Origin of the sequence: Thalassospira sp. MCCC 1A01428 (genome assembly GCF_002115825.1) — a bacterium.
Classification (GTDB): Bacteria; Pseudomonadota; Alphaproteobacteria; order Rhodospirillales; family Thalassospiraceae; genus Thalassospira.
Genome location: NZ_JFJZ01000037.1, coordinates 1 through 45,461 on the forward strand (window position 1 = coordinate 1; position 45,461 = coordinate 45,461).

35 protein-coding genes and 1 pseudogene are annotated in these 45,461 nt (G+C 52.7%); 16 read left to right on the forward strand and 20 right to left on the reverse strand.

The genetic code is table 11. The annotated features are described in order from the left end of the window. A partial coding sequence (locus THS27_RS20425) for a prolyl oligopeptidase family serine peptidase (protein WP_168184957.1) occupies positions 1-242 on the forward strand: 242 nt, incomplete at its 5' end. Positions 243-307: 65 nt separating this feature from the next. Here the strand turns inward: THS27_RS20425 and THS27_RS20430 are convergent. Continuing rightward, positions 308-1,423: an anhydro-N-acetylmuramic acid kinase gene (locus THS27_RS20430; protein WP_085593942.1), complete on the reverse strand. Its 1,116-nt coding sequence runs from the start codon at positions 1,421-1,423 to the stop codon at positions 308-310. Positions 1,424-1,737: 314 nt separating this feature from the next. On the opposite strand from THS27_RS20430, the gene tyrS reads away from it, so the two are divergent. Beyond that, a complete protein-coding gene (tyrS, locus tag THS27_RS20435) occupies positions 1,738-2,991 on the forward strand; it encodes a tyrosine--tRNA ligase (RefSeq protein ID WP_085593944.1) in 1,254 nt (417 codons plus the stop codon). 98 nt (positions 2,992-3,089) lie between these two features. Here tyrS and THS27_RS20440 read toward each other — a convergent pair whose 3' ends face one another. After that, positions 3,090-6,926 (reverse strand): AsmA-like C-terminal domain-containing protein, encoded by a 3,837-nt coding sequence (locus THS27_RS20440; protein ID WP_085593946.1) that lies wholly within the window; start codon positions 6,924-6,926, stop codon positions 3,090-3,092. A 253-nt stretch (positions 6,927-7,179) separates the two neighbouring features. On the opposite strand from THS27_RS20440, the gene THS27_RS20445 reads away from it, so the two are divergent. The 4 genes from THS27_RS20445 (at position 7,180) to THS27_RS20460 (ending at position 12,713) form a co-directional block, all read left to right on the forward strand. Continuing rightward, positions 7,180-10,161 carry a bifunctional [glutamine synthetase] adenylyltransferase/[glutamine synthetase]-adenylyl-L-tyrosine phosphorylase gene (locus THS27_RS20445; protein ID WP_085593948.1) on the forward strand — a complete coding sequence of 994 codons (2,982 nt, stop codon included), beginning with the start codon at positions 7,180-7,182 and terminating at the stop codon, positions 10,159-10,161. A gap of 67 nt (positions 10,162-10,228) precedes the next feature. Next, on the forward strand, positions 10,229-10,693 hold the full coding sequence (bcp, locus tag THS27_RS20450) for a thioredoxin-dependent thiol peroxidase (RefSeq protein ID WP_085593950.1): 465 nt from the start codon (positions 10,229-10,231) through the stop codon (positions 10,691-10,693). Between the two features lie 299 nt (positions 10,694-10,992). Then, complete coding sequence (locus THS27_RS20455) at positions 10,993-11,766, forward strand: response regulator (RefSeq protein WP_085594002.1); 774 nt, start codon at positions 10,993-10,995, stop codon at positions 11,764-11,766. A 125-nt stretch (positions 11,767-11,891) separates the two neighbouring features. Then, positions 11,892-12,713 (forward strand): ferritin-like domain-containing protein, encoded by an 822-nt coding sequence (locus tag THS27_RS20460; protein ID WP_085593952.1) that lies wholly within the window; start codon positions 11,892-11,894, stop codon positions 12,711-12,713. Between the two features lie 87 nt (positions 12,714-12,800). Here THS27_RS20460 and THS27_RS20465 read toward each other — a convergent pair whose 3' ends face one another. Beyond that, on the reverse strand, positions 12,801-13,754 hold the full coding sequence (locus tag THS27_RS20465; RefSeq protein ID WP_085593954.1) for a DMT family transporter: 954 nt from the start codon (positions 13,752-13,754) through the stop codon (positions 12,801-12,803). 153 nt (positions 13,755-13,907) lie between these two features. Here THS27_RS20465 and THS27_RS20470 point away from each other — a divergent pair, with 153 nt between their 5' ends. Together THS27_RS20470 and adhP are read left to right on the forward strand one after the other, a co-directional pair. Then, positions 13,908-14,867 carry a LysR family transcriptional regulator gene (locus THS27_RS20470; RefSeq protein WP_085593956.1) on the forward strand — a complete coding sequence of 320 codons (960 nt, stop codon included), beginning with the start codon at positions 13,908-13,910 and terminating at the stop codon, positions 14,865-14,867. Between the two features lie 133 nt (positions 14,868-15,000). After that, positions 15,001-16,023: an alcohol dehydrogenase AdhP gene (gene adhP, locus THS27_RS20475; protein WP_085593958.1), complete on the forward strand. Its 1,023-nt coding sequence runs from the start codon at positions 15,001-15,003 to the stop codon at positions 16,021-16,023. Positions 16,024-16,175: 152 nt separating this feature from the next. Here adhP and THS27_RS20480 read toward each other — a convergent pair whose 3' ends face one another. Continuing rightward, on the reverse strand, positions 16,176-16,769 hold the full coding sequence (locus THS27_RS20480) for an isochorismatase family protein (RefSeq protein WP_085593960.1): 594 nt from the start codon (positions 16,767-16,769) through the stop codon (positions 16,176-16,178). 87 nt (positions 16,770-16,856) lie between these two features. Here THS27_RS20480 and THS27_RS20485 point away from each other — a divergent pair, with 87 nt between their 5' ends. Next, positions 16,857-17,480, forward strand: coding sequence for a TetR/AcrR family transcriptional regulator (locus THS27_RS20485; RefSeq protein ID WP_210402956.1), 624 nt, complete (start codon positions 16,857-16,859; stop codon positions 17,478-17,480). A gap of 186 nt (positions 17,481-17,666) precedes the next feature. Here THS27_RS20485 and THS27_RS20490 read toward each other — a convergent pair whose 3' ends face one another. The 13 genes and pseudogenes from THS27_RS20490 to THS27_RS20550 all read right to left on the reverse strand — a co-directional run bounded on the left by THS27_RS20490 (position 17,667) and on the right by THS27_RS20550 (position 31,775). Next, entirely contained in the window at positions 17,667-18,299 is a 633-nt protein-coding gene (locus THS27_RS20490) for a glutathione S-transferase family protein (protein WP_085593964.1), read from the reverse strand. An 86-nt stretch (positions 18,300-18,385) separates the two neighbouring features. Continuing rightward, complete coding sequence (locus THS27_RS20495; protein WP_246833045.1) at positions 18,386-18,916, reverse strand: methylated-DNA--[protein]-cysteine S-methyltransferase; 531 nt, start codon at positions 18,914-18,916, stop codon at positions 18,386-18,388. After that, positions 18,891-20,429, reverse strand: coding sequence for a DNA-3-methyladenine glycosylase 2 family protein (locus tag THS27_RS20500; RefSeq protein WP_085593968.1), 1,539 nt, complete (start codon positions 20,427-20,429; stop codon positions 18,891-18,893). Before THS27_RS20500 ends, THS27_RS20495 begins: the two co-directional genes overlap by 26 nt. Positions 20,430-20,594: 165 nt before the next feature. After that, the gene (locus THS27_RS20505) at positions 20,595-20,822 is read right to left on the reverse strand and encodes a hypothetical protein (protein ID WP_085593970.1); all 228 of its coding nucleotides are present in this window, start codon (positions 20,820-20,822) and stop codon (positions 20,595-20,597) included. 685 nt (positions 20,823-21,507) lie between these two features. Next, positions 21,508-22,974, reverse strand: coding sequence for a DHA2 family efflux MFS transporter permease subunit (locus THS27_RS20510; protein ID WP_085593972.1), 1,467 nt, complete (start codon positions 22,972-22,974; stop codon positions 21,508-21,510). Further along, a complete protein-coding gene (locus THS27_RS20515; protein ID WP_305791118.1) occupies positions 22,971-23,792 on the reverse strand; it encodes an HlyD family secretion protein in 822 nt (273 codons plus the stop codon). The genes THS27_RS20510 and THS27_RS20515 overlap by 4 nt, the downstream gene beginning before the upstream one ends. Before the next feature lie 30 nt (positions 23,793-23,822). Beyond that, a pseudogene (locus THS27_RS27665) lies at positions 23,823-23,879 on the reverse strand (hypothetical protein); the annotation flags it as partial. Between the two features lie 12 nt (positions 23,880-23,891). Further along, on the reverse strand, positions 23,892-24,146 hold the full coding sequence (locus tag THS27_RS20520) for a hypothetical protein (protein WP_085593976.1): 255 nt from the start codon (positions 24,144-24,146) through the stop codon (positions 23,892-23,894). After that, positions 24,143-24,601 (reverse strand): MarR family winged helix-turn-helix transcriptional regulator, encoded by a 459-nt coding sequence (locus THS27_RS20525; RefSeq protein WP_246833046.1) that lies wholly within the window; start codon positions 24,599-24,601, stop codon positions 24,143-24,145. Before THS27_RS20525 ends, THS27_RS20520 begins: the two co-directional genes overlap by 4 nt. Positions 24,602-24,920: 319 nt before the next feature. Then, positions 24,921-26,261 carry a YjiH family protein gene (locus THS27_RS20530; protein WP_085593978.1) on the reverse strand — a complete coding sequence of 447 codons (1,341 nt, stop codon included), beginning with the start codon at positions 26,259-26,261 and terminating at the stop codon, positions 24,921-24,923. Between the two features lie 253 nt (positions 26,262-26,514). Further along, positions 26,515-27,643, reverse strand: a protein-coding gene (gene prfB / locus THS27_RS20535; RefSeq protein WP_139835682.1) for a peptide chain release factor 2 whose coding sequence is annotated in 2 segments (ribosomal slippage) — positions 26,515-27,573 and positions 27,575-27,643 — 1,128 coding nt in all. Because the reading frame shifts where the segments join, the coding sequence is not laid out codon by codon here. A gap of 192 nt (positions 27,644-27,835) precedes the next feature. Further along, positions 27,836-30,271 carry a penicillin-binding protein 1A gene (locus tag THS27_RS20540; RefSeq protein WP_085593980.1) on the reverse strand — a complete coding sequence of 812 codons (2,436 nt, stop codon included), beginning with the start codon at positions 30,269-30,271 and terminating at the stop codon, positions 27,836-27,838. A 352-nt stretch (positions 30,272-30,623) separates the two neighbouring features. Further along, the gene (locus THS27_RS20550; protein ID WP_246833047.1) at positions 30,624-31,775 is read right to left on the reverse strand and encodes an N-acetylmuramoyl-L-alanine amidase; all 1,152 of its coding nucleotides are present in this window, start codon (positions 31,773-31,775) and stop codon (positions 30,624-30,626) included. Positions 31,776-32,787: 1,012 nt separating this feature from the next. Between THS27_RS20550 and THS27_RS20555 the strand changes: the two genes are divergently transcribed. Continuing rightward, positions 32,788-35,868 carry a ribonuclease E/G gene (locus tag THS27_RS20555; protein WP_085593986.1) on the forward strand — a complete coding sequence of 1,027 codons (3,081 nt, stop codon included), beginning with the start codon at positions 32,788-32,790 and terminating at the stop codon, positions 35,866-35,868. Between the two features lie 160 nt (positions 35,869-36,028). On the opposite strand, the gene THS27_RS20560 is transcribed toward THS27_RS20555, so the two are convergent. Further along, positions 36,029-37,180 (reverse strand): pyridoxal phosphate-dependent aminotransferase, encoded by a 1,152-nt coding sequence (locus THS27_RS20560; RefSeq protein ID WP_085593988.1) that lies wholly within the window; start codon positions 37,178-37,180, stop codon positions 36,029-36,031. A 168-nt stretch (positions 37,181-37,348) separates the two neighbouring features. Next, positions 37,349-38,623 (reverse strand): gamma-glutamyltransferase, encoded by a 1,275-nt coding sequence (locus THS27_RS20565; RefSeq protein WP_246833048.1) that lies wholly within the window; start codon positions 38,621-38,623, stop codon positions 37,349-37,351. Positions 38,624-38,708: 85 nt separating this feature from the next. On the opposite strand from THS27_RS20565, the gene THS27_RS20570 reads away from it, so the two are divergent. From THS27_RS20570 to THS27_RS20580, 3 genes are all read left to right on the forward strand, one after another. Then, entirely contained in the window at positions 38,709-40,049 is a 1,341-nt protein-coding gene (locus THS27_RS20570) for a M48 family metalloprotease (protein WP_085594005.1), read from the forward strand. Between the two features lie 146 nt (positions 40,050-40,195). Further along, the gene (locus THS27_RS20575) at positions 40,196-40,966 is read left to right on the forward strand and encodes a hypothetical protein (protein ID WP_246833049.1); all 771 of its coding nucleotides are present in this window, start codon (positions 40,196-40,198) and stop codon (positions 40,964-40,966) included. Between the two features lie 80 nt (positions 40,967-41,046). Further along, positions 41,047-41,820 carry a DsbA family protein gene (locus THS27_RS20580; RefSeq protein ID WP_085593990.1) on the forward strand — a complete coding sequence of 258 codons (774 nt, stop codon included), beginning with the start codon at positions 41,047-41,049 and terminating at the stop codon, positions 41,818-41,820. A 112-nt stretch (positions 41,821-41,932) separates the two neighbouring features. Here the strand turns inward: THS27_RS20580 and thiS are convergent, their stop codons facing one another. Continuing rightward, positions 41,933-42,928, reverse strand: a complete 996-nt coding sequence (gene thiS, locus THS27_RS20585; RefSeq protein ID WP_085593992.1) for a sulfur carrier protein ThiS — start codon at positions 42,926-42,928, stop codon at positions 41,933-41,935. A gap of 234 nt (positions 42,929-43,162) precedes the next feature. Between thiS and aroQ the strand changes: the two genes are divergently transcribed. From aroQ to accC, 3 genes are read left to right on the forward strand one after another with little or no spacing between them, the layout of a single operon-like run. Next, entirely contained in the window at positions 43,163-43,609 is a 447-nt protein-coding gene (aroQ, locus tag THS27_RS20590; RefSeq protein WP_085593994.1) for a type II 3-dehydroquinate dehydratase, read from the forward strand. 12 nt (positions 43,610-43,621) lie between these two features. Further along, positions 43,622-44,071 (forward strand): biotin/lipoyl-containing protein, encoded by a 450-nt coding sequence (locus tag THS27_RS20595; protein WP_085593996.1) that lies wholly within the window; start codon positions 43,622-43,624, stop codon positions 44,069-44,071. Positions 44,072-44,089: 18 nt separating this feature from the next. Continuing rightward, positions 44,090-45,433, forward strand: coding sequence for an acetyl-CoA carboxylase biotin carboxylase subunit (gene accC, locus THS27_RS20600; RefSeq protein ID WP_085593998.1), 1,344 nt, complete (start codon positions 44,090-44,092; stop codon positions 45,431-45,433). The last annotated feature ends 28 nt before the right edge of the window (positions 45,434-45,461 follow it).

Consider the following 45,461-nt stretch of genomic DNA (forward strand, 5'->3'; position numbering starts at 1 on the left):
CGGCCAGCGATTATGACTTCACCTTTTTGGCCCCTTGCCCGTCGTCAGGCCTTATCATTCACGGGACTCGTGATGAAAATGTGCCGCTTAATTCGGTTACCAAACTGGGCGACAAGCTGAATTCCCAAAAAGGTATCGAAGTCAGCATGTGCCTGATCGAAGGTGCTGACCACTATTTTGCCAAACAGCAGGAAGAAGTGGTTCGCCAGACATCTTCCTATCTTGACAAACGCGGCGCCTAAAACGCACCTGCAGGTTTTTGGTAACAGCCAAAACCGATGAAATATAAAAGGGCTGCCTGGAAAATTCAGGCGGCCTTTTTTGTTTGGTACAAACGCCCGCCCGGGCACGGCGCGCCAACCCCGGTGGTGCCCGGAAAACTAAGCGGCAGGTTCTCCAGATGACGCACGGCAAGATACCCGAAACATTCGGCCTCTACAGCATCGCCATCCCAGTCCAGTTCGTCAACTGACCGGACGGCAACACCAAGATTCTCAGCCAGTTTTGCCATAACAAAACGGTTATGACGCCCACCACCACATATAAACCATTGCAAAGGCGCCACCGGCAAATGGTTAACCGCCGCCACAATGGCAGAAACGGTACATTGCGATAAAGTCGCGGCCCCATCCGCCAATGTCAGCCCGGCTTCGGCAATCAGGCTGTTCATCGTCGCGGCCATATCTTCACGATCCAGTGATTTAGGCGGAACACGGTCAAAATAGGCATCTTGCAGAAATGTCATCGCCACGAACGCGTCAACCTGGCCCGATAATGCCGTTGCCCCATCCTGATCAAACGGGTTGCCGGTATGATGCAGCATCCAGTCATCGATCCGGGCATTTCCCGGCCCGCAATCAAATGCAATAAGGTCTTCGTTCGGGCCAATCCATGTCACATTTGAAACACCGCCGATATTAAGCACCGCCACTGGCGCATCAATTCCGGCACTTTTGATCAGGGCCGCATGATAAACCGGGGCCAAAGGCGCGCCCTGCCCCCCTTGGGCAACGTCAGCCAGGCGAAAATCGGCAACAACGGGAATGTTTGTAAGCTCTGCCAGCAAATAAGGCGTTCCGATCTGGCGGGTAATTCCGCTTGCCGGTTCGTGAAAAACGGTCTGCCCGTGAAAACCGATCACATCAATATCGGCAGCAACCATGCCGGACTGCGCCAGCAATGCTATCACGGCATCAGCGTGAAGTTTTGTTAAGTCATCGGCGACAACATGTTCACTGTTCGTGGCAGAACGGTTGCCAAAAAGGCCCCGTATTTTCTCGCGCAATTGCGGTTCATAGGGAACAGAAACAAAATGCCCGGTTCGACGGACTTCGACCCCGTCAGTTTCAATAATCGCGGCATCAACAGCATCCAGCGATGTTCCGCTCATCATGCCAATTGCCCGGTACCACTTATTTTGCATCGGTTGCCTCCGCCGTGCAGATCTCACGCATCATGTTTCAGGTTGTCACCCAATCTGAAACCGAAATTTCCCCGCCTTTATACGGCGAGCCTGCATTGTTCATGCAAACTGTTTAACATCCGATAACCAGCCCCGTGCCCCTTTAAAACGCGCCGTAAATTTCGCCCAGTCGCATGGCAAACGAACCCGACAAATGTATCCGTGCGCGATGGTTGCTGTTTTTGCCGATTTTGTGCTAAATCATCGCCCGCAGAGTGGCACGAACGCCAACTGCTTCGCATTTGACAATCACAACATAACATAGCGCAAAAACAATGACTGAAATGAAGTCTGATTTTCTCCGCGTCATGAACGAACGCGGTTACATCCACCAATGCACTGATAACGAAGGCCTTGATGCCTATGCGTCAGAAAAAAAGGTGGTGTGCTATGTGGGTTATGATTGCACCGCAGACAGCCTGCATGTCGGGTCGCTGGTTTCGATCATGATGCTGCGCTGGCTGCAAAAATGTGGCCATAAACCCATTGTTCTGATGGGCGGCGGCACCACCCGCATTGGCGACCCCACCGGCCGCGATGATGCCCGACCGGTTCTGACCGATGACATCATCGCTGGCAACATGGCTGGCATTCGCAAGATTTTTGAAAAATTCCTGACCTTTGGCGATGGTCCGACCGACGCCATCATGGTCAACAATGCCGATTGGCTTGACTGCATCAATTACATCAGCTTCCTACGTGATTTTGGCCGTCATTTTTCGGTCAACCGCATGCTGAGCTTTGATTCCGTCAAGATCCGTCTTGAACGCGAACAGTCGCTAAGCTTTCTTGAATTCAACTACATGATTTTGCAGGCGTACGACTTTGTCGAACTGGCACGCAAATATGGCTGCGTTTTGCAAATGGGCGGATCAGACCAGTGGGGCAACATCGTTAACGGTGTTGAACTGGGCCGCCGTGTTGACGATGCCGCCCTGTTTGGCCTGACAACGCCGCTGATCACCACCGCATCGGGTGGCAAAATGGGCAAAACTGCATCAGGCGCGATCTGGCTGAACGAAGAACGTTTGTCTGCCTATGATTACTACCAGTTCTGGCGCAACACCGAAGACGCCGATGTCATCAAATTCATGAAGCTGTTCACCGAACTGCCAATGGAACAGATCGCGGAATATGCCAAATTTGAAGGGGCGGCCATTAATGACGCCAAAAAGATTCTGGCGTTTGAAGCAGTGAAATTGTGCCGTGGCGAAGAAGCCGCCCTTACAGCAGCAGAAACCGCACGCAAAACCTTTGAAGAAGGTGTTTTGGCCGATAGCCTGCCGACGGTGGAAATCGCCCGCGCCGATCTTGATGATGGCATTCCGGCATTTGATTTGTTCCGTCGTGCCGACCTGGCAAAAACCGGCGGTGAAGCCCGTCGCCTGGTGAAAGGTGGCGGTGCCAAAATCAACGACGAAAAAGTCGATGACGAAAACCAGGTTATTACTGCCGCTGCAATTGACAGCACCGGGGTTATCAAACTTTCCGCGGGTAAAAAACGCCACGTTTTGATCCGCCCGGTTTAAGCAACCCTCGTCACTGTGATTTTAAAAACGCCCCGGCATAATGGTTGCCGGGGCGTTTTTTTTCATACCTGTATACCAATGCCGATATACAACACCTGTTACCCCGGTTTGGCCCCGGTAATCAGGTTACGAAAGACACCAGGAACAATGGTCGAAAGCGGATTAACCGAAATATCGGGGTTTTCCACCGCGCCTTCAACCGTATAAGTCGGGGCAAATACACCGCCGCCTTCTTCACCAACCAGCAAGTCACCGATCAACGGTATTTTACCCAGTACCGAATTGAGCGCATAAAACGGCACGATAGACCCCGCCAGCCGGATTTCATCGGTTGCCAGATCAATACTGCCATTTGCGGTAACCCCGATGGCGGCACCATTTGCGGCCACCTTTGACAGGGTTAAAACGTCATTGGCGTAGGTAAAATCACCGTCCATGGCATCAAAAATAATGCCTTTTCCCTGCAAGGAATCAACAAGACCCAGCAGCGATGCCGCATTAAGCACCCGCGCACCTAATGGCGCATTCACAATCCGGAAATTTTCGATATGGGCGCTACCTGTAAAGGGTTGCGAATATTTGTGGTCATCCACCATCCCCTGAACATTCAGTTTGCCACCGCGCAAATCGCCATACAGGTCGATAGCAGCCAGGAACCGTCCGGCATCATCCGATGTCAACTGGACCTTGCGCTTGCCACCGTCAACCGGTTCGACATGGGCAAATAGATCCGCTGTACCATCCAGCTTGCCATTCAGAACAATAGATCGCCATTCGTCCCCTTCAACATGGATAGAGCCCTTAAGCCCCTTTACCACCTGATCACGGGCTGCCAGCAACTCACCAAAATCGAGGAAAATTTCCTTTTTGCCACCGCGACGCGATGTTTCTTCACCAATCCCGCCACTTGCCGGGCCTTGCGGCGCTGTTTCGGCGCTGTTGGCGTCGCGGCCATTACCGTTGTCTGCCGATGTTGATGACGTCGAAATAATCCATGGGCGGGCATCAAATTTATCAGCGACCACTTCAATTTCAGAATCCTGATTGCGGCGGCGATATGTGATCTTGCCATTTTCAACCACCGGGTTATCGCCTTTGGCGTAAAACCTTTTGGCTGTCAGATTAATGTTTATAATCGAAAATTCGGGTTTATCGGCTGATGATGCAGAGCCAGCAGTCCCCGCATCCTGCCCGCCACTTACGGACGCTCCCATATCTTTTGCCGTGCCGTTTTCGGACAGGAACGGGCGCAAATCAACCTGCTCGCCAGTCACATCAACCTGCAAAACACCGTTATCTTTCACAACCAGGGTGCCAGAAAGGCCGCTATTTTCGCGAAAATGCCCATTTGCCAACTCGAAATAGGCCTTGTCGTCCAGCTTGTTATCACCGCGCCATCGCCCGCTGGCCAAAATTGCCGCGTCGGGTGCAGTCAAATCAATCTTGCGAACAACACCGCCACCGTCATCCTTAAACACCACATCAAATGCCAGCTTCGAGGGTTGCTGCGCATCCTTGTGGTAATTGGCCTCGGCTAGATCAATAACGCTATTGGTAAGGTCGGTTTTGCCCGAAACCTCCACGTTTCCGGCCCGTATCACCTTTATTTCAACATCACCGGTCGCCGTTCCATGCAGGAAAGACGACACGTCAACGCCGATATCGTTCAATACCGCCAGATCAAACGTCCCGCCCAATTGATAATGGCTGGTCAGAGGGGTTTTATCGTCAAAACTTTCAACCCAGTTGATGGTGTTATGACCCTGCCCCATTCGGGCATCACCCGTTAATTCCAACCCCTTGGTGTTAACCTGCAATTCAAAGCTGCCCTCTGACAGGTCCAGATCGCGAAAAGCATTACTTACCTTTGCCTTTTCGATACGCGCAGCTGCGGCAACGTCAACATCATCAAACGATAAATCAGACAATAATGGAAAGGACAGTTGAACACGCGTGGCCTGGCTGCCCGAAAGCTGTTTGGGGTCAATCCCCAGTTTTTTGGCAAAGCCCAGCGGCGGATGATCAATCAGATTCATGGCATCGCGCACACCGCCATGCACCACAAATTCTATATTGGCAAATTCGTTATCGGTATCAAGTTTGGAAAAAACCAGCTTGGCGCTGTCCACTTCGATGCCGCTTGCCGCACCGCTATCAACAAAGATGCTAAAACTGTTGGCGTTAAATTCGGCATGACCGGCGGCTTTTTCCACCTTTGGCATTCCGGGTAAATATTGCACATCAATATCAAACATGGTCATGTCACCGGCCATGTGGTCAATTGCGGCGTCGCCGTTTTCCCCCCGGTGCATGGCAAGATCAATTTGCGCACGATGAACGCCGCCACCTGACAAGTTTTTAATCACCCATTCGCGCGGATTGTCACCCAATGTTTCCGGCCACAGGTTACCAAGGTCATTAGTCGCAACATTTGTTACTGCTGCTTTCAACTGCACGGCCCAATTGCCAAGTGGATGATCAATATTGGCATTACCTTCGAGGCCGCTTTCACCTGTTTTTAACTGAACATCGCGAAAGGCCAGCTTGCCCGGAACATAGCTGATCGTCGCCTTGCCGCCGTCTATATCGTACACAGCGTTTAAAGGCGTCGGTAACTGAACACGCCCTTTGCCAACATCAAGCCGGGCAACAACATTTAACACACTGCCATCTGCCCCCAGATCAGCATCAAAATCGCCGGACACCGGCAAATCAAACCGGTCCATTCCGATAAAGTCCGACGAAATTGTCGACAGCGAGGCCGGGATAACATTGCCAATATGCGCCTTGACGGCAATGCGTTCATCATGAGTGGAATAACTGGCCGTTGCTGAAAGGTCGGCAGTCATATCGCCAGCCCCGATCGACATTTTCATATCGGAATCTATACCGTTCGCACTCCGCGCCAAGCGAATATCTGCATCAGGGGCCGACCACACAACACCCAAAAGCCGATCCTCGACCTTCAGGTCAGCTTTATAAATGCCAAAACTTTCAAAATAGGCCGCCGCAGGAAAATCAGCAGCCTCGCCCGATAAAATTGCCACGACCCGGCGCATTAATGTACTGCCAGACAACAATTCCTGTTCTGTCTGATCAACAGCTTCGGGCTTGGCAACGTCCTTGTCATCATTGGTAACTTTGGTGCCATCCCCGATATTTTCACCAACGGTGCCCTTGCCTGCATTATCTGTCATGGCAGGGTTGGCTGCGGGGCTGTTACCGGCATCGGGCATAGTTGTGGCCGGGGCATCACCAACAGCATCCGCTGCATCAGCAGCATCATCCTGATTTTGACCAGCCGGGTTAGCGGTACCATTTGCACCGGTCAGCGACGATGTTTCGTCATCCTTTGACGTTGTCGCGGGTATTGGTGCCGTCATGACCGCCGTATCATCGGGGGTTGTCGGTGTTTGCATGTCGGGCACCCGCGCCGTCGTTGCATTGGCGCCCTGGGCATCTTTGTTTTCGCTGCCATTTGCATCGGCACCGGGCAACACATTGGCCAGGTCCCCCGACAAACCAACATCAAAGCTGCCATCACTATGGCGCACCAGGCGCATACGTGGCGCAATCAGATCAACTTCACGAAGGGCCAAAATACCGTCGAAAAGGGCGCGACTGGAAAAAACCACATCGGCAGCGGGCATGCGCAACATTTCACGGCCATTGGCCTGGCGCACTGAAATCTGACGCATCCGAACATCAAATTTTTCTTCCCAACCCCGCCAGACCAGAACCATGTCTTCGACATCAAATTTCAGATCACCAGAGCTTTTATTAAGCTCTGCCAGAATGTAAGGGGCAATGCGGTTCAAGGATACCGGACCTTGCGACAAGCGCCATATTAACACACCGGAGAATACACCCACAAACAGCACGCAAAACGCGAACAGTGATGCCACAATCCCGGAAATTTTTTTAACGTGCCTCAACGACCTGTATTCTCCAAACCTGCTTACATCCTGTTTTTTCAATCAAACCATTAACGCAGCACAAGGCAAAGGGTTTCCATGACTTTACCCTAAATTAAAACTGATCTGACATGAGGTGTTGTTTACAGAGCCTTTTTGTCATCACCAAGAGAGGTTATGACTAAAGTGTGATTTAAGATCAAAAAGATGCTGCCAGAATACCGTGCGCCCACGTAAAAGGGTGATGGCACCCTCAACCAAAGGAAGGCCCAACGTGACCCTCGCCTGGACCCAACAGATACTGCCTGCCCCCTTTGACGCGGAACGCTGCAAAACCGGCTTTGAACGCTGGCTTGATCTTGCGCGCAAACCGGTATGGGAAAGCATGGCCGAACGGTTTGCGCAAATGGCAGAGAACCCTGATCAGCATCAGGTTCTGGCGGCCCTGTTTGGCAACAGCCCCTATCTGACCAGCCTTGCCCTGCGCGACCCGGATACGATTGCGGAAGCCTTTGACAAGGGCTTGGAGCACGCATTTGACGTAGCATTGGACGACGTGAAATCAGCCGCCAGCGCAGCAGGGACCGACCAGCCAACAGCGATGATGCGTGTGCGCCGGGCCAAACGCCGGGCAGCACTGGTTATTGCCCTGGCCGATATCAGCAAAAGCTGGGACCTGGTGCAAATTACTGCCGCGATCAGCAAAACCGCCGAAACGACGTTGAATTACACATTGGCACACTGCCTGTCGGCAACAGCACGGCAACGTAACCTTGCCATTCCCTACCCCGATGACCCGCTGCGCGAATGCGGCATTTATGCCATTGGCATGGGTAAACTTGGCGCCAATGAACTTAATTATTCGTCCGATATCGACCTGATTTTTCTTTATGACGGCGAAAAAATCGGCTGGGTTGACCCCGACCGCATGCAGCAAATTCTGGTGCGTATGGTGCGTGATGTCACCCGGATTATGGAAGAACGCACCGGCGACGGGTATGTTTTTCGCACCGATTTACGCCTGAGGCCCGATCCGGCGTCCACCCCGCCCATTCTGTCGGCTTTGGCCGCTGAAACATATTATGAAACTGTGGGGCAAAACTGGGAACGGGCCGCAATGATCAAGGCCCGCATTGTGGCGGGCGACTACGCCGCCGGGCAGGAATTTTTAAAAATCCTGCGCCCGTTTGTCTGGCGTAAACATCTCGATTTCCTTGCCATCCAGGATATTCATTCGATCAAACGGCAAATCAATGCGCTTCGCGGCGGCAGCAAGGTCAATGTTCCTGGCCACAACATCAAGCTGGGCCGTGGCGGCATTCGCGAGATTGAATTTTTTGCCCAGACCCAGCAATTGATCTGGGGCGGACGCGAGGTATCCTTGCGATGCAGAAGCACCTGTGATGCCCTGCGTGAATTATGCGAATTCAAACAGATATCCGATGTGGTTCGCGACGAGTTGCTGGAAGCCTACGAGTTTTTGCGCAATGTCGAACATCGCCTGCAAATGACACATGACCAGCAAACCCAAACCCTGCCCGAAACCGAAGAAGGCCTGGCCGCGTTGGCGTGCTTTTTGGGCTATGACACCAGTGATGGCTTCAAAAGCGACCTGATGGGGTATTTGCGCCGGGTTGAATCACATTATGCCGAACTGTTTGAAGAGGATTCCCCGCTGGGTGGCAGCGAAGGCAGCCTGGTGTTTACCGGCACCGAAGACGACCCCGAAACCATCGAACAATTGCGCCAGATGGGTTTTGAAAATGCCAGCATGATTTCAAGTACGGTGCGGGGCTGGCACCATGGGCGATATCGCGCCACCCGGTCGCGCCGCGCCCGCGAGATTTTAACCGAACTGATGCCCACCCTGCTTAAATCCCTGTCAGAAACCACCAACCCCGACATGGCCTTTCGTGCCTTTGACGAATTTTTAAAAGGCCTGCCGGCCGGGGTACAGCTGTTCTCATTGCTAACAGCCAACCCGGAACTATTACGGTTGCTGGCTCAAATCGCGGGCACCGCCCCGCGCATGGCTAAATATCTGGGGCGTAATGCCAGCGTGCTGGATTACGTTTTGATGTCAGGCTTTAACGATGAATTGCCCGATGCCCAAACCATGCTGAACCAGTTAAACGAACAATTGTCCCAGCCCGGTGCGGAAATGGTGGAACAGTGGCTTGATATTGCACGACAATGGGCCAACGATCAGAAGTTTCGCATTGACGTGCAAACCATTCATAACCGTCATACGCCGCATCAGGCAGGCCGGGCATTGGCCGATGTGGCCGATGTGGCCATTCGCGGGTTATTTCCACGCATCGCCAAAGATTTCGCCCAAAAACATGGCGGCTTTGATGAAGGCGGACTGGCGGTATTCGCCCTTGGCAAACATGGTGGGCAGGAACTCTCGCCCGGGTCCGATCTGGATATGGTTTTTGTCTATGACGTGCCCGAGGGATACGATGAATCCGATGGGGAAAAACCCCTGTCGCCGGGGCATTATTTTATCCGGCTTAGCCAGCGTTATATTAACGCCCTTTCCGCCCCCACAGCCGAAGGCGTGCTGTTTGAAACAGATTTGCGCCTGCGCCCCAGCGGCAGCAAAGGGCCGCTTGCCTGCCACTTCAACAGCTTTGATGCCTATCAGAACAACGAAGCCTGGACGTGGGAGCATATGGCATTAACCCGGCTGCGCCCGGTATATGGCCCGGAAAAACTGCAACAAAAGGTCATGGCGTGCACCCGTACCGTTTTATGTAAACAGCGCGACCCGCATAAATTGCTGCGCGATGTTTACGATATGCGCAACCGCATGGCCGCCAGCAAGGGCAGCGATCAGGCGTGGGATGTTAAATTACGCCGCGGCGGATTGGTTGACCTGGAATTTATTGCACAATATTTGCAATTAAATCATGCCCATGATCATCCTGAAATCCTGTCTTCGACCACACGGAAAGTATTTAAACGCCTGGGCAAGGCCGGTATTTTACCCGCAGAAGAAGCCGCATGGCTGGCCAATGCATCGTCATTCTGGTTGGCATTACAAGCCATGATCCGCCTGACCACCGAAGGTCGGTTTAATCCTGACAATGCCAGCACCGATTTGCGCCGTATGCTTGCCAGTGCCGGCCAGTGCGAGGATTTCGCCGAACTGGAACAAAAACTGGGCGATACGGCAGATGGCGTAAAACAGATTTATGATCGATTGATAACAGAACCCGCCGAAAAATTGGGGCCGGTTCAACAGCCAGACTGAACCGGTTACCGTTTGCTACCTTATAAACAACATCGATTAAACTGCCCAAAACAAAGGACGACCAGAGATGAGCATAGCTGTTGGAGATACCGCCCCGGATTTTGATTTGCCGACCGATGGTGGCGGCAATGTAAAATTATCCGACCTGCGTGGAAAACCGGTGGTGATTTATTTTTACCCAAAGGATATGACGCCGGGCTGCACCACAGAATCATGCGATTTTCGCGATCAGCACCCCGATTTCGCCGCGGTTAATGCGCAAATCATTGGCATTTCCAAAGACAGCGTCGCCCGCCACGATAAATTCAAGGCCAAACACGATTTGAATTTCACGCTGGCATCGGACGAGGAAAACGACACCTGCGAAAAATATGGCGTGTGGAAAGAAAAAAGCATGTATGGCAAAAAATACATGGGAATAGAGCGCACCACCGTCGTGATTGACGCCGAAGGTGTCATTCGCAATATCTGGGAAAAAGTGAAAGTCAAAGGCCATGTGAACGAAGTTCTGGCTGCCGTCAAAGCCCTGTGACGCTGCGTGACTTCACAACCAATATTCTGGCCGGCCGCAAGCATTTGCTTTGCGGCCGGTTTCATGTAACCCCGCCAGGGGCTTCACGGATTGCAGAATTATTTACGACTTAACAGCGCATTTTCATTATTATTGTTTAATTTCAATTCATTGAATAAATTCATAAACTTTGCCATTAAGGCCGTATGCATCTTGCAAGTCCCCCGCAATAATATGATATTTATAAATCGGGAGTTTGCACGACCGCCCTTAGGCGGCCGGGACAGAAAATTTCAATGCATGTATGGCGGGGCCATTTAATGAACAAAAATGTCGTTGATCTTGACGATCAAATGTTAGCCGATTTCAAGGATGAAGCCCGCGATATCATCAGCAGCCTTGACGTGCATTTGCAAAATGCCCATTCGCAGCCCAACCGCGATATTTTGCTAACCGCGATCCAGCGCGAGGTTTTCAACCTGCGATACAAGGGCAAATCAGTAAATGCCCCGCTGATCAACCTGACCAGCCACCGCCTGGCCGATTACGTCACCAGTTGCCGCGACCTCAATGACGATTCAATTGCTGACATTCAGTCCTTTGTCGATAAAATCGAAGGCATTCTGGATGGTGATATTTCAGGTGCCAGCACCGATTCTGCCGAATTTGTCCGCGAGTTGCCGTCAAAACGCGCGCCTGATATTGACCCGGCCTGGTTAAGCAAAACCAATGTCGAAGCCCTGCTGGTCATTCCGCAACGCTCGATGGCGGCCATTGTCGAACGCGAACTGGCCGCGTGTGGCTATCGCAGTTCAGCCACCCAAACGTCGTTTGAAGCAATCGAACTTGCGGTTCGCACCCGCCCCGATTTTATCATTGTTGCCAAAACAATTGATGATCTGGACGGGGTTGATCTGGTCAGTGCGCTGCAAGCCATGCCCAAAACCCGCGATATCCCGACAGCTGTTTTAACATCCGATGCCCCCAATCATCCGTCCTTGCGCGACCTGCCATTTCGCACCGCGATTATCCGCAAGGGCGGTTCATTTGGCGATGACCTGGCCGAAGCACTGGCGCGGTTCAACATTACCTGATGGCCACAAGGTAACGGTCACCCAACCTGCATAGCATAAAAACGCCATTTGACCCCAAAAACGGACCATGCCACACAGCACTGGTCGGTTTTTCTTTCCTGCCATAGCCGACTGTCATAAAACCCATGTACCAAACCCTTGCTGATGCCGCCAAACAGGCCCTTTTAACCGTTGACCCCACGCAAAAGGCCCATTTCAGTATTGAACTGGCCCGTCAATGGCGTGAAGGAAGCATCACCGAGGTTGGCAGTACCACCCTGCCCGACCGCCCGGCGCGACCGGCCAAACCCGAAACATTGCCGCCCAACAAAATGCCAAAACGCAGCAAAGGTGGGCTTAAGGGGCGCATTGGTTTGCTGCACGCGCTGGCCCATATAGAACTCAATGCCATTGACCTTGCATGGGATATCGCCGTGCGCTTCCCCGATGAAAACATGCCGCGTGATTTTCACGATGCCTGGGTTCAGGTTGCCGCCGACGAAGCCAAACATTTTTTAATGCTGAATAATCGCCTGGGTGAACTGGGCGCGACCTATGGTGATTTACCCGCCCATGACGGATTATGGCAAAGCAGCATGGAAACCGCCTATGATCTGCTGGCCCGCCTTGCCGTAGTGCCCATGGTGTTTGAGGCCCGCGGACTGGATGCCACCCCGCCGACAGTCGAACGATTAATCGCCAATGGCGACCCGGAAAGTGCGGAAATATTAAAACTGATCGCCGCTGAAGAAGTCGCCCATGTCAGCGCCGGACGCAAATATTATGAAATGATGTGCGACAAGCGCGGCCTGCCCTATTACACCACCTGGCACGGCCTGTTACGCAAACATCTGCGCGGCCCGCTCAAACCGCCCTTTAACGACGAAGCCCGTTACGATGCGGGCATGCCACCGGACTATTACCAGGATTATGTATTGGAATTACCAGGCGACGAGGGCGATGCCTGAACTGTGGCGATACCTTATAAAACCACTGTCGGCACCCGGCTTCCGGCTCCCGGCAGCGGTTTCTCAAATCTCAAGCGTTCCACGTAATCAGGATGTCGCCCTACACGAAGCGGCCCCTTTGCTGATGACCGGCTTATGCCTGGTCGCCGTGCGAAAGACAGCAATATATAACCCAAAACCAATCAACACGGCCCCGACAATCTGAATTGCGGCGATGTCATTTCCCAAAATGGCAGCGGATAATATTAACCCCGATAACGGGTTGATCAAATGGGCGGCGGCGGCCTTGCTGGCCCCGAACCGTTTGATCAGATACAACCACATAAACATCGCCCCCAATGTGATAACGACGGCCAAATATAAAATCGCCATCAGGGTTTGCAAATGCAGGGCCGCCTGCCATTGGGCCAGTTCAGGGGCCCGAAACAGGGCAACCGGCATCAATACCAGCCCGCCGACCAGCGATTGCCAAAAATTTACATCCACCGGTGATGCCCCGGTCGAGCGCCCCCGCAAATAAACCGTACCAACGGCAAAGGCCACGGTCCCGCCAATTGCCATGGCATAACCTGCCCACGCCGATATGCCAGACATAACCGTTTGAGGCATATTGATACCCGACCCTGGCTGCCATATGGCAACACAAGCCACCCCCGCAACACAAATGGCAAAACCTGCCAGTCGTTGCGCATTAAGCGTTTCCTGCCCGGATACCACGGCAAAAGCACTGGTTAATAATGGCGCACAACTAATTATCACCACCAGCACCGGGGCGGGCACCGTTTGCAATGCCAGAAAACTTAGCCCCAGATATAACGCATTGTTTAAAACCCCGGCAATGGCCCCAAACCGCATGACGGGTATCTGTAAAAACACCTGCCCCCGGCGCAATACAAACGGCAGTAAACACAGCGCACCAAGCAAAAAACGAATGGCAAGCAGCACAATCGGGTCAAGATCGGCAATTGTCACCTTGCCAACAATAAAGGCCGACGACCACACCAGGCTGAAGCCTGCAAACAACACAAGAATACGTCCCATTTTGGCTTTCCTTCTGCAAAACAGAATTTGATGCCCAAATTGTGCATGACGAATTTAAAAATGGAAAATTAATTAAAAACCATAGCAAATCAGTTATACTAATTTGAAGGCAAGCTTCGTTGGAACTTCACAACACCACGCACGGTCATTCCCATGACAGAAATTACCACAACCGGTTCCCTGTCCGCCCCCGTCCGGCATCTTGACGACCGACGGATAACACTGGAGCAACTTCGCACCTTTGTCGGCATTGCCGCAGCGCTGGATTTTCAGGTTGCCAGCACTGAATTGATGCGCAGCCAGTCTGCCATCACTCAAAGCCTGCAAAAACTGGAAGAAATTTTATGCTGCCGGCTCATCGACCGGCGACGTGGGCAAGTGGCGGATTTAACTGAAGATGGCAGGCGGCTTTTGCCAATGGCCCAGGAAATTCTATCACGCCTTTCCACTGCAATAGACAGCTTTCGCCAGCCCGAATTACAGGGCCGGATCCGGCTGGGTGTGCCTGATGATTTTCCGCTGGGCAACATTGCCACGGCAGTTCGGCGATGCATGGAAATTAATCCGTCCTTGCGGGTCGAGGTTACATCTGCCCTGTCATCGCAAGTGTGCGAGCAATACCGCCAGAACGAGATCGATATCATTATTTATAAAAAGGTCGCCCACGCCACTACGCCAGGCACAAAGGCCGCAGCCACACACGACACCTCCAGCGACACCATTTTGCATCGGCAGCCCCTTGGCTGGGTGGCATCACAAACCATTCCGCCAAATCTTGACGGCGATATTCCACTCATTACATTTCCCGAAGGTTGCGCCTATCGTGCGGCCGCAATTGCTGCCATTGAAAAATCCGGCCTTGGCTATTTTAATGCCTATCGCAGTGCCTCCTATCACAATATCCGGCGCGCAATATCAGCGGGCCTGGGGATTGGCATTTTGCCCCATAATGCCATTGGCAGTGACCATGTGCTGTTACATCAACCCGATATTTTGCCATCCCTGCCCGATATTGAACTTGTGCTGACTTATGACCGGTCCTGTTCGTTGTTCCATCAATTTGTCAGCCAATTGTTGCGTAATGGCGACATCGCCGTGCCCCATGCCGCCTGAAACAGATGCCGGTGCACGCCTCTAAATTAGCAATATTTGATGTACCGCAAGGCTACGTATTTGCAAATCGCTATCATTTCGTCCTGTGAGAATCTGATTGTCACCACCCATAACCATATCAGGAGGGACGAGCATGCCTGCCACAATGAAAGCCGCCGTAGCGCGCGAATTTGGCAAACCCCTGTCGATTGAAGAAGTTACCGTGCCCAAAGTTACACCGGGCACCATTCTGGTTAAAATCGAGGCATCGGGCGTTTGCCACACCGATTTACATGCCGTTGAAGGCGACTGGCCGGTCAAACCAAACCCGCCCTTCATTCCTGGTCATGAAGGTGTTGGTGTTGTTGCCGAAGTTGGCGCAGGTGTTAAATCCGTCAAGGTTGGCGATCGTGTGGGTGTGCCGTGGCTACATTCGGCCTGCGGGCATTGCCATCACTGCATTACCGGCTGGGAAACCCTGTGCGGCGAGCAAATCAATACCGGCTATTCCATTAATGGCGGCTTTGCCGAATATGTGCTGGCCGATCCCAACTATGTCGGTCATTTGCCCGATGCCCTTGAATTTGGCAATGCAGCCCCGGTTTTATGTGCCGGTGTAACGGTTTACAAAGGCCTGAAAGAAACCGAATGCAAACCCGGCGAAACGGTGGTTATTTCCGGTGTCGGTGGTCTGGGCCACATGGCAGTCCAATATGCCAAGGCGATGGGCATGAAAGTTATCGCTGTTGACATCACCAGTGAAAAACTGCAACTCGCCAAGGACCTCGGTGCGGACTGGACGCTGAACGCCGCCGAAACCGATGTGGTTGCCGAAGTACAAAAACAGATGGGCGGTGCCAATGGTGTGCTGATAACGGCGGTATCTAACAGTGCCTTTAAACAGGGCGTTGGCATGCTGGGCCGTCACGGCACCATGGCGCTTTGTGGCCTGCCGCCGGGAACGTTCGAACTCGATATTTTTGATACCGTCCTGTCGCGCAAAACCATTCGCGGCTCCATCGTCGGCACCCGTGCCGATTTACAAGAAGCCCTGGAATTTGCGGGCGACGGCAAAGTACATTCACATTTCACCACCGAACCGATTGAAAACATCAATTCCATTTTCGACCGCATGCGCGGCGGCAAAATTGATGGCCGCATCGTCATGTCGATCTGACCGAAAAACTGTTTTCCACCCAAAGAGTGGGCAGGATGATCCTGCCCACTCTTTTTCAACAAACGCCTTTTTCTTTAACCCCGGTCTTCAAACAACGAGATATCAAAAATAATACAAGCCCGAAGCGTAAAAATCTCCGGCATGTATTATCGTCATGCAAGGGCCACGCGAATTGCATCACTTTTACGGATACGTGAAACGCGCGGCAGCGTCCGGGTAATCGCAAATTCATGCGAACCTTCACCAATTGAACTACAGGCATCTTCGGCAATGACAACATTATAACCGTGTTGCCAGGCATCCCGGGCGGTTGATTCAACACCAAAATTGGTACAAATCCCGCCTATCACCACCGTTGAAATACCCCGCCGACGCAATTGAATATCCAATTCAGTGCCAAAAAAAGCACTCCAATGTCGTTTGGTTATCCGTTTTGCACCCGGCAAGTTGGCAATCTCAGGTGTCAATCGAGACCATTCCGACGGAAACGCTCCATCAGGCAACATCATCGGAATATCAAGAGGTTGTTTCAACCGATCACCACCATCGTCTGAAAAAGCAACATTAACCGTAAAGATAGTTGCATCAGCCTCGGCAAAAGCCGATCCCAAACGCTGTCCGGTCGCAATAAGGCCATCGCTATCATAGGGTGTCAGCGGGAAAGAAAGCGTACCGAGTTGGAAATCAATCAAAATTAGTGCGGTTTCACTGGGTATAAGGTGCAAAGTCATGTGATAAGGTTCCATCAAAACGCCCTGCCAAACGCTACAGACCTTGGCTTTCGGGGATGAATAATTTTATGAGGATATCCTCGCATAAAGAGATTTATGAGCATGAACTCACAAAAGTCAAGAATATTAACGGAGAAAGCCATCAAGGCCCCATCGCGTAAACGCGGCCACGAACGAGTTGCGGCCCTTCTTGATGCCGGAGCACAGGTATTTGCCGAACGCGGATATAACGGTGCAACGATGACGGAAATCGCCGCCCGTGCCGGGGCCTCGATAGGGTCTCTGTATCAGTTTTTCCCTAAAAAACAGCATATTGCCGGCGAATTGCACGCGCGCTTCCTCGACATTCTGGCCGAAAGCCTGACCGACTTACTCGAAGAATCCCGCAACATGCCGCTCGATCAAATGACTGAACGGTTATTTGATCGCATTAATGTTTTTCTAAACAACTGCCCCGGCTTCATCGCTGTTGCCGAACGTCGGGACATTGACCCGAAGGTCAAAAAAAAGGCGCGTGCCCATTTACGTGCCCTGATTGTGGAAATTCTGTCGGTAACGCACCCGCCAATCGCCCCCAATCGCCGCCCTGCCCTTGCTGCTGTGATTTTGCATATCATCCGGCTCGCTGCTAATTTGAAAAGCGATGATGACGCAACGATCCGCGACCTCGCCTTGGCCGAAGTCAAGACGATGTTGCAGCATCATCTTCAGGTGTCCAGGATTTAGCCTTTGTTTTTTTGATAACACCCAAAATACAGCTTCTCGGTAAGTAACATCATACCCGTATCTGCCTTTCACAGTCCCGCAACCGGTTACGGCTTTACACGTTCAATACATAAATCAATCGTGGTTGCGTAGGTTCTCAATACGGGGGAGCTTTGTATTGCAGCCCCCTTTTATTTACCGTGCGACTTACAAATCACGCCCGCAAAACGGGTCCTCCCTGTAATACCGAACCGGCACGTCAGGGCCAACAATGGCCGAAACCCGGTTTATCCAGGTATTAAGTGCACTGTAAGACGCCATTTCAAGACCGGCTTCATGCGCAAGATGGACATAGGCATAAACCGCAATATCGGCGATAGAATAACCGCCGTTGGCCAGAAACATATGGTCCTGCAAATGCGCATCAAGCAAACCCAGAACATGCTTTGCACTTGCCCGCCGCTGGGATAATTGCGCGGCATTGCGATCATTTTTACCGGTCAAATTCCAGTGGCGCAGGCACGCAATGGTTGACTGGACATAGTCGGTTTCAAAAAACAGCCACTGGCTGACTTTGGCTTTTTGCCAGGCATCATCGGGCAGGTATTTGCTGCCCTGTGCCAGATAAAGCAAAATGGCATGGGATTCTGCCAGGCATCGCCCGTCTTCAAGCTCCAGCACCGGCACCGCACCGGCAGGGTTTTTAAGCATAAAGTCAGGCGTATGACTTTCGCCCTCAAAAATGGACAGCCAGACCGTTTCATATTCAATATTCAGATGGGCGCAAAGCTGGCGTACTTTCCAGGCATTTTGCGAACCGGCATAATCATATAGCCTCATAACCGACCTCGTTTCAGGCACAAAAAATAGGGTCCCGCATTGGGCAATGCAGGTGACAGAGTTTAAAAACTTGGATGTTTTGAGGATCAGGCGTGCTGACGCGCCATTTCTGCCTCGTGATCAAGCAGCCATTTTTTGCGCGCAAGGCCCCCGGCATAGCCGGTCAGCGTGCCATCCGTGCCAATCACCCGATGGCACGGCACAATAATGGAAACCGGGTTAAGCGCATTGGCCCGGGCCACCGCGCGCACGGCTTTGGGGTTGCCAAGGCTTGCCGCCAGTCCCCCATAAGAAACGTGGGTTCCCGCTGGAATTTCAATCAGCGCCTGCCAGACTGATTTTTGAAAATCCGTGCCGCGCAAATCAATATCTGCCATTGGCAGGGGCATCACCCGCCCGGCAAAATAGGCATCGAGCCACGCCAGAACCGATGGCGGGGCAAAGCTGCTGTCGCACCAGTCAATATTTTTAAACCGCCGTGATGAAATCAGATGCAGACGGTCGTCATTTTCTTCAAAATCAAGATGCACCAGCCGCTGATGAACCGAAGCAAGGCTCAGGGGGCCAAGCGGGCTGTCATAACGGGCGACGTCAATTTTCGATATCAGGGTCATCATCGTTTTCCTTGTTCTCGCTATCCGCATCGGGAATCAGGGCCGACCACAAATATTGCGCGGCATAGGCCCGCCACGGTCGCCACCGCAATGACTGTTTTTCAAGTTCTTTGGCCGTGGCCGGGCCACCGCCCTGCGCCGACCCTTTAAGAATGCCAAGATCAGCAGCCGGAAAAGCATCCGGGTCGCCCAACCCGCGCAAGGCAAAATAATTTAAAGTCCACGGGCCAATCCCCTTGATCGCAGCCAAATCAGCCAGAATATCGTTGTCGCTGCGGTCCTGCATATTGATGTTGGCAAATAACGCAATCACATCGCCCAATGTTTGTGCCCGACGCTTTGTCAGACCAATGGGAACCAGATCGTGCCCTTGCAGAATTTCGGGTTGGGGAAATAAGTGCGTAATACCCGTATCTGCCACCAGATGGTCGGGCAAAGCCTGGCCATATTGCACCACAATGCGACCGGCCAATGTGCGCGCCGCTGCCACCGAAACCTGCTGGCCCAGCACAGCGCGAACAGCCAGTTCAAAACGGTCCCAGCAACCGGGTACGCGCAGGCCGGGACGGCGTTTTACCAGTGGTGCCAATAACGGGTCGTCGGCAAAAACAGCACAAATCGCGGTCATATCGGCATCAAGATCAAACAGGCGACGCACCCGCCCGCCCAGGTCCAGCAAACTGCCGCGATCTTCGCCGCGCAAACAAATTTCAACGCTGCCTTTGCGCAAAAATCGGCAAATCATAAGGCCCGGTGCCGCGCCCAGCAAAAAACCGCGCGCGTAATAATCATCGCCCACCGCCTCCAGCCCCGGTATGGACCGCGCCCGGAAGAACCCCAATAAAAAATCGCCATCAAAAGGCTGACGAGGTTTCAGGCGCAAAACCATATCGTCTTTTTGAAGCTGCATTGGATGATCATTTCCTGATGTGATTTTACGGTCTGCGCCATCTTTTATGCCGCGTCGAAAGGACGTTGGCGCATGCCCATAGGCCGTTTTCATGGCATCGTTAAAGCGCCGCAAACTGCCAAAACCGGCAATATCGGCAATTTCTGTCATCGACATGTTGCTATCGACAATCAGCTGACGGGCACGCAGCAACCGCCGTGCCTTGGCATGGTCTTGGGGGCTGACACCGGTGTGATCCTTGAAAATACGACGTAAATGCCGCGCCCCAAGGCCCAATCGGTCAGCAAGATCTTCGACAGAGCCTTCTATAAGCGCCCCTTCCTCGATCAGGCGCACGGCGCGGCGCACGGTTGCGTGCACACCCGCCGCCGCCGCACTGCCCGGTGCGGCCTCGGGGCGGCAGCGTAAACAGGGGCGAAACCCATGAGCAATGGCGGCTTCAGCCGTAGGAAAAAACGTAACATTTTGCCGCTTGGGCGTTACCGCCGGGCAAATGGGCCGGCAAAAGATGCCGGTGGTTTTAACAGCGGTATAAAACCGCCCGTCAAACCGGTTATCACGCGCCAGCAAGGCGGTATAACAAATGTCATCGCTGATCTGTTCCATGCCTGCAGCTTAGCAGAACAGCGCATAAATACTCGCCACTTTCGGACTCGGACATTTACATATTACAGCCACATAAAAACAAAGGCCCCGCCAGACAAATTGTGGCGCGACCTTTGCTGTATCAAAAACCGAAATGACGGTTTCCCGCACATATCAGGCTGAAAATCAGAACTTTGGCGGTTCTTCGGTGAAAACCCTTTGATAGAAGTTCGGGTTTAGCAACGTAGAAACAGCAATAAGCGACGGCGACCTTCTTTCGCTGATCTTGACGATCAAGGCATGTGGTGCCGGCGAGATGTCGCGGATTTCAAGAACCTCAAAAACCGAACTATGGGCATTGGTAACCCTGAACTGGTCGCCAATGGCGACATTCTGGTCCGCTTTCCGCGCCATTCTTTAGGACCTCCGTAATATATAGAAACAAAGACCTGACATTTATCGCCCAACGATAAACGCGGCTTTGATAACACCGGTTATTCTGCGCGAAAGTCACGGCAAAACTATGACAGTGATATGAAGGAAGATGGCAAAGCCTGCACATCAACTTTACGGCAAGAAATTCCAGTCACCGGCCATTGTTCAGTTTTCCATCAAAATTAATGAAAAAATGACATCAAATGCGGCGTCGGGCTGAAATTTTACAACAGAATAATGTATGCGTTTAACAACCTTTACCTGTTCTTGCACGGCTTTTTTCTTCTTTTAGGCGCACAGTTTGCCACAGATAAATTTTTACCCGTTACATGACCGGACGATCAGGGACCAATCCGATTTCATAACAGATTTAATATTAGCGCATTCTGGTTAAGAATTGATTGGGATAAAATGCGGGGCAGCAATACGAAATTACCCGACACAGCAGAAAAACAGCCAGAAACAAATAAGCGGCGCGAATAAATTCGCGCCGCTTTTTGTTCCGCTGCCCATGCGGGGATTGGGGGGAAGAACATGGACAACGAAAACGGTAAATAATGACAGGGCCAGGCTAATCCATAACCTCCATATGCTGCTCCTCGTCCGAGCGCTTTTTCTTTGGTCCCTGCATCACCAGTAACAAGGGTGCAACTGCCAGAACAATCTACATCATCGCCTGAAAATCATCAAGATAGGCAATGGTCTTGGCCTGATTTGTAATCATGTTATTCAAGCCAACCGCCCCGGCCGTTGTTTGCCAGTCCCAGGCATCGGGCAACCATGGTGCCTGCATGGCATGACGAAACGGGGTCATCATGGCGGCAAAGCTTGAATGCACAACCTGTGTGTTCTGGGTCAGCATCGTTGTCATCACCGAAATCCCGATACTCGACCCGATATTCCGCATCAGGCTAAACATCGCCGTGCCTTCGGTGCGGTATTTCGGGTTCAGCGTGGCAAAGGTAATGGTGCTAAGGGGCACAAAAATAAAGCCGAGCCCAACCCCTTGAATAATCCCGGTCATGGTAAGTGTCGTTGCACTGACCTCGGTGGTGAAACAAGACATTTGATACAGCGACAATGCCGTCATGCCCAAACCAAACAGGATCAAAAAGCGAATATCAAACCGGCCCACCAGCCGCCCGACCAGCATCATCGCGATCATGGATCCGATACCACGTGGTGCCAGCAAGATACCTGCCGTCACCACCGGATATCCCATCAGATTTTGCAGGAACGGGGGCAAAAGTGCCAGTGTCGCCAACAACACCACACCCACAATAAAGATGAAAATCAAGCCAATGGCAAAGTTTCGATCTTTAAACAGGCCGGGCTCCAGAAATGGATTTTTAGCCGTAAACATATGCACCAGAAACATATAGATGCATAAAATACTCAGCACCATTTCGATCAGAATCTCGAAGGATGAAAACCAGTTCTGGGATTCCCCCCGATCGAGCATCATCTGCAATGCACCAATCGACAGGCTTAAAAGGGCAAAACCAAACCAGTCAAACGGCAAGCCCGGTTTTTTCGAGGTTTCAGGCACAAACGCCATAATGCCACCCAGCGCCATCAGCCCAACCGGCAGGTTGATATAAAAAACCCAGCGCCAGTTATAATATTCGGTCAGATACCCCCCCAAAGTCGGCCCCAGAATAGGGCCAAGCATTACACCCATGCCCCACATTGCCATGGCTGAACCGTGTTGCTCCTTGGGATAGGTATCAAGCAGAACCGCCTGCGAAAGCGGCACCAGCCCGGCCCCGAAGGCGCCTTGCAGCAGACGAAACATGACAATTTCAGGCAAGGAAGTTGCCGCACCACACAACATGGAAGCAATGGTAAAACCGGCCACCGAACAAATGAACAGCTTGCGCCGGCCAAACCTTGCGGCCAGAAACCCGGTGGGCGGCGTCATGATGGCGGCAGCAACGATATAGGATGTCAGCACCCAGGAAATCTGGTCCTGGGTCGCCGACATGCTGCCTTGCATATGGGGCAAGGCCACATTGGCAATCGTTGTATCAAGCGCCTGCATGATGGTCGCCAGCATAATGGAAACCGTTGTTAACCCGCGTTCAAGCGGTGTGGTTTCCATGCCTGTTGCTGTGGTGGCGGCAGAACTCATTGTGCATCATCTCCGGTGCCATTGTCTTTGCGACCATGACCGGTTCCTGCTTCTGCCTGATTAATGCCAACCCACGACAGCGCCGTCTGGGCAAAGGCTGGCATTTCACGTTTATGGTGGGTATCAACCTCTACGACCGTACTCATCCCGGCCCGCAAGATCGGCTGACTGTCGGTCAGTTCGAGCTCAATACGAACAGGAACGCGCTGCACAACCTTTACCCAGTTCCCCGTGGCATTCTGTGCCGGCAATACCGAAAATTCCGCCCCGGTCGCAGGTGAAACGCTTTGCACAACCCCTTTCCACTCGTGGTCAGGATAGGCATCCACCGTTACCGATACTTCCTGCCCGGTTTCAAGATATGTCAGATCGACTTCCTTGAAATTGGCATCAATCCACATTGATTTGGTTGAAATCAGGCTGGCAACAGCCTTACCCGGCGTAATATAGGCACCCGGTTCGGGTTTGTTGGTGACAACACCATCAAACGGTGCAGTAATAACCGTGTGGGCCAGGTCAAGTTCCGCCTGATCAAGGGCGGCTTTGGCCTGCTGATATTGCGGTAATTGCTCGACCGGGGTATCCACCGACCCACCTAATTTAGCCAAAGTGGTTTGCATGGCCTGGCGGTCCAGCGCAATTTGCTGTTTGGCGCTGGCTACTGCGTTTTGCGAATCATCAAACGCGGCCTTCGACACCACATTTTTCTTGCTAAGCTGCGACTGGCGGGCATAGGTGCGCTGGGCATATTCCAGTTTGATTTTTGCCAATTCCAGGCTGCCCTGTTGTTCGGCATAACCCTGTTTAAGGGCATTCATGTCCTGACGAACGGAGGACAAATTTGCCTGCGCCTGTTCCACTGCAATAGTGAACGGATCCTGATCGAGGCGCAGCAGCACATCGCCCTTTTTAACCTGCTAGTTCTCATGCACCAATACATCGGCTACCTGCCCGCTTACCTGCGGGCTGATCGCCACCATGTCGGCATGAATATAGGCATTTTCGGTTTCAATAAACCGCCCGCCCGAATAATACCAGTACGCCCCACCTACAATCACGGCTACCGGCCCTAAAACCAGCAGGATCGGGCGCAACCAGCGCCGTTTACGTTTTGGTGCGGCAACATCTGCACTGCCTTCTGAACCGGCGGCATTATCCACTCTTTCGTTCATTCTTCTATGCCTTTTAAAACAGGTTTGGTTGCGCCGGGGGTTTTGTCGGCCTGGTCCTGTTCGCAGGAAATCAGGTTCACGCGCATTTTTTGCAAAAGACCAATCATGATTTCCTGGTCCTCCGCCGACAAACCAGCCAGGGCGTCGCGCCGGGTTTCGGCGGCAAACTCCCACATTCTATCAATAAGCGGAGACGCATTTTTGCCGACATAAAGGTTAACTGCCCGTCGGTCATCCGGGTCTCGCCGACGTTCGACCAGGCCGGCTTCCTCAAGCCGGTCAATCAAACGCGCCAGTGTAATGGGCTGAATATCCATCAACTCGGCCAGGGCGGCCTGATTGATACCCTCGCGCGGGACAAGAAATGCAAGTGCCTGCAACTGCGACTGGGTCAGACCCAAATCACGCGAACGACGGTTAAAACGACGCATCATTAAACGCGAAACGTCTTTCACCAAAAAGCCTATGCTTCGTTGAGGATCACGCGAGGAATGCAAAAACCGGCTCCAGCTTATTATACGCAATACATATTGTAAGCAATGTATATGAAATTGCCGTACAGAATGGCAAGTGTGAATTGCATCACATCAAAAAATGCCAACAAAACCGAAAACAAGTCATTGTTTTTAATTGAACTTTTTCAATGCATAGCACACATGCAAAAAACAGGGCACATCGCCCTCGCCCCTAACCACATTGGTGCATAATGCAAAACGGCCCCGTGGCAGATTCCACAGGGCCGTTCTGACGGTATAAAACCGGTATTAAGTTTGACTATCCGGCAATGAGCATTCCGGCCGGTATAGCCAGCAACAGACTTAGCGCGACCCGCAAAAACCACACAACAACCAACCGGCCAACACCGATGGGAATTTCAGTCGATAGAATGCAGGGTATCGATGCTGAAAAAAACAAAACGCCTGATACACTAACCACACCGGCAGCAAACCGCACGACCATATCTGCATCCCCCAGCAACAAGGCAGGCAGGAACATTTCAGCCAGCCCCGTTGCCGATGCCTTCGCCAGTTCCATAGCCCCATCGAGGCCAAAAATCGCCGTGAACGGATAAAAAATGTAACCAACCCAGTCAAATACCGGGGTGTATTTTGCCAGCAACAACCCGATCAGGCCGACCGACATAATGGACGGCAAAATCGAAAGGGTCATTAACAGACCTTCGCGAAAATTCAGCTTCACATTTTCCAGTAAACCCGGCGCATTATGGGCAACATCGAGCCCGCTTTGCCACGCAGTGCGTACCCTCTGGCCCGAAGGCACCTCGGGTTCGGGGTCGTGGGCATGGTCATCCATGCCCGATAATGGCGGAATGCGCACGGTTATCGCCGTCACGACAAAGGTAATTGCCAATGTCAGCCAAAAATACTGATTCCAGATTTCCATCAGGTTCAGGGTTTTCGCGACAATGATCATGAAAGTTGCCGACACGGTTGAAAAACCGGTCGCAATAACTGCGGCTTCACGGGCCGAATATTGACCCGCCTTGTAAACCCGGTTGGTAATCAAAAGGCCAATGCTGTAACTGCCAACAAACGAGGCCACCGCATCAATTGCTGAACGGCCCGGTGTTTTCCAAATCGGACGCATCACCGGCTGTAAAAACACGCCAATAAATTCCAGCAACCCGTAGCTGACCAGCAATGCCAAAAATACCGCACCAATTGGCACAATCAAGCCTACTGAAATGACCAGCTTGTTAAACAGGAACGGCAACATATCCTTGCTTTGCAAGGCATCCGGGCCCCACCCGGTCAATGCCAGAACTGCCGTAAGCGCACCTAATACCTTAAGCAGCGAAAACACCTTTTCAGTGGTGTTTGTTTTCCACTGCCCGGTCACAAACGGGTAAGCTGCCCCAACCCAGATCATGGCCAGCGCATAATACCCGGCAACCGGCCCCAGAACACCGCGTAAATACCCGACCATGTGATCGAGCGGGATCGATGTTTTACCTTCCAGCGTGATCGGCACAAAAAAGATAAAAATGCCAATCGCACTTAACCCCAGCAACCGCCAGATATTGGCCGCATTAGGTTGCCCGGATACCTGTTTGGTGCTGGCCTGCGCAGACGCAGGTTCGTTTCTTGATGACATAATAGCGTCCCCGAATTTTACGTTTATCGACGTCTATTTTGTATAGACATGATATTATGTCTATACATGTAAACGCGATCTGCAACAGGAAATTTCAAAACCACCGCAATCAACCCTGTTTCGCATCGTAATCCAGGCATCCGCGTACGAGATCGCCCGGTGTTCTGCGGACCTGCCATTTTTGGGAATAAAGGCAAAGAAAAACCCCCGCTGAAAAACAACGGGGGTTTAAATGTCTCTATCCGAAACAAGGTTAGTCGATATCCTCAACCTCGCCTGCCGAACCGGTCACACGGGCGGCCAGGGCGGCAGCCATGAACTGGTCCAGATCACCGTTCAAAACACCCTGGGTATCGGATGTTTCAACGCCTGTACGCAAATCCTTGATCATTTGATAAGGCTGCAACACATAAGAACGGATCTGATGGCCCCAGCCAATATCGGACTTGGTGTCTTCAACGGCCTGGGCTTCGGCTTCGCGGCGTTGCAATTCAGCCTCGTATAACCGGGCTTTCAGCATTTTCATCGCCGTATCGCGGTTTTTATGCTGTGACCGGTCATTCTGGCACTGGGCAACAATGCCGGTCGGGATATGGGTGATACGCACCGCAGAATCCGTCCGGTTAACGTGCTGCCCACCAGCCCCCGAAGCACGATAGGTATCAACGCGCAAATCCTTGTCCAGGATTTCGATATTGATATCGTCATCGACCACCGGATAAACCCAGCAAGATGAAAAACTGGTATGGCGACGTGCCGCGCTGTCATAGGGCGAAATACGCACCAGACGATGCACCCCAACTTCGTTTTTCAGCCAGCCATAGGCGTTATGGCCGGAAATCTTGTAAGTCACAGATTTAATGCCGGCTTCTTCGCCGTCACTTTCTTCAAGCATTTCCAGCTTATAACCCTTGGATTCCGACCAGCGCACATACATACGCGCCAGCATACTGGCCCAGTCCTGCGCTTCGGTCCCGCCGGCACCGGCATGGACTTCAAGATAGGCGTCATTGGCGTCAGCTTCGCCCGACAGCAGGCTTTCCAGCTCGCGCTTGGCCGCAATATCGCGGATCGAACGCAAACCGTCTTCAGCTTCCTTGACCGTATCATCATCGCCCTCGGCTTCGCCAAGTTCGATCAATTCGATATTGTCAGAAAGTTCCTGAGCCAGTGATTTGTAGCCGTTAATGGAATCTTCCAGATGGGTGCGTTCGCGCATGATTTTCTGCGCGTTATCTGGGCTATCCCACAAGGTCGGATCTTCGGCAAGGGCGTTTAATTCGTCCAGGCGTCTAAGAGCATTATCCCAGTCAAAGATGCCTCCTCAGCAGCGCCATCGACTGCTTGATCTCATCTACCAATGCCTGTGCTTCAGCGCGCATTGATGTCTCCGTTATTCAAAAATCTGGTTTGGACGATATCCGCCGAAAGTTGCGAATATCGCGTCATCGGCGGCGCTTATAACAGTTTTTGCCCCGCTTGAAACCCCTGCGGCGCAGACAAAAGGGCCGGGTCTGCGTTTACCCGGCCCTTTTGTGCTATTTTAACAGCCAATACCCGTTCAGACCGGCGTACTAGTAAATACCGCTGGGGCTGGAAACGCCATTATCACTGTTGCCACTACTACCTGAGGATCCGACACCGGGCGAACCACCATCAATAACATTATCATTACGTTCCGGGATGGTTCCGGGTTTGAAGGCTTCCCAGATCACATTATTATCGCCAGATTGCGCCGGAAGGCCGCTTTTCGCATCTACCCGCACCATACGGATACCAGGTGGGGTACGGAACGGAACGGGTGTCACCCCTTCCATGGCATGGGTCATAAATTCCTGAAAAATCGGTGCTGCGGCCGATGCACCCTGTTCGCGCCCGCCAAGCGAACGATTGTCGTCAAAGCCCACATACACGCCAACGGCAAGGTCGGGGGTAAAGCCCACAAACCAGGCGTCACGCGAATCATTGGTCGTTCCGGTTTTGCCTGCCAAAGGAAACTGCAAATTCCGCATCCGGCGACCGGTCCCGCGTTGAATAACACCTTCCAGAATTGACACAATCTGATAAGCACTGGCCGGATCAGCCAGTTGCTCACGGTTATCTGGCAATTCTGGCGGGGTTTGGCCGTTATAAACCACGTCCTGGCATTCCGCGCACTGACGGTCATCCCGGCGGTAAATAACTTTGCCCCGGCGATCCTGAATACGGTCAATCAGTGTCGGGGTTACTTTTTTGCCCCCGTTCACGAGTTCGGAATATCCGTTGGTCAGCTTTAACACCGTGGTTTCAGCAGCCCCCAGCGACATGGATAAAACAGCGGGCATACTGTCAACAACACCGAATTTTTCGGCATAGTTAACCACTTTGTCCATACCAATGGTTTGTGCAAGGCGCACCGTCATCAGGTTCCGCGAAAGTTCAATCCCCAGCCGCAATGTGGATGGGCCATAAAACTTGCCACTATAGTTACCCGGTTTCCATTTGCCCTGCCCCGGCCCCTGATCAATCACGAAGGGCGCATCAAGCACCAGCGATGACGGGGTAAAACCGGAATCAAGCGCCGCCAGATACACAAACGGTTTAAAAGCCGACCCAGGTTGACGGCGCGCCTGTGTCGCACGGTTAAATTTTGACAAATCATGCGAAAAACCACCCGACATTGCCAAAACCCGGCCAGTATGCGGGTCCATTGCCACCAAACCACCATTCACATTGGGAATTTGCTGCAAGGAATAGGTGTTTTCGGCGGCCTTGCCATCATCATCGGCCTTAATCGCCTCAACCATAACCACATCGCCGGGATTAACCACATCCGATGCCTTGCCAACAGCACCGCCAACGGTCTGGCCTTTTTGCCACGGGCGCGCCCATTTCATTTCGGCAAAGGGGATTGTCCCCTGTTTACCATTTTCAATGCCAATCACGGCATCGTTGCCATCCAGTTTCAGAACAACGGCCTTCAGCCATGGCACATCATTGGGGGCCTTAACCGGTTCCAGCGCCTTTTGCCAGTCGCCGGAAATGTCGATTTTATCCAAGGGCCCGCGCCAGCCATGTCGCCGGTCATATTCGACCAACCCGTCATACATTACCTTATTGGCAATGGTTTGTAATTTTGGCTCAACCGATGTCCGCACCGACAAGCCGCCATTATAAAGGGCGTTTTCGCCGTAACGATCAACGAGTTCGCGACGGACTTCTTCTGCGAAATAATCGGCATGGGCATAATAATCGACTGATTCCCGATCCTGACCAATAAGCGGCGATGCAATCGCTTCCTGGGCTTCGGCGTCGGTAATATACCCTTCATCCAGCATTCGCCCGATCACCCAGTTACGACGTCCTTTTGCCGCGTCATGATCGCGTACCGGGTCATAATTGGACGGTGCCTTTGGCAGCGCGCCCAGATAGGCGGCTTCGGCCACGGTCAGCTCGTCCAGCGACTTATCAAAATAACGCAAGGCAGCTGCTGCAACCCCGTAACTTCCCCGGCCCAGATAAATTTCGTTCAGATACAGTTCAAGAATATGCTGTTTGGAAAATGCCTGTTCAATGCGAAACGACAGGATCGCTTCCTTGATTTTACGATCGTAAGAAACTTCGTTGGTCAGCAAAAAGTTTTTTGCCACCTGTTGGGTAATGGTCGAAGCCCCAACCGGACGCCGCCCCGAACCAATATTGGCAATGTTGGTAACAGCCGCACGAAAGACGCTGGGAAAATCAATGCCCGGATGGGTCCAGAAGTTCTGGTCCTCGGCTGCCACAAAGGCATTCATCACCTTGCGCGGAATTTGTTCAATCGGGACAAAAACCCGTTTTTCCTTGGCATATTCAGCAATCAATGCCCCGTCACCCGCATGAACACGGGTCATGACCTCGGGTTCATAGTCAGCAAGCTGGGTATAATCGGGCAAATCCTGGCCAAAATGCCAGAAAACGCCAAGAACACATGCCCCACCAGCCACTGCGAGCAGGAAGAACACACCGATAATTGTCAGGAAAATACGCATTAAACGGATCTTTATCGTTTCGCTGTTGTTGCCGTCTTGACGGATGCCTGCAGGCACAAATAACACAAAGCCCTACTATCGCGGCAAAAAAGTGACCATGTTGAAACAGAACGACCTGCCCAACATTTTGTTTCCTGCGCTTTCGTCAGCATTTGAATTAATTTTAAAATATTTGCGCCCACATCTGATCGTGGCTGTCAGCCTAAAGATAAATCCCGGCAAAACAACGGCACAAAGCAGCAATCATCAAATTTACATAAAAAATTCAATGCAACTGTCACCAAACGTCGGTAACCCGCCATCAAAAGCGCCCCTAATCGACGTCCCGCGAAACAATATGGGCCCGGATTTCCTAAAATTTGTGAACTTTGAAATAGTCGTCCAACGCACGTAAAATCGCCTGGGCCATTTTATGACGATGCGCTGAGGATTGCAGCAGCTTTGCATCGGTCGGATTGGACAAATACCCCATTTCAAACAGCGCCGATGGAATATCCGGGGCTTTTAGCACAGCAAAACCGGCAAACCGGTGCGTACGTTGCTGTAATTTCACATCGTTGGTCAATTCACGCACCATATCCGTCGCAAAATTGGACGACAGGTTCATGGTTTCACGCTGGGCAAGGTCGATCAGGATGCTTTGCACCAGCGAGTTTTCTTCGGACAAATCAACACCGGCAATGACGTCAGCCTTGTTTTCCTTGCTCGCCAATGCCGATGCTTCCTTGTCCGATGCGTTTTCAGACAAGGTATAAACAGACGCCCCGCGATGCCGGGAATCGGATATGGAATCTGCATGAAGGGACAAAAACAGATCGGCGTGATTTTTCCGCGCAATTTCCGTGCGCTGGCGCAGCTTTAAGAACACGTCCTTGTCGCGGGTCAAAAGGGCACGGTAACGCCCGGAATCAGTAAGAACCTTTGCTAATTCACGCGCAGCGGCAAGGGTAACATCTTTTTCATATATGCCCCCTACCCCGATGGTACCCGGGTCCACGCCCCCATGCCCGGCATCAATTGCGATCAGGGGCTTTGTATCGGTTCCGGTCTGGCCCGTTTCAACGGCAACATCGGCACTTTTTTCCGTAACCGACGTATCGTTACGTTGGCGTGCCGAATAGGCGGCCATACTTTCGCGCGAAGCCGCCATAAAGGTATCACGTGATGTCGGGGCAACATCAATAACCAGACGATGAGGCTTGCCGCCACTTGCTGGCAGGGTAAAAATTTTTGAAATCAATGCCGGCTGGCTAACATCAAGAACAACGCGAAAAGTGCCCGGTTTAAACAGGCCATACCGCAAACCCGAAATAATACCGCCGCCCGATGTGACTTTACCCGGTGGCGCGCTCCAGTCGATTTCAGGCATATCGATAATGATGCGAAACGGGTCTGGCAACAGGAAATAGGTAAAATCAACATCGCTATCCAGGTCGATAACGAAGCGGGTTTTATCGGGATATACCCCCAGGCGGGCGCCGAGAACCTTGGCTGTGTTTGCCATGGCTACCTGCGTTGCAAACATAAAAAACAGACAGCATAACACTGTCGCAGCCCGCCCTAAAAAGCCGACAACGCCAAACATATTCCCCTGCGCGTTTTTTTGCCTGCCTTGCAAAAGCACCGCCAACCCCATCCTGACTTGTTTGTTTTCCCGGATAATATGGCACGTAGTGTACCGTTTGTGCTTATAGCAACCAGAAAGTTAACGGGTAATTGACCAACCGGCCCGTTCTGAACGTTCGGGCACCTTTATCTGACAAATTCGACGATGAAATGCAGCCACGGCGCACGACCCTGATGCGCGTAGGTGAACCCGCGTTGTTAGCGACCGATTCTGCAACCTGGACTGCACGGCACAATACTGGCTTTGATTGTCAAAAAATCACCCGACTTTGGCGGTAAATATAGGGTCATATGCTTTAATGTTAAATTTGCATCGGGTATTTTTAACCGCAACACGGCGCGACGACGCCACAGCGCAATTTGCAAATCACGCCAATAATTGAAAAATCGTTATGATCACAATTATTTGCATGGAATTTTCTTTTCTACCTTTGAAATGTGGAGAATGCGCGGTTTTTAAACCATGTGGCCAAGAAACCTTGTGAATGGCGCAACAAAATTGTTTGTCGCCTGTGAATAAAAGAGATATGTTGTCGCCGAGATTCCTATGCTTTACGGGTTAATAATACTCTCCGTCAGGCTGAGGACGCGACGTGGCAGTTCCTCGGGTCGGTGTCTCGGTGACGCGGCAATCCCCGCTCCCGATAGAGCCCTCCCATTCCAGGCTGTCGTGGCGCGCTCGAACAGACAACAGACATAAGCCAATTCTTTTTTTTAACACCAAAACCAGGTCCATACCGAAAGAGCAGCCGAAACGCGATGAACCATATATATAACGGACATATCGCGACCTTTGTGGGCGGCGCCTTCGGTAACGCCGGTTTGTTTGCATATCAGCACACTTTAGCGAGACGCATTAAACTGGCGGGACCTTCAGGAACAGGTTCCGAATGGTCAAACGTATGCTCATCGACGCAACGCACGCGGAAGAAAGCCGTGTCGTTGTCATAAATGGAAATCGGCTAGAAGAATACGACGTAGAAACGTCGACCAAAAAACAGATTAAAGGTAACATTTATCTTGCGAAAGTAACGCGGGTTGAACCCTCGTTGCAGGCAGCCTTTGTTGATTATGGCGGAAATCGTCACGGTTTCCTTGCTTTTAGCGAAATCCATTCCGATTATTATCAAATCCCTGTCGCCGACCGCGAAGCAATTGCCCGGTCCCACTCCCATGCGCCAGCAACGCGGGACGCCGAAATTGTCGAAGACAATATTGGTGGCGACAATGATGATGCCCCGAAAAAAGACAAAAAACCGGTTCGTTCGCGTTCGCGCCGCAAACCGCGCAAAGACGATACCGCCGCAACGGACAACAACGACACCGTAACTGCGTCGGACAATGACGACGATGGCGAAGCGCGCGAAAATACCGCCGCAAGTGCCAACAGCGACACCGGCGAAGATGACACAAAACCGCGTCGCCGCCGGATGCGCAACCGTCGCAAAAAACCCGAAGACAGCGAAAACACCGCCGACACCGCCGCCCATAGCGACGATGAGACCGGCAACGACGACAACGGCAATAACGGTGGTTCAAACACCGTTGCCACCATGTCGGCGGAGATCGCCGAAATCTCGGTTGATATCGACGATACTGAAACCGTCAATGACGACGAAAATATCGAAGATATGGGCGGGGATGACAGCGACGAATTTTCTGACTCCGTTCGTCCGCAAATGCAAAAGCGGTACAAAATTCAGGAAGTTATCAAACGCCGCCAGATTTTGCTGGTTCAGGTCGTCAAGGAAGAACGCGGCAACAAGGGTGCGGCCCTGTCAACCTTCCTGTCACTGGCCGGACGTTATTGCGTTTTAATGCCCAACACCCCGCGTGGTGGCGGCATTTCACGCAAAATCACCAATGCGCAGGACCGTAAACGCCTTAAATCGATTTTGGCCGAGCTGGAAATTCCCGGTGGCATGGCGGTTATCGTGCGCACAGCCGGTGCTGAACGGACCAAAGCCGAGATTAAACGCGACTTTGATTACCTGATGCGCCTGTGGGACCGTATCCGCGAAACCACCCTGCAAAGCCAGGCACCATGCCTGATTTATGAAGAAGCCGACCTGATCAAACGCTCCATCCGCGACCTTTATGCCCGCGATGTTGATGAAGTTCTGGTTGAAGGTGATGAAGGTTATCGCATCGCCAAAGACTTCATGAAGATGCTGATGCCATCACATGCCAAGCGTGTGCAGCCCTACAAAGATCAAGGCGTTCCGCTTTTCCACCGTTTCCAGGTCGAAAGCCAGCTTGATGCGATGCTGAACCCTGTTGTTCAGCTGAAATCGGGTGGTTACATTGTGATCAACCCGACCGAAGCCCTGGTCGCAATCGATGTGAACTCCGGTCGGTCAACGCGCGAACGCAATATCGAAGAAACCGCCTATAAAACCAATCTGGAAGCCGCCGAAGAACTGGCACGCCAGCTACGCCTGCGCGACCTGGCCGGTTTGATTGTTGTCGACTTTATCGACATGGAAGATCACCGCAACCAGGGTGCCGTTGAACGCAAGCTTAAGGAAGCGATGCGCAACGACCGTGCCCGTCTGCAGATTGGTCGCATCAGCCCGTTTGGCCTGCTTGAAATGTCGCGTCAACGCCTGCGTCCGTCGCTGGTCGAAAGCGCATTTGAGGTGTGCACCCATTGCCGTGGTGTTGGTCTGGTTCGCTCCATCGAAAGCTCGGCTCTGCATCTTTTGCGCGTCATTGAAGAAGAAGGCATGCGTCGCCGTGCCGGTGCCCTGACGGTGCATGTTGCCAGCGAAGTTGCCCTTTATATTTTGAACCGCAAACGCGATTCACTGGCCGAAATCGAACAGCGTTATGGCTTTACCGTCATGATTTTCGGTGACGACAGCCTGATTTCACCGGATCATCGTATCGAACGGTCCCGTGCGCCCAAGGCTGGCGAAGATGATCATCCGGCAGTTCTAAATACAGATAGCGTGTCGTTGACCGCCATCGAAGCCCCGATCGAACTGGTCGAGGAAGAACTTGTTGAAAACACAAGCCGGGATGACGAAGCCGAAACCGAAACCAGCACCGACAGCGACGAGCAGAACAAACGCCGTCGCCGCCGTCGTCGCCGTCGTGGTCGCCCGGAGGATCGCGATGAAAACACGACCGCCGAGAATGACGACACGTCATCCGATGACGATGAAGACGATGATTCGGCCCAGTCCGCGGACCAGAACGGTGATGATGATGGCGATGATGATGCATCACGCAAACGTCGCCGCCGGGGAAAACGCGGGGGACGTCGTCGTTCGCGCCGTCAGGAATTCGAAGCGGCACCGCGTGTCGTATCGCCAACCGACGATCCTGAAGCGACCGAAAAACGCCGCAACCGCGACCATAGCGCCCCGGACGGAACAAGTGTTGACGCCATCATTGAAGGCGACAGCGAAGGTCAGGAAGCCGACGAATTTGTAGCAACCGGAGACGGTGACGAAATTCGCCCGGCCCGTGAACGCAGCACAACCGCTCCGGCCCCGGCCCGTCAGCGTCGCGATCGGAATAATCGCAACAAAGACAACCGTCGTAACAACCAGAACCGGGATCGTAGCGAAGTTCGCAATATCCCAATTCACAGTGGCCCGGCACCGGAAGCCAGTGGTTCGGAAACAGCTGACGCTGTTGCACAAACGGCAACACCGACACCAAACACGCCCGTTGCAGCCCCGGCAGAACAATCACCGGCGCCAACCACTGAGGTTAAGGCTTCACCGGCACCCGAAACAGCAACGCCTGCTGCTGTCGAAAGCAAACCGGTCACAAACGAAGCCGTCAAAACCGAAGTCGCCACACCGGCAGCTGAGGTTAGCGAAAAACCTGCTACATCATCGGCACCAAACACAGCACCGGCACCGACCCAACCGGAACAGGCGGCAGCCCCGGCAGACGTGAAAGCGCCCGAGGCGCCAGCCAAACCGAAGCCGAAACGTAAAGGCTGGTGGAGCAACTAGCCACCGGGTCAACCCAAACGCAAAAAGGGATGCCAAAATCTGGCATCCCTTTTTTTGTCGGCCATTTTCAAATTATCCGCTTATTTCAAAACCTGTTTTGTGAATACAGGGCATGGCAACACAGGTACGGATTACCTAACGCCGTGCGACGAATGCCAATTTAACGCTTCCAGTCACATAGTGCCTTAACTGCACCCAACATGGTTTGTTCGCTATGGGCGAAGGAAAACCGAACATAAGACTTCCCCCGAAACGGGTCGAAATCCGTTCCAGGCGTGATGGCAACACCGGTTTCATTCAGCATTTTCTTGCAAAACGCTTCACTATTATCGGTATGCCCTGAAACATCGGCATACAAATAAAATGCACCATCCGCCGGGGCAAACTGGTCAAACCCGGCCTTGGGCAATTCGTTTAGCAAAATCTCGCGATTGCGGGCATAGGCTGCGATATTAGCCTGTAATTCGTCTTCGCAATCAAAGGCAGCAACAGCAGCCAGTTGCGACAGGGTCGGTGCCGAAATAAACAGGTTTTGCTGTAAACATTCCACCTGTCGCACCAAATCAGGCGGCACAACAGCCCAACCCAAACGCCAACCGGTCATGGAAAAATATTTGGAAAAACTGTTCACGATGAAAGCGTCATCGCCAAACTCTACTGCGGTAGAATCCGGAACATCCCCAAATGAAATACCCTGATAAATTTCGTCCGAGATCAGGCGAATGCCATTTTCCCGGCAATAGCGTACCAGTTCGGCAAACTTCTCGCGGCTGATCATACTCCCGGCCGGGTTGGATGGGCTTGCCAAAATCAGGCCATCCACTGGTTTATCCAAGGCCATTAACATCTCGACAGTTGGCTGATAATGGCTTTCGGGACCTGCCATCAGGGTAACTGTTTCAATGCCCAGTGCCCCCAGAATATTACGATAAGCCGGATATCCCGGTGCCGCCATTGCCACCCGGTCGCCCGCGTCAAAGGCCGCCAAAAATGCCAACACAAAAATGGACGAAGACCCGCTGGCAACGCAAATACGTGACGGGTCCAGAGACACGCCAAACTTTGTTTTGTAATGCCCGGCAATGGCCGTACGCAGCGGCTCCACACCCAACGCATCGGTATAGCCGATCAAATCGCCGTCAAGGGCGCGGGCAGCGGCTTCGCGCACTTTCTTCGGTGCCGGGGTGCCAGGCTGTCCGACTTCAAGATGATAAACGGCCTTGCCACTTTTGGCGCGCATATTTGCCGCACGCAACACATCCATCACAATGAAGGGGGAAATTGCCCCGCGAGTCGACTTTTTCAGGGTCATTTTCTTTCCAGTCCGTCAGAAATGAAACCTGCCTGCATGAAGATCACACAGGCAGGAGTTGTTTCTATTTTTTAGTTGCAACTTTTATCGTCAGGGTCCGTAAAAGGCAGGACACACGACACGCAAACATCCTGCCGATTTGGCACCGCCGTGCTGCAATTTACAGGTTTAACGACCAAGCGCCATACCGCCCCCTGCCGGATCGGCAACAAAACGGCAGCTTTCGGGATGTGGCGGCACACCTTCAGGACAGGAAATATAATTCACTGACGATACCCCCTTGGCATTCATGCCAAGTTTGGCGGCACTTCCCGCACCAACAAGATCTTCGGCAATTCTAGCGATCTGGGCAGTCGCGCCTGCCGGGGTATCGGTGCCCGCGATGCCATAATAAAATTCCCAGACATTGGGATTAAGCTTCAGGACCGGGCCAACCAATGGTTCGGCAACATCACCGCTTGCAAGATCCAGCCCAAACGCATTTGCACCGACGCCAACGCCAAAGGGTTCGTTCATTGTGGTTTCACAAGCCACGGCATTGGCAGCAAGATCCACAACGACAAATCCGCTGCGCCCCCCCTTTGCACTGTTGGCAGGCGCATTGTCGATATCAGCCAGATAACGGTTCAGGACCGAAACAACATCACCCTCGCCTGTGATATCACCCGTACCGGTTGCCGATTTGGGGGCATGAGTGAAATACAGGTTTTCATTGCCCGATTTCACGGCAGTTGCCTCCCGCCAGACCGGTTTATAATTATTAAGATCCGCCAGCGTCAGTGTACCACCGGCATTTTGAACTGCCGTCACGATTTGCGATGCCAGCCCCCCACTATAAAAATCACCAGGCCCCTTGACCCGCAACGACGTTAACAATGCGCCAAGGCCCAGTTGCTGAACCCGGTCGCCAACTTCAAGCAAACGGCCATCACGGCTATAGATTGCCGCCAGCGAAGGGTTAGACATAACTTTATCACGTGATGCTTCCAGATCCATTTTCAAAGATCGCGACAGGGGTGTTCCAAAACGGGCATCCTGTTCTGCACTGGCAATAAGCTGGCCCCATTGCAAACGGCCATAACGGGCGCTCAGCGCATACAAGCCGCGCGGAACACCGGGAACAGCGGTATGGGTTTGGCCATCGGCAGTTTTGGTGCCCGGGCGCGGCCAGAAATCCAGAACTTCAATTTTTTGTGCCACACGGTCATGCACAACGCACACACCGCCACCGCCAATACCGGCTACCGACGGTTTGGTAACTGTCATGGTTGCATACAGAGCAACCGCCGCGTCAGCCGCGGTACCACCCGATGACAAAACATCGCGCGCCGTTTGTACGGCAAGGGGTTCATCACCCGTCACACCACCCAAAACACCTTTGACTGCCCCGATCTGGCCAACATTTTGTGGTGTGGTGGTGCAAGCACAAAGTACAGCAGTCATTGCGAAAGCCGCGGCGATCCGCCATGATGGCTGGCCTGCCGGCTTTTCGACTGGCCCGGATGAACGAACATACGGAACGCACATTTTGCTTAGACGCATTTTAACACTCACTGCCATTTTCCTTGTTGCCTTGCCCAGCGCAGTTTTCGCCCAAGGCCGTTCATTTATCCGTGACACAGAAATCGAGGAAACCCTTCGTCTCTATGCCACGCCCCTGTTCAAGGCCGCCGGTCTCGATCCACAGGCTGTATCGGTTTACATCGTTTCCGATAACAGTCTCAATGCGTTCGTTGCAGGCGGGCAGAAACTTTTTATCAATACCGGGCTTCTGTTGAAAGCAGATACTCCTGAACAGGTGATGGGGGTTATCGCGCACGAAACCGGCCACATCGCTGGCGGGCATCTTTCGCGCGTGCAAGACCAGTTGCGCAATGCATCAGCAATCTCAATTCTTTCAACGGTTTTAGGCGTTGCGGCCGGGGTTGCATCCGGCCGGGCCGATGTTGGCACCGCCGCCGTTATTGGTGGTCAGAACCTGGCGCAGCGTAATTTTCTCGCATATTCCCGCACCCAGGAAAGCAGCGCTGACCAGGCTGGCGTTAAATTTCTGACCGAGGCCGGCATTTCGGCGCGCGGCATGAGAAATTTTATGGAGAAACTTGAAGGGCAGGAACTGTTAAGTGCCGCCAATCAGGACCCGTATCTGCGCAGTCACCCTTTAACAACCGAACGTGTGCAGTTTCTTGAAAACTATGTTGCCAACTCTCCGCTTAAGGATGCCAAGGTTTCACCCGCCCTGTACGAACGTCACGCCCGAATGCGCGCCAAACTTTTCGCCTTTACCAACAGCTTGCAGTTAACCCTGCGCCAGTATCCCGAGTCCGATACCAGTATTGCCGCCCGCTATGCCCGCGCAATTGCCTATTATCGCGATTCGCAGCTTGAACCGGCGCTGGAACGCATCAACGCGCTGATTGCCGACGAACCGGAGAATCCATATTTCGCCGAATTAAAAGGCCAGGTCTTGCTGGAATTTGGCAAAGCCGCCGATGCCATTGAGCCGTTACACAAGGCAGTTGACCAATCTGGCGGCGACGCCCCGCTGATCCGTATTTTGCTGGCCCATGCCGAACTTGAAACCAACGACCCGGCCCTGCTCGATGATGCCAAACAAAACTTGCTGGCGGCCCTGTCAAAAGAACGCGATAACGCGTCGGCCTGGCGGTTTCGTGCCATTACCGAATCCCGATTAAACAATACCGGCGAGGCATCGCTTGCCCAGTCGGAATATAGTCTTTTGACCGGTGATCGTAGCGCTGCACGCTATCATGCCGTGCAAGCGGCCCGGCAACTTACCAGCGGCACGGCCCCTTGGCAGCGCGCGCAGGATATTTTGCGCGCCACCCAGCCAGACGATAAAAACTAACAGCCCGTGACGTTGCCAGGCCAACAACACCCCCACCCATACCATCCCGCGGCACATACCCGCCGAGATGGTATCGCTAGCCGAGAAAACAACTGCCTGCATTCTTCAATACTGCCCTGAGCCAACCTGCAATCGGACACAGACACATGCAAAAATTCCCGTCTGAATGTCCAACACATATGCGTTTTCACCGGTTTCGGGCAATTATTGCTACTATGACGGTCATGTTTTTGGCCGCCTGTAGCTTGCCCGGCGCCGGGGTGAATGCCGATGGCGGATTAAAACTGCTTTATGCGCCCTTTGCCCTGGAAGCGCATAAACTGCCGGAATATTGGCTGTATGTGCCACGTCGGGAGGGTTCGCCGTTACAAAACCCGCGCCAAAAGATGGCAACAGGGACGTTACCGTCGCCCCCGGCCCTGTTCTGGGCCGATATTGATGGCAAAATCGCCCTGGGAGTTTCGGCATATGGCGCACCAGGCGACGGGGTTGAATTGGGCCGACGTACCAATATTGCCATTTTAAGCACGCCATTTTTATCTTTTGACTGGCAATTGCAAAACGGCGCCCGACCCGGTGATGCAACACTGATATTGGGGTTTCGTAACCAAACCGCAGATAACTGGAGCGAAACAGACTTTGGCGTTGGCCTGCCGGGTGTCGATTATGTCCTGCAAATTCCAGTTGGCGACATGCCGACAGCTTCGTCCGCTTCATCGGCTCCGTCGATGCCGTCTACGGCACACAGCTTTTGGCAAACCGATTATCTGGACCTTGCCACATTGCATCGTCGGTATTGGCCCAAGACTAACCCAACCGCTGTCAAACTGGTATGGATTGGCATTGCGTCACGCCCACAGCAGAACCGTGCCCCTGCGGCTGTGACCTACCTCTCGCATATTTTACTTTCCCGTTAGGGCATGTGTCCCGTATCAAGGTTACAACCATACTGTAATTTGCTGGCAGTTTTGCCTGACCGCAGACAAAAGGATTTTTAATGGCATTGCACATTTTGAAAAAAGCGACGGTTTGTTGCGCCGTTGCGTTGCCGCTGGCAATGACGAGCCTGGCCTCGACCCCTGCCCGTGCCGCAGACGACCTGTCACCTGCGCAACAAAAACAGGTTGAAAGCATGATCGAGGGCTATCTGATGGATCACCCGGATGTGCTTTTGCGTGCCCTTCAAAATGTGCAAACCTGGCAAATGAGCGAGCAAACCCGCCGCCAGGACGAAGCCATTGCACCGGTCTGGCAAGCCCTTTCCGCCAAAGACCCGATCGCGCCTTCAGTTGGTTCTGCCGATGCGCCAGTCACTGTGGTTGAGTTTTTCGATTATCAATGCGGTTACTGCAAACGCGCCTTTGATGATGTGATGGCAATGGCCGACGACGACACCCAAAAGATCCGCACCATTTTTCTGGAATTACCAATCCTGACACCGGAATCGGTGGTCGCCGCACGCGCAGCCCTGGCCGCCCACAAGCAGGGAAAATACCTGGAACTTCATCGTGCCATGATGGGCAGCCGTGGACAGCTCACCAACGACCGCATTGACGAACTGGCCGCCGGTGCGGGGCTGGATATTGCCCAAATGCACAAGGACATGGACAGCGATGACGTCAAAAAAGAACTGTCACGCAACAGCGCCATGGCCAAATCAATTGGTGTTAATGGAACACCTGCCTTCCTGATCAACGGCACGCTGGTACCAGGGGCAGATATGGAACGGGTTAAATCACTGGTTGATGCCGGCCTGTCCAAGGATTCCTGATCCCGCATCTCAAACCGCATATGCAGTTTGTTCATATCGGCTTGGTAATAAAACAACATCCCCCGTTTCGGGATCGAAACGGGGGATGTTGTTTAGACAAAGCAGCCAAAAATCAGATAATACCTGCCAATGGCGATGACGGGTCGGCATAGCTTTTGCGCGGCATCCGCCCGGCCAGAAAGGCTTCCCGACCGGCAATAACCGCATGTTTCATGGCACGCGCCATACGAATCGGGTCTTTCGCCCCGGCGATGGCCGTGTTCATCAGAACGCCGTCACATCCCAGTTCCATCGCAAAGGCCGCTTCCGATGCGGTTCCAACACCGGCATCAACCAACACCGGCACCGACGCATTTTCCTTGATCAGGGCAATGTTCACCGGGTTGATAATTCCCATGCCAGAACCGATCAGCGACCCTAACGGCATAATCGCAACACACCCCATATCTTCGAGAATTTTCGCCTGAATCGGATCATCGCTACAATACACCATTACCTCGAAGCCTTCCCTGATCAGGATCTCGGCCGCTTTCAGGGTTTCAGGCATGTTCGGATACAGGGTTTTCTGATCGCCCAGCACTTCCAGCTTTACAAGGTTCCACCCACCAGCCTCGCGCGCCAGTCGCAATGTTCGCATCGCATCGTATGCGGTAAAGCACCCGGCAGTGTTGGGTAAATAAGTGTATTTTTTCGGGTCAACATAATCGACCAGCATCGGTTGGCTCGGGTCGGTTACATTGACCCGGCGCACCGCCACCGTCACAATTTCAGCACCCGATTCTTCCAAAGCAAGGCGGGTTTCATCAAAATCCTTGTATTTACCGGTACCAACCAGCAACCGGGACTTAAAAGTACGCCCGGCAACGACAAAGCCATCATCTTCGGCTGCGGCAAGGTCCGCATCGGACGAACCGCCCCCGATAAAATGAACAATTTCCAGTTTATCGCCCTCGCCAAGCGCGGTTACGCCGTATGCAGTTTTGGGAACAATTTCAAGATTGCGTTCAACCGCCACCTTGCCCGAAGCAATTTGCAATTGCTCAAGGAGATCGGCCACTGTGGTTGCGTTTTCGACTGTGCGGTCTTCACCATTGATCGTAAGGCGCATTTTTTTACTAAAGTCCCTAATCCTTGTATATTTGGCCGCAGTATGGTCAGCACCGGGTTTGAAGGCAAGCCGAGATCACCCGTTTTTGGCCTGTATTGCGGCAAATATAACAATGCGGGCCTAATTTGCAGCACTGCTGGCATATTCCATCATTGCGATATAAGGAATGCAGCGTTGCGTCATACTATCGTCGTGTTATAAACGCTTCACAAACTGTTGGGTATGTGAGACCGGATGACAAAACCCGTCTACATTTTAAATGGGCCAAATCTTAATCTACTGGGACAGCGTCAGCCCGAAATCTATGGTGCGACCACCCTGGAAGATATAAGGGTCCTGTGTGAACAGCATGCGACGTCGATTGGCCTTCAAACCGCCTTTCATCAAAGCAATCACGAAGGCGTTCTGGTTGACCAGATACAGGAAGCCCGTGTAAAGGGATGCGGCATCATTCTTAATGCTGCGGCCTATACGCATACGTCGGTCGCTATTCTTGATGCCTTGCTGGCATCAGATTTGCCGATCGTCGAGGTCCATCTGTCCAATATTCATCAGCGTGACACTTTCAGGCATCATTCCTTCGTCTCGAAGGCCGCAAAAGGCATGATTTGCGGTTTTGGTGCACAGGGCTATGTCCTGGCCCTTGACGCTCTGAAGCCCCTTATTGCCCCCTCATCATAAAAGATAGTCGAAATGAGCAAGTTCAACATCGATAATGACGCCATTCGCCAGCTTGCAGAATTGCTGGACGAAACCAATCTTACAGAAATTGAAGTTGCCGCAGGCGACAATAAAATTCGCGTTGCCCGCCAGGGCACCACGTATGCTGCACCAGCCCCGATCGCCGCACCTGCCAGTGTTGCAGCCCCGGCTGCCGGCGCACCGGCTGGTGGTGATCTTTCGTCACATCCGGGCTGTGTTAAATCACCCATGGTCGGTGTGGTTTATTTCGCACCCGAACCAGGTGCCGCCCCCTTTATCAGCGCAGGTGCGACGGTTGCCGAAGGCCAGACCCTGATGCTGATTGAAGCCATGAAGACCTTCAATCCGATCCGCGCACCAAAAGCAGGCAAAATCAGCCAGATCGTCGCAACCGACGGCAACCCCGTCGAATATGACGAGCCGCTGGTCATCATTGAATAAGCCGGGGTCATAACCGCAATGTTCGAAAAAATCCTGATTGCCAACCGAGGCGAGATCGCGCTGCGTATTCAGCGTGCCTGCCGCGAAATGGGCATCAAAACCGTCGCAGTGCATTCCACTGCCGACGCCGACGCCATGCATGTGCGTTTGGCTGACGAAGCGGTTTGCATCGGCCCGGCAGCGTCGCGCGACAGTTATCTCAATATCCCGGCCATTCTTTCGGCTGCCGAAATTACCGGCGCCGACGCAATTCACCCGGGATACGGCTTTTTGTCCGAGAATGCCGACTTCGCCGCCATGGTCGAAGAACACGGCTTTGCCTTTATCGGCCCCAGCCCGGAACATATCCGGATGATGGGCGACAAGATCACCGCCAAACAGACTGTCGAAAAACTTGGCATTCCTGTTGTGCCAGGGTCTGACGGCGAAATTACCACTGTTGAGCTGGCCCAGAAATGTGCTGCCGACATTGGCTACCCTGTTCTGATCAAAGCATCGGGCGGCGGCGGCGGTCGTGGTATGAAGGTTGTGGAACGCGACGAGGATTTGGCCGAAGCCTTTTCCATGACGCGTAAGGAAGCGATGCAAAACTTTGGCAATGCCGCTGTTTACATCGAAAAATACCTGGGCAAACCGCGCCATATTGAGCTGCAGGTCATTGGCGATACCCATGGGAATGCCGTGCATCTTTTTGAGCGCGATTGCTCCTTGCAGCGGCGCCATCAAAAAGTGATGGAAGAAGCCCCCTCGCCAACCCTGACCGCCGAAGAACGCGACCGGATTGGGACCGTGGTGGCAAACGCCATGCGCGACATGGGCTATCGCAATGCCGGTACCATCGAGTTTCTTTACGAAAATGGCGAGTTCTATTTCATTGAAATGAACACCCGTTTGCAGGTGGAACACCCGGTGACCGAAGCCATTTCGGGCGTTGATCTGGTGCGCGAGCAAATTCGCGTTGCTGCGGGTATGGAATTATCCTTTACCCAGGATGATATCGAAATTAATGGCCATGCCATTGAATGCCGCATCAATGCCGAAGACCCGGAAACATTTGTGCCCTCGCCCGGCAAAATCCAGGAATACCATGCCCCTGGTGGCCTTGGCGTGCGCGTTGATAGTGGCATTTATACCGGTTATTCAATTCCGCCTTATTATGACAGCATGATCGCAAAGCTGATTGTGCACGGCCGTGACCGACAGGAATGCATGATGCGTTTGCGCCGTGCCTTGGCTGAATATGCCATTGGCGGCATCAAAACCACCATTCCCCTGCACCAGAAATTGCTGGAAAACCCCGATATTCAAGCCGGGGATTACGATATTCATTGGCTTGAGAAATTTATGGGCATGAAAAAATAATAGAAAACCGGGGACCCATTGGTCCCCG

What these genes read in the sequence shown, in the direction of transcription:
- THS27_RS20595 (WP_085593996.1), top strand. Translation starts at nt 43,622, where the DNA reads ATGAGCAAGTTCAACATCGATAATGACGCCATTCGCCAGCTTGCAGAA.
- adhP (WP_085593958.1), top strand. Translation starts at nt 15,001, where the DNA reads ATGCCTGCCACAATGAAAGCCGCCGTAGCGCGCGAATTTGGCAAACCC.
- tyrS (WP_085593944.1), top strand. Translation starts at nt 1,738, where the DNA reads ATGACTGAAATGAAGTCTGATTTTCTCCGCGTCATGAACGAACGCGGT.
- THS27_RS20575 (WP_246833049.1), top strand. Translation starts at nt 40,196, where the DNA reads ATGCAAAAATTCCCGTCTGAATGTCCAACACATATGCGTTTTCACCGG.
- THS27_RS20480 (WP_085593960.1), bottom strand. Translation starts at nt 16,769, where the DNA reads ATGGAACCTTATCACATGACTTTGCACCTTATACCCAGTGAAACCGCA.
- THS27_RS20455 (WP_085594002.1), top strand. Translation starts at nt 10,993, where the DNA reads ATGAACAAAAATGTCGTTGATCTTGACGATCAAATGTTAGCCGATTTC.
- THS27_RS20485 (WP_210402956.1), top strand. Translation starts at nt 16,857, where the DNA reads ATGAACTCACAAAAGTCAAGAATATTAACGGAGAAAGCCATCAAGGCC.
- bcp (WP_085593950.1), top strand. Translation starts at nt 10,229, where the DNA reads ATGAGCATAGCTGTTGGAGATACCGCCCCGGATTTTGATTTGCCGACC.
- THS27_RS20465 (WP_085593954.1), bottom strand. Translation starts at nt 13,754, where the DNA reads ATGGGACGTATTCTTGTGTTGTTTGCAGGCTTCAGCCTGGTGTGGTCG.
- THS27_RS20495 (WP_246833045.1), bottom strand. Translation starts at nt 18,916, where the DNA reads ATGATGACCCTGATATCGAAAATTGACGTCGCCCGTTATGACAGCCCG.
- thiS (WP_085593992.1), bottom strand. Translation starts at nt 42,928, where the DNA reads ATGCGCCTTACGATCAATGGTGAAGACCGCACAGTCGAAAACGCAACC.
- THS27_RS20470 (WP_085593956.1), top strand. Translation starts at nt 13,908, where the DNA reads ATGACAGAAATTACCACAACCGGTTCCCTGTCCGCCCCCGTCCGGCAT.
- THS27_RS20540 (WP_085593980.1), bottom strand. Translation starts at nt 30,271, where the DNA reads ATGCGTATTTTCCTGACAATTATCGGTGTGTTCTTCCTGCTCGCAGTG.
- THS27_RS20515 (WP_305791118.1), bottom strand. Translation starts at nt 23,792, where the DNA reads ATGAATGCCCTTAAACAGGGTTATGCCGAACAACAGGGCAGCCTGGAA.
- THS27_RS20530 (WP_085593978.1), bottom strand. Translation starts at nt 26,261, where the DNA reads ATGTCATCAAGAAACGAACCTGCGTCTGCGCAGGCCAGCACCAAACAG.
- THS27_RS20565 (WP_246833048.1), bottom strand. Translation starts at nt 38,623, where the DNA reads ATGACTGCTGTACTTTGTGCTTGCACCACCACACCACAAAATGTTGGC.
- THS27_RS20510 (WP_085593972.1), bottom strand. Translation starts at nt 22,974, where the DNA reads ATGAGTTCTGCCGCCACCACAGCAACAGGCATGGAAACCACACCGCTT.
- THS27_RS20505 (WP_085593970.1), bottom strand. Translation starts at nt 20,822, where the DNA reads ATGGCGCGGAAAGCGGACCAGAATGTCGCCATTGGCGACCAGTTCAGG.
- THS27_RS20560 (WP_085593988.1), bottom strand. Translation starts at nt 37,180, where the DNA reads ATGACCCTGAAAAAGTCGACTCGCGGGGCAATTTCCCCCTTCATTGTG.
- aroQ (WP_085593994.1), top strand. Translation starts at nt 43,163, where the DNA reads ATGACAAAACCCGTCTACATTTTAAATGGGCCAAATCTTAATCTACTG.
- accC (WP_085593998.1), top strand. Translation starts at nt 44,090, where the DNA reads ATGTTCGAAAAAATCCTGATTGCCAACCGAGGCGAGATCGCGCTGCGT.
- THS27_RS20550 (WP_246833047.1), bottom strand. Translation starts at nt 31,775, where the DNA reads ATGGCAAACACAGCCAAGGTTCTCGGCGCCCGCCTGGGGGTATATCCC.
- THS27_RS20460 (WP_085593952.1), top strand. Translation starts at nt 11,892, where the DNA reads ATGTACCAAACCCTTGCTGATGCCGCCAAACAGGCCCTTTTAACCGTT.
- THS27_RS20500 (WP_085593968.1), bottom strand. Translation starts at nt 20,429, where the DNA reads ATGGAACAGATCAGCGATGACATTTGTTATACCGCCTTGCTGGCGCGT.
- THS27_RS20520 (WP_085593976.1), bottom strand. Translation starts at nt 24,146, where the DNA reads ATGAACGAAAGAGTGGATAATGCCGCCGGTTCAGAAGGCAGTGCAGAT.
- THS27_RS20580 (WP_085593990.1), top strand. Translation starts at nt 41,047, where the DNA reads ATGGCATTGCACATTTTGAAAAAAGCGACGGTTTGTTGCGCCGTTGCG.
- THS27_RS20555 (WP_085593986.1), top strand. Translation starts at nt 32,788, where the DNA reads ATGGTCAAACGTATGCTCATCGACGCAACGCACGCGGAAGAAAGCCGT.
- THS27_RS20430 (WP_085593942.1), bottom strand. Translation starts at nt 1,423, where the DNA reads ATGCAAAATAAGTGGTACCGGGCAATTGGCATGATGAGCGGAACATCG.
- THS27_RS20490 (WP_085593964.1), bottom strand. Translation starts at nt 18,299, where the DNA reads ATGAGGCTATATGATTATGCCGGTTCGCAAAATGCCTGGAAAGTACGC.